The sequence below is a fragment of the Paracoccus sediminilitoris genome, from assembly GCF_003259195.1.
GTDB lineage: Bacteria > Pseudomonadota > Alphaproteobacteria > Rhodobacterales > Rhodobacteraceae > Paracoccus > Paracoccus sediminilitoris.
Genome location: NZ_QJPK01000017.1, coordinates 1 through 56,528, shown reverse-complemented (window position 1 = coordinate 56,528; position 56,528 = coordinate 1). Strand labels below are relative to the sequence as shown.

The 56,528-nt window shown below is 66.5% G+C and carries 50 protein-coding genes and 2 pseudogenes (1 of these 52 running past the window's edge); 27 read left to right on the top strand and 25 right to left on the bottom strand.

From position 1 onward, the window contains the following. The 8 genes from DKT70_RS12885 to trhA form a co-directional block, all read left to right on the top strand. Positions 1 to 469 carry the 3' portion of a sugar phosphate isomerase/epimerase family protein gene (locus DKT70_RS12885; protein ID WP_111559518.1) on the top strand. 458 nt of this gene lie to the left of the window's left edge, so the window shows 469 of its 927 coding nt (coding positions 459-927); the start codon falls outside the window, past its left edge; the stop codon is at positions 467 to 469. Continuing rightward, positions 466 to 2,172, top strand: a complete 1,707-nt coding sequence (locus DKT70_RS12880; RefSeq protein ID WP_111559517.1) for a dihydroxyacetone kinase family protein — start codon at positions 466 to 468, stop codon at positions 2,170 to 2,172. Before DKT70_RS12885 ends, DKT70_RS12880 begins: the two co-directional genes overlap by 4 nt. Positions 2,173 to 2,229: 57 nt before the next feature. Continuing rightward, complete coding sequence (locus tag DKT70_RS12875) at positions 2,230 to 3,288, top strand: 4-hydroxythreonine-4-phosphate dehydrogenase PdxA (RefSeq protein ID WP_111559516.1); 1,059 nt, start codon at positions 2,230 to 2,232, stop codon at positions 3,286 to 3,288. A gap of 58 nt (positions 3,289 to 3,346) precedes the next feature. Further along, positions 3,347 to 4,348 (top strand): tripartite tricarboxylate transporter substrate binding protein, encoded by a 1,002-nt coding sequence (locus tag DKT70_RS12870; RefSeq protein WP_199559594.1) that lies wholly within the window; start codon positions 3,347 to 3,349, stop codon positions 4,346 to 4,348. Positions 4,349 to 4,409: 61 nt separating this feature from the next. Further along, positions 4,410 to 4,925 carry a tripartite tricarboxylate transporter TctB family protein gene (locus DKT70_RS12865; protein ID WP_158530046.1) on the top strand — a complete coding sequence of 172 codons (516 nt, stop codon included), beginning with the start codon at positions 4,410 to 4,412 and terminating at the stop codon, positions 4,923 to 4,925. 12 nt (positions 4,926 to 4,937) lie between these two features. Then, positions 4,938 to 6,446: a tripartite tricarboxylate transporter permease gene (locus DKT70_RS12860; RefSeq protein ID WP_111559514.1), complete on the top strand. Its 1,509-nt coding sequence runs from the start codon at positions 4,938 to 4,940 to the stop codon at positions 6,444 to 6,446. Continuing rightward, positions 6,443 to 7,843 (top strand): SAF domain-containing protein, encoded by a 1,401-nt coding sequence (locus DKT70_RS12855; RefSeq protein ID WP_111559513.1) that lies wholly within the window; start codon positions 6,443 to 6,445, stop codon positions 7,841 to 7,843. Before DKT70_RS12860 ends, DKT70_RS12855 begins: the two co-directional genes overlap by 4 nt. Before the next feature lie 277 nt (positions 7,844 to 8,120). Beyond that, entirely contained in the window at positions 8,121 to 8,765 is a 645-nt protein-coding gene (gene trhA / locus DKT70_RS12850; protein WP_233490569.1) for a PAQR family membrane homeostasis protein TrhA, read from the top strand. Positions 8,766 to 8,787: 22 nt separating this feature from the next. On the opposite strand, the gene DKT70_RS12845 is transcribed toward trhA, so the two are convergent. Then, entirely contained in the window at positions 8,788 to 9,240 is a 453-nt protein-coding gene (locus DKT70_RS12845) for a DUF1810 domain-containing protein (RefSeq protein ID WP_111559512.1), read from the bottom strand. Positions 9,241 to 9,426: 186 nt separating this feature from the next. On the opposite strand from DKT70_RS12845, the gene DKT70_RS12840 reads away from it, so the two are divergent. Further along, positions 9,427 to 10,179, top strand: coding sequence for an SDR family oxidoreductase (locus tag DKT70_RS12840; protein ID WP_233490568.1), 753 nt, complete (start codon positions 9,427 to 9,429; stop codon positions 10,177 to 10,179). Between the two features lie 203 nt (positions 10,180 to 10,382). Here the strand turns inward: DKT70_RS12840 and DKT70_RS12835 are convergent, their stop codons facing one another. The 9 genes from DKT70_RS12835 to DKT70_RS12795 all read right to left on the bottom strand — a co-directional run bounded on the left by DKT70_RS12835 (position 10,383) and on the right by DKT70_RS12795 (position 20,655). Beyond that, complete coding sequence (locus tag DKT70_RS12835; protein ID WP_111559511.1) at positions 10,383 to 10,874, bottom strand: RidA family protein; 492 nt, start codon at positions 10,872 to 10,874, stop codon at positions 10,383 to 10,385. Then, complete coding sequence (locus DKT70_RS12830) at positions 10,871 to 11,320, bottom strand: c-type cytochrome (RefSeq protein WP_199559593.1); 450 nt, start codon at positions 11,318 to 11,320, stop codon at positions 10,871 to 10,873. The genes DKT70_RS12835 and DKT70_RS12830 overlap by 4 nt, the downstream gene beginning before the upstream one ends. Positions 11,321 to 11,324: 4 nt before the next feature. Next, a complete protein-coding gene (locus DKT70_RS12825) occupies positions 11,325 to 12,902 on the bottom strand; it encodes a flavin monoamine oxidase family protein (protein ID WP_111559510.1) in 1,578 nt (525 codons plus the stop codon). 266 nt (positions 12,903 to 13,168) lie between these two features. Continuing rightward, a complete protein-coding gene (locus DKT70_RS12820) occupies positions 13,169 to 14,083 on the bottom strand; it encodes a DMT family transporter (RefSeq protein WP_233490567.1) in 915 nt (304 codons plus the stop codon). A 3-nt stretch (positions 14,084 to 14,086) separates the two neighbouring features. Further along, complete coding sequence (locus DKT70_RS12815; protein ID WP_111559509.1) at positions 14,087 to 14,851, bottom strand: ABC transporter ATP-binding protein; 765 nt, start codon at positions 14,849 to 14,851, stop codon at positions 14,087 to 14,089. Beyond that, positions 14,848 to 15,885 (bottom strand): FecCD family ABC transporter permease, encoded by a 1,038-nt coding sequence (locus tag DKT70_RS12810; RefSeq protein ID WP_111559508.1) that lies wholly within the window; start codon positions 15,883 to 15,885, stop codon positions 14,848 to 14,850. The genes DKT70_RS12815 and DKT70_RS12810 overlap by 4 nt, the downstream gene beginning before the upstream one ends. Then, positions 15,882 to 16,919, bottom strand: coding sequence for an ABC transporter substrate-binding protein (locus DKT70_RS12805; protein WP_233490566.1), 1,038 nt, complete (start codon positions 16,917 to 16,919; stop codon positions 15,882 to 15,884). The genes DKT70_RS12810 and DKT70_RS12805 overlap by 4 nt, the downstream gene beginning before the upstream one ends. Positions 16,920 to 17,107: 188 nt before the next feature. After that, entirely contained in the window at positions 17,108 to 19,129 is a 2,022-nt protein-coding gene (locus DKT70_RS12800) for an OmpA family protein (protein WP_111559507.1), read from the bottom strand. A 203-nt stretch (positions 19,130 to 19,332) separates the two neighbouring features. After that, positions 19,333 to 20,655, bottom strand: coding sequence for an MFS transporter (locus tag DKT70_RS12795; RefSeq protein ID WP_111559506.1), 1,323 nt, complete (start codon positions 20,653 to 20,655; stop codon positions 19,333 to 19,335). 416 nt (positions 20,656 to 21,071) lie between these two features. Here DKT70_RS12795 and DKT70_RS12790 point away from each other — a divergent pair, with 416 nt between their 5' ends. The 4 genes and pseudogenes from DKT70_RS12790 to DKT70_RS18400 all read left to right on the top strand — a co-directional run bounded on the left by DKT70_RS12790 (position 21,072) and on the right by DKT70_RS18400 (position 26,535). Continuing rightward, positions 21,072 to 22,241 carry a CobW family GTP-binding protein gene (locus tag DKT70_RS12790; RefSeq protein WP_111559505.1) on the top strand — a complete coding sequence of 390 codons (1,170 nt, stop codon included), beginning with the start codon at positions 21,072 to 21,074 and terminating at the stop codon, positions 22,239 to 22,241. 74 nt (positions 22,242 to 22,315) lie between these two features. Next, positions 22,316 to 23,674 (top strand): annotated as a pseudogene (locus tag DKT70_RS18755) (N,N-dimethylformamidase beta subunit family domain-containing protein). After that, positions 23,671 to 24,234 carry a hypothetical protein gene (locus tag DKT70_RS18405; protein ID WP_233490563.1) on the top strand — a complete coding sequence of 188 codons (564 nt, stop codon included), beginning with the start codon at positions 23,671 to 23,673 and terminating at the stop codon, positions 24,232 to 24,234. Before DKT70_RS18755 ends, DKT70_RS18405 begins: the two are co-directional and overlap by 4 nt. Positions 24,235 to 24,243: 9 nt before the next feature. Continuing rightward, entirely contained in the window at positions 24,244 to 26,535 is a 2,292-nt protein-coding gene (locus DKT70_RS18400; RefSeq protein WP_233490562.1) for a DUF4082 domain-containing protein, read from the top strand. A 10-nt stretch (positions 26,536 to 26,545) separates the two neighbouring features. Here the strand turns inward: DKT70_RS18400 and DKT70_RS12780 are convergent, their stop codons facing one another. Next, positions 26,546 to 27,871, bottom strand: coding sequence for a mechanosensitive ion channel family protein (locus DKT70_RS12780; protein WP_111559532.1), 1,326 nt, complete (start codon positions 27,869 to 27,871; stop codon positions 26,546 to 26,548). Between the two features lie 252 nt (positions 27,872 to 28,123). Here DKT70_RS12780 and DKT70_RS12775 point away from each other — a divergent pair, with 252 nt between their 5' ends. Further along, the gene (locus DKT70_RS12775; protein ID WP_111559504.1) at positions 28,124 to 29,659 is read left to right on the top strand and encodes an alkaline phosphatase D family protein; all 1,536 of its coding nucleotides are present in this window, start codon (positions 28,124 to 28,126) and stop codon (positions 29,657 to 29,659) included. Positions 29,660 to 29,692: 33 nt separating this feature from the next. Here the strand turns inward: DKT70_RS12775 and ccoS are convergent, their stop codons facing one another. The 9 genes from ccoS to fnrL all read right to left on the bottom strand — a co-directional run bounded on the left by ccoS (position 29,693) and on the right by fnrL (position 38,389). Then, positions 29,693 to 29,836 (bottom strand): cbb3-type cytochrome oxidase assembly protein CcoS, encoded by a 144-nt coding sequence (ccoS, locus tag DKT70_RS12770; RefSeq protein WP_111559503.1) that lies wholly within the window; start codon positions 29,834 to 29,836, stop codon positions 29,693 to 29,695. Next, positions 29,833 to 31,977, bottom strand: coding sequence for a heavy metal translocating P-type ATPase (locus DKT70_RS12765; protein ID WP_111559502.1), 2,145 nt, complete (start codon positions 31,975 to 31,977; stop codon positions 29,833 to 29,835). Before DKT70_RS12765 ends, ccoS begins: the two co-directional genes overlap by 4 nt. After that, entirely contained in the window at positions 31,971 to 32,420 is a 450-nt protein-coding gene (locus DKT70_RS12760; RefSeq protein ID WP_111559501.1) for a FixH family protein, read from the bottom strand. Before DKT70_RS12760 ends, DKT70_RS12765 begins: the two co-directional genes overlap by 7 nt. Further along, complete coding sequence (locus DKT70_RS12755) at positions 32,417 to 33,928, bottom strand: 4Fe-4S dicluster domain-containing protein (RefSeq protein ID WP_111559531.1); 1,512 nt, start codon at positions 33,926 to 33,928, stop codon at positions 32,417 to 32,419. Before DKT70_RS12755 ends, DKT70_RS12760 begins: the two co-directional genes overlap by 4 nt. A gap of 98 nt (positions 33,929 to 34,026) precedes the next feature. Continuing rightward, positions 34,027 to 34,905: a cytochrome-c oxidase, cbb3-type subunit III gene (gene ccoP, locus DKT70_RS12750; RefSeq protein ID WP_111559500.1), complete on the bottom strand. Its 879-nt coding sequence runs from the start codon at positions 34,903 to 34,905 to the stop codon at positions 34,027 to 34,029. Continuing rightward, positions 34,902 to 35,123 carry a CcoQ/FixQ family Cbb3-type cytochrome c oxidase assembly chaperone gene (locus DKT70_RS12745; protein WP_072296917.1) on the bottom strand — a complete coding sequence of 74 codons (222 nt, stop codon included), beginning with the start codon at positions 35,121 to 35,123 and terminating at the stop codon, positions 34,902 to 34,904. Before DKT70_RS12745 ends, ccoP begins: the two co-directional genes overlap by 4 nt. A gap of 15 nt (positions 35,124 to 35,138) precedes the next feature. After that, complete coding sequence (gene ccoO / locus DKT70_RS12740; protein ID WP_111559499.1) at positions 35,139 to 35,918, bottom strand: cytochrome-c oxidase, cbb3-type subunit II; 780 nt, start codon at positions 35,916 to 35,918, stop codon at positions 35,139 to 35,141. Positions 35,919 to 35,922: 4 nt separating this feature from the next. Continuing rightward, positions 35,923 to 37,518 (bottom strand): cytochrome-c oxidase, cbb3-type subunit I, encoded by a 1,596-nt coding sequence (ccoN, locus tag DKT70_RS12735; RefSeq protein WP_111559498.1) that lies wholly within the window; start codon positions 37,516 to 37,518, stop codon positions 35,923 to 35,925. A 130-nt stretch (positions 37,519 to 37,648) separates the two neighbouring features. After that, complete coding sequence (fnrL, locus tag DKT70_RS12730) at positions 37,649 to 38,389, bottom strand: transcriptional regulator FnrL (RefSeq protein WP_111559497.1); 741 nt, start codon at positions 38,387 to 38,389, stop codon at positions 37,649 to 37,651. 71 nt (positions 38,390 to 38,460) lie between these two features. Here fnrL and hemN point away from each other — a divergent pair, with 71 nt between their 5' ends. From hemN to DKT70_RS12715, 3 genes and pseudogenes are all read left to right on the top strand, one after another. After that, positions 38,461 to 39,801: an oxygen-independent coproporphyrinogen III oxidase gene (gene hemN, locus DKT70_RS12725; protein ID WP_111559496.1), complete on the top strand. Its 1,341-nt coding sequence runs from the start codon at positions 38,461 to 38,463 to the stop codon at positions 39,799 to 39,801. A gap of 91 nt (positions 39,802 to 39,892) precedes the next feature. Then, positions 39,893 to 40,189, top strand: a pseudogene (locus tag DKT70_RS18825) (metallophosphoesterase family protein); the annotation flags it as partial. A gap of 851 nt (positions 40,190 to 41,040) precedes the next feature. Next, positions 41,041 to 43,677 (top strand): AAA family ATPase, encoded by a 2,637-nt coding sequence (locus tag DKT70_RS12715; RefSeq protein WP_111559494.1) that lies wholly within the window; start codon positions 41,041 to 41,043, stop codon positions 43,675 to 43,677. 13 nt (positions 43,678 to 43,690) lie between these two features. Here DKT70_RS12715 and DKT70_RS18750 read toward each other — a convergent pair whose 3' ends face one another. The 4 genes from DKT70_RS18750 to DKT70_RS12705 all read right to left on the bottom strand — a co-directional run bounded on the left by DKT70_RS18750 (position 43,691) and on the right by DKT70_RS12705 (position 45,946). Continuing rightward, positions 43,691 to 43,948 (bottom strand): hypothetical protein, encoded by a 258-nt coding sequence (locus DKT70_RS18750; RefSeq protein ID WP_325048043.1) that lies wholly within the window; start codon positions 43,946 to 43,948, stop codon positions 43,691 to 43,693. Between the two features lie 78 nt (positions 43,949 to 44,026). Beyond that, on the bottom strand, positions 44,027 to 44,959 hold the full coding sequence (locus DKT70_RS12710; RefSeq protein ID WP_325048042.1) for a M20/M25/M40 family metallo-hydrolase: 933 nt from the start codon (positions 44,957 to 44,959) through the stop codon (positions 44,027 to 44,029). Continuing rightward, positions 44,917 to 45,078 (bottom strand): hypothetical protein, encoded by a 162-nt coding sequence (locus DKT70_RS18745; protein WP_325048041.1) that lies wholly within the window; start codon positions 45,076 to 45,078, stop codon positions 44,917 to 44,919. The genes DKT70_RS12710 and DKT70_RS18745 overlap by 43 nt, the downstream gene beginning before the upstream one ends. A gap of 40 nt (positions 45,079 to 45,118) precedes the next feature. Then, a complete protein-coding gene (locus DKT70_RS12705) occupies positions 45,119 to 45,946 on the bottom strand; it encodes a sulfotransferase family protein (protein WP_111559493.1) in 828 nt (275 codons plus the stop codon). Between the two features lie 196 nt (positions 45,947 to 46,142). Between DKT70_RS12705 and DKT70_RS12700 the strand changes: the two genes are divergently transcribed. The 4 genes from DKT70_RS12700 to DKT70_RS12685 are packed head-to-tail and all read left to right on the top strand — an operon-like array spanning position 46,143 to position 51,486. After that, a complete protein-coding gene (locus tag DKT70_RS12700; protein ID WP_233490561.1) occupies positions 46,143 to 48,185 on the top strand; it encodes an HAD family hydrolase in 2,043 nt (680 codons plus the stop codon). Further along, positions 48,178 to 49,317, top strand: coding sequence for a glycosyltransferase (locus tag DKT70_RS12695; RefSeq protein ID WP_111559492.1), 1,140 nt, complete (start codon positions 48,178 to 48,180; stop codon positions 49,315 to 49,317). Before DKT70_RS12700 ends, DKT70_RS12695 begins: the two co-directional genes overlap by 8 nt. Positions 49,318 to 49,321: 4 nt before the next feature. Next, a complete protein-coding gene (locus tag DKT70_RS12690) occupies positions 49,322 to 50,290 on the top strand; it encodes a glycosyltransferase family 2 protein (protein ID WP_111559491.1) in 969 nt (322 codons plus the stop codon). Further along, positions 50,287 to 51,486, top strand: coding sequence for a glycosyltransferase (locus tag DKT70_RS12685; RefSeq protein WP_199559592.1), 1,200 nt, complete (start codon positions 50,287 to 50,289; stop codon positions 51,484 to 51,486). Before DKT70_RS12690 ends, DKT70_RS12685 begins: the two co-directional genes overlap by 4 nt. On the opposite strand, the gene DKT70_RS12680 is transcribed toward DKT70_RS12685, so the two are convergent. Further along, positions 51,427 to 52,335, bottom strand: a complete 909-nt coding sequence (locus DKT70_RS12680) for a LysR substrate-binding domain-containing protein (protein WP_233490560.1) — start codon at positions 52,333 to 52,335, stop codon at positions 51,427 to 51,429. The genes DKT70_RS12685 and DKT70_RS12680 overlap by 60 nt on opposite strands. An 83-nt stretch (positions 52,336 to 52,418) precedes the next feature. Here DKT70_RS12680 and pcaD point away from each other — a divergent pair, with 83 nt between their 5' ends. Genes pcaD through DKT70_RS12650 form a run of 6 tightly spaced genes read left to right on the top strand, consistent with a single transcriptional unit; the run spans position 52,419 to position 56,458 of the window. Then, positions 52,419 to 53,201 carry a 3-oxoadipate enol-lactonase gene (gene pcaD, locus DKT70_RS12675; protein WP_111559489.1) on the top strand — a complete coding sequence of 261 codons (783 nt, stop codon included), beginning with the start codon at positions 52,419 to 52,421 and terminating at the stop codon, positions 53,199 to 53,201. Then, entirely contained in the window at positions 53,198 to 53,590 is a 393-nt protein-coding gene (pcaC, locus tag DKT70_RS12670; protein ID WP_111559488.1) for a 4-carboxymuconolactone decarboxylase, read from the top strand. Before pcaD ends, pcaC begins: the two co-directional genes overlap by 4 nt. After that, entirely contained in the window at positions 53,587 to 54,306 is a 720-nt protein-coding gene (pcaH, locus tag DKT70_RS12665) for a protocatechuate 3,4-dioxygenase subunit beta (protein WP_111559487.1), read from the top strand. The genes pcaC and pcaH overlap by 4 nt, the downstream gene beginning before the upstream one ends. Position 54,307: 1 nt before the next feature. Then, a complete protein-coding gene (gene pcaG / locus DKT70_RS12660; protein ID WP_111559486.1) occupies positions 54,308 to 54,919 on the top strand; it encodes a protocatechuate 3,4-dioxygenase subunit alpha in 612 nt (203 codons plus the stop codon). Continuing rightward, entirely contained in the window at positions 54,912 to 55,757 is an 846-nt protein-coding gene (locus DKT70_RS12655) for a BKACE family enzyme (RefSeq protein WP_111559485.1), read from the top strand. The genes pcaG and DKT70_RS12655 overlap by 8 nt, the downstream gene beginning before the upstream one ends. After that, the gene (locus DKT70_RS12650) at positions 55,754 to 56,458 is read left to right on the top strand and encodes a CoA transferase subunit A (RefSeq protein WP_111559484.1); all 705 of its coding nucleotides are present in this window, start codon (positions 55,754 to 55,756) and stop codon (positions 56,456 to 56,458) included. The genes DKT70_RS12655 and DKT70_RS12650 overlap by 4 nt, the downstream gene beginning before the upstream one ends. The last annotated feature ends 70 nt before the right edge of the window (positions 56,459 to 56,528 follow it).

The window sequence follows — 56,528 nt, the reverse complement described above, 5'->3', positions numbered from 1 at the left end:
CCTCGCCCGCATCCGCGATCTGGGCCGCCACGCCGCCGATCGCGGCATCCAGGTCGCGCTGGAGATGTACGAGGACACCTATCTGGGCAGCGCCCCCGACGCCGTCGCCTTCGTCACCGATGTGGACCACCCGTCGGTCCGGCTGAACATCGACATCGGCAACCTGATCCGCCTGCATCGGCCCGTGCAGCCCTGGGCGGAGATGATCGCGCTGTGCGCGCCCTTTGCCGGCTATTGGCACGTCAAGAATTACTACCGGATGACCGACCCGTCGGGGGTCATCCTGTCCCATCCCGCGCCCATGATGGGCGGCACGATCAACTGGCGCGCGGCGATCAACACCGCGCTGGCCCAGGGTTTCGCCAGCCCGTTCCTGGTCGAGCATTACGGCGGCGACGGGCTGGGGGTCTGCGCCGAGAACCGCGACTATATCCGCCGCATCCTGGCGCAAAGAAGGACCCTGCCATGACCAAGATCGTGGACCGCCCCGAGGATTTCGCCGCGACCGCGCTGGCGGGGTTCTGTGCCGCCCATGCCGACCGCGTCACTCCCGTCCCGCACGGCGCGTTGCGCGCCTATGCCGGGGCACCGGGCAAGGTGGCCTTGGTCGTCGGTGGCGGGTCGGGGCACTACCCGGCATTCCTGGGCTATGTCGGTCCGGGCCTGGCCGACGGGGCGGTGGCGGGGGACGTGTTCGCGTCACCCTCGACCAGCGCGGTGGCCGGGGTGGCTCGGGCGGCCGATCTGGGCGGAGGCGTGATCCTGGGGTTCGGCAATTATGCGGGTGACGTGCTGAACTTTGGCGCCGCCGCCGAGCGTCTGCGGGCCGAGGGGATTGATGCGCGCATCCTGGCTGTGACCGATGACGTGGCCAGTGCGCCCGCGAACGACGCGGCGCGCAGGCGGGGCGTGGCTGGCGACCTGCTGGTCTTCAAGATCGCCGGTGCCGCGGCCGAGGCGGGTCTGGACCTGGACGCGGTCATGGATGTCGCCGGACGAGCCAATGCGCGGACCGTGTCTTTCGGGCTGGCCTTCGACGGTTGCACCCTGCCGGGCCAGGGGGCGCCCCTGTTCACCGTCCCGGAAGGGCAGGTCGCCTTGGGCCTGGGCATCCACGGTGAGCCGGGGCTCGCGACGCGGGACCTGATGCCCGCCGCCGATCTGGCGCGGATGCTGCTGGACCCGCTGCTGGCCGAACGGCCCCAAGGCCATGACGGCCGCGTGGCCGTGGTCCTAAACGGTCTTGGCCGCACGAAATACGAGGAGCAGTTCGTCCTTTGGCATCACCTGACCGGGCTGATGACCGACGCCGGCCTGACCGTCATCGCCCCAGAGATCGGAGAGTTCGTGACCAGCCTGGACATGGAGGGATGCTCTCTGTCGATCCTGTGGCTGGACGATGCGCTGGCCGATCTGTGGCGCGCGCCCGCCGATACACCCGCCTTCCGCAAGGGGACCGTGGCTGCCCAGGGCGCGCGTCAGGTGGCCCGCGAAGGGGCAGCCATCGCAGCGGTTCCGTGCGGCGAACCCGCCAGTGCGGAGCAGGCCGGCTGCGTGGCCGACATCGTGGCGCGGTTGGCCCGGGCGCTGGCCGAGGCAGAGGCAGAATTGGGCCGCATCGACGCCATCGCGGGCGACGGCGATCACGGCCAGGGCATGGCGCGCGGGTCTGCGGCAGCCGCCGTTGCGGCACGCGATGCGGCGGCGCAGGGCGCGGGCGCGGGCACCGTCCTGTCGCTGGCGGGCGACGCCTGGGCGGATCGCGCGGGCGGCACGTCGGGTGCCCTGTGGGGCGTGGCCCTGCGTGCTTGGGGGCAGGCGCTGGGCGATACGGATGTGCCCGATGCGGCCCGCGTGGCCGCAGGGGCGCGGGCGGGGATCGACGCAGTGACCCGCTTGGGCGGCGCGCGGCCCGGCGACAAGACGCTGGTCGATGCCTTTGCGCCCTTCGTCGACACGCTGCAGGCGCAGGTCGCGCAAGGCGCGGCGCTGGCCACCGCCTGGGAGGCCGCCGCCCGTGCGGCGACCGCGGCCGCGGATGCCACGGCGGACCTGACGCCGCGCCTTGGCCGAGCCCGTCCGCTGGCGGAACGCAGCATCGGGCATCCCGATGCGGGCGCGATCTCGCTGGCGCTGTGCGCAAGGGTCGTGGCCGGAGTGCTGGCCCGCTGAATTCGGGCGGCGCGACATCGCGCCATCCATGAAACATCATTCCAGACGGAGAGAGACATGCGCATTGCTTTGGCCTTGGGGGATGCCGGGGGCGTCGGCCCGGAACTGGCGGCGAAACTGCTGGCCCATGACGACATGAAGGCCATGGACGTGATCGTCGTCGGCGATGCGCGGGTGCTGGAGATGGGCGCGCGCCATGCGGGCGTCACGCTGGACCTGCCGCGGATCGGCGCCGATCAGGTCGGCCCTGACATGGCGCCGGGCCATGTGCTGCTGGATCTGGAAAATTGCGCGGTGGACGGCATGACCCTGGGCCAATCCAGCGCCCATGCCGGCGCGGCCAGCCTGCAGAATTTCGGCTGCGTGCTGCAGCTGGCGGGGGCGGGCATCGCCGATGCGGCGATGTTCACGCCCTTCAACAAGCATTCGATGCGCCTGGCCCGGCCCAGCTATGTCGACGAGATCGGCTTCATCGACGCGGTGCTGAACGCCGATCGCAGCGGGCGCGAGTTCAACGTCCTGGAGGAAGTCTGGAACGCCCGCGTGACCAGCCACATTCCGCTGCGCAAGGTGGCCGACACGTTGACCACCGACCGCATCCTGGACAGCCTGCGCCTGACGGCCGAGGTGATGGCCGGGGCGGGCAAGCCCGGCGCGCGGATCGGCGTCGCGGCGCTGAACCCCCATGCGGGCGACGGCGGCAATTTCGGCCACGAGGATGATGAGATCCTGGCCCCCGCCGTGGCACAGGCCGTGGCCATGGGCATCGACGCCAAGGGGCCGATCCCGTCCGACACGGTCTTCGTGCGCGCCATTCGCGGCGAATTCGACGCGGTACTGACCATGTATCACGACCAAGGCCAGATCGCGATGAAGCTGATGGGCTTTGACCGTGGCGTGACGCTGATCGCGGGTTACGGCTTTCCGATCGTGACGCCCGCGCATGGCACGGCCTTCGACATCGCGGGGCAGGGGCGCGCCGATCTGGGCGCGACGCTGACCGCCGCGCGCCTTGGCCGCGACCTGGCCGCGCTGAACCCTGCCCGCACGCCGCGCGCGCTGCCCGCAGGCTGGGCGCAGGCAGAGGTCGCCCCGACATTTCTGGTCGCCGAATAGGCGCCCGGTCTTCTTCCCGCCGCAAGCGGGTCGCATCATCTTTGGGAGGAGAGAGAGAATGACCATCAAGACCGCATTGATCGCAGGCACCGCCCTGTTGGCCGCCGCCGTCCCGGCGCTGGCCGAATGGACGCCCGAACGCCCGGTGGAATTCATCGTGGCATCGGGTGCCGGCGGCGGGACCGACAATTTCGCCCGCACCATCCAGGCCGCGCTGACGCGCAACGACATCCTGGACCAGAACATGGTCGTGCTGAACAAGGGCGGCGGTTCGGGGGCCGAGGCGTTCCTCTATGCCCGCCAGAACGCCGCCGATCCGCACAAGCTGATCTTCGGGACGAACAACGTCTATCTGCTGCCCCATGTGGCCCAGCTGGCCTATTCGGCCGAGGACCTGCAGCCCGTCGCCGCCCTGGCGCTGGACGAATTCCTGATCTGGGTCAAGGCCGACGCCCCATGGCAGACCTCGATGGAACTGATCGAGGCCGCAAAGGCGGAACCCGGCACTATCGTTTTTGGTGGCAGCCAGTCCAAGGACACCGACGAGACGCTGGTCGCGTTGATCGAACAGACCACCGGGGCCGATTTCAAATACGTCCCCTTCAACGGCGGCGGAGAGGTTGGGGTGCAGCTGGCCGGCGGCCATATCGCCGCGAACGTCAATAACCCGAACGAGAATATCGGCCAGTGGCAGGCGGGCGCGATCCGTCCGCTCTGCGTGTTCTCGCCCGAACGGATGGCGGAATCCGAGCCGGTCAGCGGCGACATGGGCTGGCACGACATCCCGACCTGCGCCGAGCAGGGGCTGGATATCGAGCGGTACCAGATGCCGCGGACGGTCTGGCTGCCCGCGGGCACGGACCCCGAGGTGCTGGCCTATTACCAGGACGCCCTGACCCGCGTCGCCGAGACCCAGGAATGGCAGGAATACCTTGCCAAGACCTCGCAGACTGCGGCGGTGCTGACAGGCGATGATCTGACCGCCTTCATCGAGGAGAACGAGGCCGCGACCGTGACCGTCTTCGAGGCCGAGGGTTGGGTCACCGCCGCCGCGCAATAAGCGCATCGGGGCATCCGGGATCGTCCGGGTGCCCCTTTTGCCCATGGGGAAAGGGAGGGTCATGACCGTCAGACGTTTTCATGCCGAAATCGGTACGGCAATCACCACCGGCGCATTGGGCGTGGCGGCCATCATCGGCGCCGCCGAACTGGGCACCGGGTGGAGCGATCATGGCCCGCAGCCGGGCTATTTCCCCTTCTGGGTGGCGATTGTCCTTATCGGGGCCAGCCTGTGGAACCTGGGCGGCGCCGTCGCCGCGCATCTCAAGGCACAGCGCACGCCCCCTGACCCCCTGGACGACCCCGAGGAGCCGTTTCTGCCGCGCCAGAACCTGATCCGCATCGCCACCTTCCTGGGCGCGATGACGGCCTTCGTCATCGGCATGCTGACGGTCGGCTTTTACGTCGCGGCGACCTTCTATATCGGGCTGACCGCGTGGCGTCAGGGCGGGTTCCGCCTGTGGAAAGGCCTGGCGATCGGCGCGGCCTTTGCCGTCAGCCTGTACCTGATCTTCGAAACGATCTTTCAGATTCCGCTGTTGAAGGGGCCGTTGGAGCCGCTTCTGGGCATCTATTAAGGGGCCGCGACAATGGGCAATTTCGATCTGCTGATGCACGGGTTTTCCGTGGCCATCACCCCGATGCACCTGATGCTGATGGTCGCGGGTGTGCTGATGGGACTGGTCGTGGGCGTGCTGCCGGGGCTGGGCGCGCCCAACGGGGTGTCGCTGCTGATCCCGCTGACCTTCGCGTTGGACCCGACATCGGCCATCATTCTACTGACATCGATGTATTGGGGCGCGCTGTTCGGCGGGTCCACCACGTCGATCCTGTTCAACATCCCGGGGGAACCGTCATCGGTCGCCACCACCTTCGACGGCTATCCGATGGCGCGAAACGGCCAGTCGACGCGCGCGCTGACGCTGGCCTTCGTGTCGGCGGGGGTGGGCGCGCTGATGGGCATTCTGGTCATCACCCTGCTGGCGGGCTGGGCGTCGCAATTCGCGCTGCGCTTCGGTGCGCCCGAATATTTCGCGGTCTATTTCCTGGCCTTCGCCGCCTTCATCGGCATGGGCAGCGCCGCCCCGATGAAGACGCTGGTGTCGCTGACGACCGGCCTGATCCTGACATCCGTGGGCATGGACAGCGTGACCGGGTCCATCCGCCTGACCTACGGGTTCTCGGACCTGCTGGGCGGGATCAGCTTCCTGGTGGTGGTGATCGGCCTCTTCGGCATCGGAGAGCTGTTGGCCACCGTGCAGGAGGGGCTGCGGTTTCGCGGCGTGTCGTCCAAGATAGACCTGCGCGATGTGCTGAAGACCCTGGCCGAGCTGCCGAAATACTGGGCCACGACCCTGCGCTCGGGCCTGATCGGCATCTGGATGGGCATCACGCCGGGCGGACCCACGGCGGCCAGCTTCATGTCTTATGGCGTGGCCCGCCAGGCGTCGCGCCAGGGCGCGGCCTTCGGGTCGGGTCGCCCCGAGGGGATCGTGGCGCCCGAAACCGCCGACCACAGTGCGGGCACCTGCGCGATGCTGCCGATGCTGGCTCTGGGCGTCCCGTCATCGGCCACCGCGGCGGTGATGATGGGCGGGCTGATGATCTGGGGCCTGACTCCGGGGCCGATGCTGTTCGCCACCAAGCCCGATTTCGTCTGGGGCCTGATCGCCAGCATGTACGTGTCGAACCTGCTGGGGGTGATCCTGGTGCTGGCCACCGTGCCGATGTTCGCGGCGCTGCTGCGCATTCCGTTCACCATCATCGGGCCGATGATCGTCGCGATCTGTTTCGTCGGCGCCTACACGGTGTCCGGGGCGACGTTCGATCTGTGGCTGGTGCTGGTCTTTGGCCTGGTGGGCTTTCTGTTCACCAAGCTGGACTATCCGCTGGCACCGATGATCTTGGCGATGGTTCTGGGTCACAAGGCCGAGAACGCGTTCCACCAATCGATGCTGCTGTCGGACGGATCGCTTGGCATCTTCTTTGCCAATCCGCTGGTGACGGGGATCATGATGGTGGCGCTGGCGCTGCTTATCCTGCCCAAGACGCTTGGCCTGGCGCTCAGCCTGCGCCGCAACCGCAAGGTGGTCGCATGAACCTGATTGGCCATTTTGCCGCCCGACAGGGGCGCACCGTTCAGACCGCGATCGTCGGCACCGGCGGGTTCGGGAGCAGCTTTCTGGCGCAGGCGCGTCGCGTGGACGGGCTGGCCTGCCGCGTCGCGGTGGACCGCGATGCCGCCAAGGCGGCGGCGGCGCTGGCATCCGTAGGAGTGGACCCCGTGCGGATCGCGGTCTGCGACGATGCCGCCAGCGCGCGGGCGGCCTGGGAGGCCGGCGACTGGATCGCCGCGGGCGATCTGGCCACTGTGGCGTCCCTGCCGTTGGACGTTGTGCTGGAGGCCACCGGCGACCCCGAGGCCGGCGCACGCCATGCGGAAATGGCGATTGCAGCCGGGCATCACGTCGTCATGGTCACCAAGGAGACCGACAGCGTGGTGGGCCCGATCCTGTCGCGCATGGCCCGCGACCGGGGCGTGGTCGTGGCACCGGTGGACGGTGATCAGCCCAGCCTGCTGATCGGGCTTGCGACTTGGGCACAAGTCATCGGCTTGCAGATCATCGCGGCGGGCAAATCCAGCGAATATGATTTCGTCTTCGATCCCGATACGGGGCAGGTGATCAGTAACGGTCGCGCGATTGCCGCCCCCGACCTGTCCGCCTGGCTGGACCCCGCGGATCGGCCTTGGGCCGCGGTCGCGGCGGGCCGTGGCCGCGCGCTGCGTGCCCTGCCGCAGCGCGCCGTGCCCGACCTGTGCGAACTGACGCTGGTCGCCAATGCCCTGGGGTTCTCTCCCGACCGTGCCGACCTGCATGCCCCCATTGCCCGCATCCCCGAGGTCGCAGACCTGATGACGGACCAAGGTGGGCTTCTGTCGGGGCAGGGGCGGCTGGACGTGTTCCACTGCCTGCGTCTGCCCAAAGAGGTCAGCTTTGCTGGCGGCGTCTTCGTCACCGTCGCCTGCGACGATGCCGAAACATGGGACATGCTGCGCGACAAGGGCCATGTCGTGTCCCGTGACGGGCGCACCGCCATGGTCGGCCTGCCGCGCCACCTGCTGGGGCTGGAGGCCGCGACCACGGTCTTCGAGGCAGCGCTGCATGGCGTGTCGTCGGGCGCCCGCAACCCGCGCCCGGTGGTGGACCTGACCGCCTTTGCCGATGCCGACCTGCCCGCCGGCACCGTCCTGCGGGCCGAGGGGCATCACCACACCATCGCCCATGTCTCGGGCCGGATGACACCCGCGGCTCGGATCGCCGATGATGCGCCGGTGCCTTATTACCTTGCAGCCGGGCGCGCGCTGCGCCGTGACGTTGCGGCAGGGCAACCGATCCTCTGCGCCGACGTGGCGCTGGACGAAGGCTCGGCCCTGCTGCGCCTTCGCCGACAGCAGGACACCATCACCGACTGGGGCGCGGGTTCAGGGGCGTGACGGCAGCGTCGGGGTCTTAGGACAAGTGATTGATCCTAAATTGGAATTTTGGGAAGAAACGCGATCCTTTCCCCGGCCGTCACCCATCCGCCCGCCCGCCAGCGTGTTCGGCGGCGGCTATGCTAAAGGCGACGATAAGACCGCTGGCCCATTGCCCTGCTTTCCCCGCACGACGGTCGATCGCGACGCCCGGCCCGCCTGTCCCGGTGTTTCAACCGGCTGCGCCCTGGTGTAGCCTAAGCGGTCTCAATCACAGGATTCCGCGACGATGCTTCTGATGCCGCAACGCACAGCCTACAGCAAGGCCGAAACCCTTTCGGACTTCCTGGTCCACGCGGTCGGCCTGACCGCCGCCCTGCTGGCGGTTCCGATCCTGGTTACCTTCACCTGGGCGCAAGGCAGCGATGCGCTGTCGCTGCTGGGCGTGTCGATCTATGGCTGCACGTTGGTCGCGATGATCCTGTGTTCGGCGCTTTACAACATGGCCCATCCCGAACACCTGACCAACATCCTGCGGCGGATGGATCATTCGGCCATCTACCTCAAGATCGCGGGCACCTATACGGCCTTTGCACTGGCCGCGCCGCAACCGGCGGCTTGGTTTCTGGTGTGGATCTGGGGCTGCGCGCTGACCGGTGCGGGACTGCGCAGTTTCGCGCCCGACAGGTGGCGGGCGCCTGCCATCGCGCTCTATCTGGTGATGGGATGGTCGGGCGCGGTCGCGGGCGGCGCGTTGTTCGGCGACATGTCGTCACGCGCCTTCATGCTGATCCTGATCGGCGGCAGCCTCTATACGGTGGGCTTTGCCTTCTATCTGGTTTCGCGGCTTCACTATCACCGGACGATCTGGCATCTTTTCGTGGTCACGGCCAGCGCGGTCTTCTTCGCGGCCGTCGTCGTTCACGTGCTGGGGCAGAGTTGACGCCCTGACCGCCCCCAAGGCTCTACCGGTTGCGGGCTTCCAGGACCGCCCTTGTCCGGGGGCAGGGGACGCCGTCGAAAAACCGCGTGATCAGCCGGTTCCAGATGTCGTCGCCTCCGGAAACCGCGGCAAAAAGCGTCGCCGAGGATCGCAGCTTCATCGCGTCCACCGGCCCCAGGATGGTCTGCGCATCAAGGCCGGGATGGGTCATCATCGCCTCGGCGCAGGCTGCCAGGCGCGGTCCCAAGACCGGATGGGCCAGATAGCGGCGCGCCTCGTCGCTGTCCGCGATACCGTGGAAATGCGAAGTCGTCGATTGACCCAGACCCCGCAGCTGGGGAAAGACGAACCACATCCAGTGACCCGTTTTGCGCCCACGCCGCAGTTCGGCTAGCGCGGCGTCATAGGTCCCATCCTGCGCCGCCAGGAACCGATCCAAAGATTGCGAGTCGTCGGGTGCTGAAAGCTGTGCCATGTCGGTTCCTCCTGCTGTTCTTGGCAACGTTCATGGCGCCTGCCGGGTTCAGGTTCCGGCATGTCCGGGGGCGCGGCATGACCGGCGGGCAGCCCATGGTGGAATGATCGCGGATGGGCGGATAAGATGCCGGGGCAAGGCTTTTTCACGCAGGGCAGGGATGACGCAGGGATGACAATGACGGGCATGACGAACGATCTGACGGGAAAGGTGGTTCTGGTCACCGGGGCAAGCCGCGGCATCGGTGCGGCGACGGCACGGGCATTCGCCGGTGCGGGGGCGGTCGTCGGTCTGATGGCCCGCAATTCAAAGGCCGTCACCGCCCTTGCGGATGAGATCGGGGGCGTCGCGCTGACTGGCGACGTGGCGCGGGCGCGGGACATGGAACAGGCCGTCGCCACCTTGTGTGACAAGGCCGGGCGGCTGGACGTGCTGGTGAACAATGCCGGCCTGATCGGTCCCATCACCGGGCTTCAGGATGCCGATCCGGAGGAATGGGGACAGGCCATCGACGTCAATCTGAAGGGTGTCTTTCACGGTATGCGCGCGTCGCTGCCGGTGATGCGCGCGCAGGGCGGCGGGACGATCCTGACGGCCGGATCGGGCGCGGCACATGCCCCGAAGGAAGGCTGGAGCGCCTATTGCGCCAGCAAGGCCGGGGCGCTGATGCTGACGCGATCCCTGCACCTGGAGGCTCGGGCCGAGGGCATCCGCGCCATCAGCCTGTCGCCCGGCACGGTGGCCACGGACATGCAGGCCGCCATCCGGGACAGCGGCGTGAATTCGGTCAGCCAGCTGGATTGGTCCGTGCATGTGCCGCCCGAATGGCCCGCCAGGACCCTGGTCTGGATGTGCGGGTCCGAAGCTGACGGTTTTCTGGGCGAGGAGGTCTCGCTGCGCGATCAGGAGATCCGACGGCGCGTGGGGTTGATCGACTGAGGCGATTTGGATCGGCGCTGCCGCCCGTGGCCAAGGCCATGCTGGGCGCGGATAGCGGAAGGAGCATCGGATCCCCGACACCGCCACAGTGGGCGTGATGACAATGGCCGACGCGCATTCACGGCCCTGGGGCAGGGCGACATTAAAAGGGCGTCCTGCCGCTGCCTGACCGGCATGGCAGGACGCTTTGGCCGGGGGCCGTGTCAGGGTCGGACGGCGACCACTTCGATCTCGACCAGCCAGGCCGGGTTCGCCAGTCCGGCCACTTCAAAGACCGATCGGGTGGGCAGGTTCGGCTGGTCTTCGGTGCCGAAATACTGGGTGTACCCGGTCATGAACCCGCTGAAATCCATCTCCTCGCTGCCGTCGGGGGCGACCAGATAGGCCTGCATCTTGATGACATCGCCCATGGTCAGGTCCAGCGCGGTCAGCTTTTCCTCGATCGATGCCAAGGTGCTTTCGGTCTGGGCGGCGGTATCGCCGAACTGTTCGGGCGAACCGTCCTCGGCCTCGGCGTCGATGACCTGCGGGACGGTGCCGCTCAGATAGACCAAAGTCGCATCGGCGGGGATCTCGACTGCCTGCAGGATGGGGAAATCCGAATTGGGGATCGGATGCCGCGTGACATCGGCAAAGGCCGCGCCTGTGCCAAGAAGAAGGGCCGTGGATGCGATGGCGATCAGGGACTGTTTCATTCGTGCTCCGCTCGGTTGGGGTCTGCTGGGGATGCCGGACGCGCGATCGCGACGTCCTCGACGGTGGCATCGGGTTCGAAATCATTGCCAAGGTCGGTTTGCAAGTAAGTCACCAGGGCGACGATCTGTTCATCGTTCAGGAAGGTTCCGAAAGCCGGCATTCCGGCCTGCCCGTTCACGATCAACGTGACGGGATAGGCCGCATATTCCAGGTTCGGATTGTCCGACAGGGCCGGATACCGTCCGGCACCCACCGCGCCGGACCCGTCGGGCATGTGACAGCCCGCGCAGAGCGTCTGGTACAGCTCTTCTCCGTCGGTCGAGGTATAGCCGTCCGATCCGAACACCGTATCCTCGGCATAGGCCGACATCTGGGCGGGTTGGGCATGTGCCGGAACGGCGCATAGCGGCAAAAGGGTGGCGATTGCTAAGACGATCTTTTTCATGGCTTCACCCGTTGATGACTTTGTCATGGAGACGCGTGATCGCGTCCAGCGAGGACAGGATCGCGCCTTCCTGCCAGGCGGGGATGTAGGACAGATGTTCGCCCGCACAGACGACGCGGTTGTCGACCTTGATCGCCTCTTCATAGCCTTGGGCCTCGCGGTCTTCCCAGACGCCCGAACATCCCAGGACCCAAGGCACCTTGTGCCAGGACACCGCGACGCCCGTCTTGAATTCGTCGCGATATTGCGGGTGGATCTTTTCGCCTTGGCGCAGCGCCCATTCGATGCGTTCGGCAGGCTGCATGGCGTTGAACTTGAACGTGTCGGCACCCCGCCACGTATAGCATCCCAGCAGGACGGCAGGCCCGTCCGACTGATAGCCGGTCGAGGGATAGCTGATCTGGGTGATCGCCTGGTCGGTATAACTGATGCCGCCATAGATCTGTTCGTCCTGTTCCCAGAACCGGCGCTTGAATTCCAGCCCGACCTTGGTCGAGCCGTTGTAGAACATCGAGCTGATGACGTTCGACAGGCCCGCCGACAGGTTGTGGTCGATCTGCCCCAGGATCGAGAAGGGGATCGTGCAGACGCAGTAATCGGCGGTGCTGGTCCGGGTGCCGCCGCCGGCCGTGTCTTCCCAGGTCACGGTGACGCCGCTGTCATCCTGCTGCAGCGACACGACCTTGGCGTTGTAGGTGATCAGATCGCCCACCTCGCGTTCGAAGCCCTGGGCGATGCCGTCCATGCCGCCGACGGGCTGGAACATCGGCGCCCAGTGTTCCAGCGATTCATGCTGGGCCAGCGAACGCCACAGCCGCGACTGGATGACCTGGCTGGGGTCGTAAAGATCTGACGGAACGGGCGCGGCATCCGCACCGCCTCCGGGCATCTTCTCGTATCCGCGATAGCCGCTGGTGCCCAGGCTTTTGACATAGGCGTTCTGTTCGTCCAGCACGCCGAAGCTGCGCAGGCTCTCGATCAGCATTTCGCGGTCGTCTTCGGTGACCATCTCGTCCAGCTTGCCCTGATCGACCGCCTTGGCCAGCAGTTCCGAGACATGGCCGCGATAATCGGTCTTGATCTTGCCCATCCGCTGCGGCTTGCCCTCGAAGGCGTCGCTGCTGTGGACATAGGCATTGTAATCGGTCTGGATGAAGGGCTCCAGGGGGACCTTCAGGCGCTTGCAGTAATCCATGACGGCGTAATGGTGATGCGGCAGGCGCCAGGGACCGGGGTTGATGTAGTTGCCTTGGGCAAAATCGACCTTCTGCGTGGCGCCGCCCAATTCGGTGTATTCATCGCCCGACCGCAGGGTCCAGCAGCGGCCGCCGGCCTTTTCGCGATATTCCAGCACCTCGACCTGATATCCTGCGGCCCGCATCTCCAGCGCGGCGGTCATACCGGCCAGGCCCGCGCCCAGGATCAGGACCTTGGCCCCCTTCGGGTCGCCATCCAGCTTGATCGGGCCGGCATAGTTCGAGGCCGCCGCGTGCCCCATCGACGCCATCGCATAATACATCGCGGAACTGCCGGCGGCCGTTCCGATCATGCCCAGCAGGTTTCGCCTGGTGAATTGGGTCATGTGACAACTCCCTCTTTACGCATGCCTTGGGACAGTCGATCGCGCCTTGGCGCCTTGGTGAAGGTCCCACGGACATGGCTTCTGCCGTGTCTCTCATGCCGGAGTTCACCTTCGCGCGGCGGTTGTAAATGCCACGCGGTCCTTCGAGCCTCCCGTAACTTCAGGCTGCGCCAATTTTGCTCATTATGCAAAAGATTAATGCAGTTATCAGTTGTGGGGCTGCAGGACGTCGCTACCGGGGGTCGATGTCGGGGGATGGAACCGGGTCAGCGGGTGCGGCGCATCCGGCGGCCGGGCAGGGCCGTGACCGCGCCCGACAGGATCAGGGGCGCGGCCAGAAGGAAGGCCAAACCGGGGCTTTCGCCAAAGACAGCAAAGCCCAGGATGACGGCCCATAGGATCGACAGGTATTCATAGGGGGCCAGCGCGGCGGCCTCGGCGTGGCGAAAGGACAGGGTCATCAGGATATGGGCAATGCCACCCGACAGACCCGCCCCCAGCAGCATTATCAGCTGAGGTCCGTCGGGCACCGTCCACCCCAGGGGCAGCGTTGCCGCCCCCGCCAGCGCCGAAACGGCGGCGAACCAGAAGGCGATGGCGCCCGCCTGTTCGCCCATCACCGTCAGGCGCCTGACTTGGATCAGCGCCGCCGCCGTCAGCAGGGCGGTCGTCACGCCCAGCACCAGACCCGCGAAGGCGGCGGCCGGCAGATCGCCCGTCATCGACGGCAGGCTGATCACCGCGCAGCCCGCAAGGCCCAAGGCAACGCCGATGATCCGTCGCCGGTGCAGGTTTTCGCCCAGAAAGGCCCAGCCCATCAGCGCCATGAAGGCCGGGGCCAGGTATGACAGCATCGTCGCCTCGGCCAGGGGCAGTAGCCGGATCGTCGCGAAGGAGGTGAACATCGCCGCCGCCCCCATCAGGCAGCGCGCCGCATGGCCCAAGGGGCGCGTGGTTGCCAGACCATTGGGAAAGCTACCCGTCAGCCACAGGAAGGCCACAAGCGGCAGCAACGCGAAGGCCGAGCGGAAAAAGACGACCTGCCCCAGGGGAACCGTGGTCCCAAGCGCCTTGATGCAGCCCCCCATCGCCGCAAAGGCCAGGGTCGCCGCCACGCGCAGCAGGATGCCGAAAGCCTCGGTGCGTTCGGCGGTCGCAGGGACGGGGGCGGCGGGCTGCAAGGCTCAGGCCGTCACAAAGCGGATATGGGGATGATCGGCATGGGCGCCGGCGGTGATCTCGGCCTCGACGCGGAAGACGTCGCGCAGCAGCCTCGGGGTCAGCACCTCGGCGGGGGTGCCGAAGGCCACCACCTGTCCCGATTGCAGGACGATGATCTTGTCGCAGAACATGGCCGCTAGGTTCAGGTCGTGCAGCGCGACGACGCTGGTCAGGTCCAATGCGCGGACCATGCGCAGGATCTCGATCTGGTGATGGATGTCCAGGTGGTTCGTCGGTTCGTCCAGGAACATCACACGGGGGTCCTGTGCCAAGGCGCGGGCGATGATCACCCGCTGGCGTTCGCCGCCCGACAGGGTCTGCCACGGCTGGCTGCGCCGCTTGGCCATATCCACCTGCTGCAGGGCGGTCATCACGGCGTCCTCATCGGCGGCTGTCCAGCCCGAAAGCGCCGACCGGTGCGGCGTGCGCCCCAGCCGAACAACGTCGCAGACCGAGACATTGGTGTCGGTCGAGGCGTTCTGCTGGACGAAGGCCACCTGACGCGCCAGCGCGCGGCGCGACACGCGGGCGATGTCCTGATCCATGATCCGGACGCTGCCCGATTGCGGCGTCTTCAGCCCAGACAGCAGCCGCAGCAGCGACGACTTGCCCGACCCGTTGGGACCGATCAGGCCCAGTGTCTCGCCCTTGGCAACGCGCAGCGACACGTCCTGCACGATGGTGCGGCGCTTGACGCCCCAGACAAGGTTCTCGGCGATGACGGTCATGTCTGCGGCTTGGCGCGATAGAGGATGATGGCAAAGAACGGCACGCCGACAAGGGCCGTCACCACGCCGATGGGAATGGTCTGCTGTTCGGCCACCACGCGCGAGGCGATGTCGGCCAGCACCATGAAGACCGCACCCACCGATGCGCAGGCCGGCAACAGCCGCAAATGCAGTGGACCCACCACATAGCGGGCGGCATGGGGCACGACCAAGCCCACAAAGCCGATGGCGCCGACCATGCTGACGATCGTGGCCGTCATCAGGGCGGTGATCCCGAACAGGATCAGCCGGATGCGCCCGACCGGAACGCCCAGGGCGGCGGCGTCTTCGTCCCCGAATGTGAAGGCATCCAGCGACCGCGCCATCAGCAGACAGACCCCCAGGCCGATGATCACCACGATCAGCAGCAGGTGGAAATCCGGCCAGCGCACGCCGCCAAAGCTGCCCAGCAGCCAGAACATCACGTCGCGCGCCTGCTGGGCATTGCCCGAGGTGGTGACGACATAGGAGGTCAGCGCGTTGAACAGCTGTGATGCCGCGACACCGGCAAGGATGGTGTGGTTCGGCCCGCTGGTCGCGCCGTTCGACAGGATCGCCACCAGCGCAAAGGCGGCAAAGGCCCCCGCGAAGGCCCCCATCGACAAGGACAGGCTGCCCGCCCCGATGCCCAGCACGATCACCGCAACCGCCCCGGTCGATGCCCCTGCGGAAACGCCCAGCACGAAAGGCTCGGCCAAGGCGTTGCGCAGCAGCGCCTGAAGGATCGCCCCGCAGAGCGCCAGCCCCGCACCGGCCAGCGCCGCCACCAACGCCCGGCTGAGCCGCAGGTCCCAGACCACGCTCTGCTCGATGGGGGGGATGTCGGCGGCGGTCAGGCCCAGCCCGTTGGTCACGGCCAGAAAGACGGTGCCCAGCCCGATGCTGTAATCGCCGATGGCCGAGGCGACGGCGATGGCAAAGCCAAGCACCACCAGGACCAACGGCAGCAGCAGCAGCAGCAGCGCAGCGCCGCCCTTTTCGTCGGCATCCGTCATTTCAGGTCAAACGACCGCAGCTGCTGGGCCAGTTGTTCGGCCCCGTAAAGGGTATGGACCGACGGGTTCATCGCCGAACCGCTCATGACGGCGATGCGTCCCGCCTTGACGGCCTCCATCTGGCTGACCGCCGGGTCGCTGGTCAGGAAATCGATCTTGGTCTGGGCCTCGTCCAGGGCCCACCGTTCCCGGTCGACCTGCGCCGCGACGATCACGGTCGGTTCGGCAGCCATGATGCCTTCCCAGCCCAAGGCAGGCCATTCGGCCTCGGTCTTCAGCGCGTTCGAGCCGCCCAGAAGATTGGCGATATACCCCGAAGGTCCGTTGCCGCCCGCCAGATAGGCGTCATCCGACGGCGAGGAGGACGAGAACCAGAACAGGAACGTCAGATCGTCACGCCGGGCGAATTCATCCCGCAGGCGGGCCTCGCGCGCCTTCAGGTCGTCGATCAGGGCCTGTCCGCGATCCTGGACATCATAGATGCGGGCCAGATCGTCGATTTCCTGATACAGCATATCCATGTTCCACAGGCTTTCGCGCAGGCCATAGATCCCGGTATCCTTGCTGCCCGTGGCGTTCTGCGTATCGGTCACGGTGCTGCAGGCACTGGGGGACAGATAGGTGGGAATGCCCAGTTTTTCGAAATCCTCGCGCTTGGCGACCTTGCTGTCGGGCCCAAGCAGCGTCACCAGCATGGCGGGCACAAAGTCCGGCTGCTTGGCCAGGATCGCCTCCAGCGTGGGGAATTCGACGGTCAGCACGTCGACCTTGGCGTTGGCCTCCTCCAGCTCGGGCAGGACCTTGTTCGGCCAGAAGGCGGTGCCGGCCATGCGATCCTCCAGCCCCAGCAGGAACAGGATCTCGGCGCTGTTGTGGCCAAGGGCCACCGCACGTTTGGGGGCCTTTTCAAAGGTCACCTGCTGGCCGCAGTTTTCGATGGTCAGGGGATATTGGGTGGGTTCGGCGGCCACCGCGCTGGCCAAAAGGGCTGCGGCCAAGGCGCCTGATGCCGCGAGGCAGGGGGTGCGCATCATGTCAATCCGTTCCTGATATAAACAGTCGGATTCCGAGTAGTGGATTGGTGGCCGGACCTCAATAGCGGTTTTGCCACCCCCACCCGCGGTCGCGACAAGGTGTCTTCAGCAAAATTAACCTACGCGGACCCCGGACATGCCAAGGGCGGCTTCGTCATGAAGCCGCCCCTGCTTTTTATGCCATCATATCAGTTCGACGCGGTCTGCAGCAGCCCGGTGATGCGGCGGACGGCCACGCGGCGGTTCTCGCGGACGTCACCTTCCTGCTGGACCTTTGGCGTCTGTTCGCCATAGCCCTGCACGACCATGTTTTCGGGGGCGACCTCGAAATATTCGCTCAGTGCCAAGGCCACCGATTCCGCGCGGCGGTCCGACAAGGCGAGGTTTGCAGCCTCGTCACCCACCGTGTCGGTGTGACCTTCGATCAGGAAGATCTCGTTGGGGTTTTCCGCAATGGCTTCGCTGATCACGTTACCCAAGGCCGTCAGCTTCTTGGCCTGATCGGCATCGATCGCGGCCGAGTTCGTTTCGAAGGTGATGCCATTCACGTCAATCGGCGTCACCAGCGAACGGACCTCGGAAATGTCACGGATCTGGCTCAGGCTGAAACGGCGGTCCACTTCGGCTTCCCGCATCAGGGCCTCGCGCAGCGATGCCTCGTCCATGTCGCCGCCCGAATTTTCGATGGCCGCTGCGGGTTGCGGCAGCGTCGCGATGTCGACGGGTTCGACGGCGGTGGTCTCGTCGATCAGGCGCGTTTCCGTGCCATCGGCCGAAACCAAGGTACGGCGCAGAACGCGCAGATCGGCGTCGCGGATGGTGACCACACGGCTGCCATCCGAACGCGTCACGATGGTGCGCGACGAACCGTCGTCGAAATTCTCGGTGGCGACCGTCGAGCCGGGCTGGCGCAGCAGGGCGACGTCATCCTTGATCAGCTGCTGGGTGCCGTCCGGGCGGGTCACGACGAGACGGTCGGGGGACGACAGCTGAACCTGCCGGTTGTTGCTGAGCATGGCGCCCACGGCAACACCACCCAGACCCAGCAGAAGGGCCTTGGTCAGGTCGTTGTCATCATCGGAATCATCCGAAGCTTCGTTGGTGCTGCTTTCGGCGGAGGCCGCTTCCTGCACGGTGGTCGCGAAGTCCTCGCTCGAGGAACGGCTGTTCTCCTCGGTCACTTCCTCCTCGGTCACTTCCGAAGTTGCGTTTTCATCCAGTGCTGCCACATTGGGTGCTTGGGTTTCAGTGGCGGCATCAGCCGACGCACTGCCTTGGGCATTGCCTTCGGCGGGCGCCGTCTGCGCCGCATCTGCACTGGTTTCTGCATCGGCTGCAGTTTCACCCGAGGTCGTGTCGGCACCAGCGGCGGTGGTGTCCATTTCGGATGCCGCTTGGCTTTCCTGCTCGGCGGCCATTGCTGCATCTAGGTCGCTGGCCTCTTCTGCGCCGGTATCGGCTGTGGCGTCCGTGTCAGCTTCAGCTTGCGGCTGCGCAGTGGCGGTCGGTTCGGTCGTGTCGGAGGTGCCTTCCTGGTCATCGACAGCATTGGTTCCGCTCGCCTGCTCTCGGGCGGCGTCGACGGCTTCGGATGCCTCGGTGTTCTCCGCCGATGCTTCGGGGGCGGCGTCGGCTTCAGCTGTGGCGGCGGGCTGGCTCTCCTGTTCGGCTTTCATCGCCGCATCCAGATCGGCATTTTCCACCGGGGCTGCGTCATCGCCAACTGCTGCTGGCGCGGCGGCGCTGTCCTCGGCTTGGTCGGCGGCGGGCATCTGGGCTGCTTCGGCCTCGGGGGCCGTGGCCTCTTCGGAAGTCGCCGCGGTTGGCGAAGCTTCGCCCTCGGCGGCGGCTTCGGCAGCCGGCTCGGCCTCGGTGTCAGCCGCAGGGGCCTCGGTGTCGGCTTCAGGTGCACTGTCTTCCGACGCGGCGGCATCCTCGGCGGGCATCTCCGCCGCCGGTGCTTCGGCCTCGGCGCCTTCAGCCGTCTCCGCTGACGGCGCCTGTGCATCGGTCATGGCGTCATCTGCAGGTTCGGCTGCGGCATCGGCCTCGGGGACCACGGTTTCGGGCGTGGTTTCCGGTGCGGTCTCGGCTGCGGGCGGTACAACCTGGGCCTCGGAATCCGCTGCAACTTGGGCGGCGGCCATATGGGGGGCCAACAGGGTCAGGCAAGCTGCAATAGCAGTCGTATTCTTGAAAATGCGGCGCATGGTTGCTCCTTGAGATATGGCGATCATCCTGCCCAGATAACAATCACGGCGCTGCCCGGTTCCCGATCAGCGCCCCGGCCCACAGAAGGGTGATCAGGTCGGGAGCCCTTGCCCCCATCCACTTCGGCACCATGCTGCCTGTCATGCAAAGACCCCCGCGCATCCCTGCGCGGGGGTCCAGAGGGAATACATATACAGCGTGATCAGATCTTTTTCGGGCCCGTGGCCAGGATGCAGACCAGAGAGATCGACGCCGCCGCCAGCAGGTAATAGCCGACATAAGCCATGCCATAATTCATCTGCAGCCAGGTTGCCGCATAGGGCGCCAGCGATGCGCCGAAGATCCCGGCAAAGTTGAACGTCAGCGACGACCCGGTATAGCGGACCTGCGCCGGGAAGGGCGCCGCCAGTGCCGCCCCGATGACGCCATAGGTCAGGCCCATCAGCATCAGGCTGATCGTGACGAACAGATAGATGCTGGCCTCGCTTTCGGCACTGCCCTGCATCAGGGGACCGAAGGACAGGGCGAAAGCGCCGATCAGGACGGTGACGATCAGCAGGAAGCCATAGCGCCCCGTGCGATCCGCGATCTTGCCCGCGAAGGGGATGGTCAGGCCGAAGACGACCGAGCCGTAGATCTGGATCAGCAGCGCATCCTTGAACGGGATCTGCAGTACCTTGACGTTGTAGGACAAGAGCCACGCCGTTGCCAGATAGAAGAGGACGAAGGTCGCCAGCGCCGCAAAGGTGCCCAGAAACACGCTCAGCTTGTGATTGCGGAACAGTTCGGCCACGGGGACCGAAACGCGCTTGTCCTTCTTGATGGCCTCGGCGAATTCCGGCGTCTCGGTGATGGACAGGCGGATCCAAAGCCCGATCCCGACCAACAGGATCGAGGACAGGAACGGCAGCCGCCAACCCCATGCCAGCAGTTCCTCCTGCGTGATGAAATGCAGCAGGATCCAGAACAGGCCCGACGACAGCAGCAGCCCGAATGGGGCACCCAGCTGCGGGAACATGCCGTACCAGCTGCGCTTGCCCTCGGGGGCGTTTTCGGTGGCCAGCAGGACCGCACCGCCCCATTCTCCGCCCAACCCGAAACCCTGGCCAAAGCGGCACAGCGCCAGCATCAGGGGCGCCCAGATGCCGATCTGCTCATAGGTGGGCAGAAGGCCGATGGTGACCGTGGAAATGCCCATGGTCAGCAGGGCGGCCACCAGCGTGGTCTTGCGCCCGATGCGGTCGCCATAGTGGCCAAAGACGATCGCCCCCAGGGGACGTGCGAAGAACGCGATCGAGAAGGTCGCGAATGACGCCAGCAGCGCCGTGGTGGCGTCCGATCCCGGAAAGAACAGCGACGGGAAAATCAGCACCGCGGCGGTCGCGTAAATGTAGAAGTCGAAGAATTCGATCGTCGTGCCGATGACGCTGGCGGTCAGGATCTGCGCCGGCGTGTTTTTTGGCTTGGGGCGGTCGGATGCAATCGATGCCCCTGCGGATGGGGAATTGCGTTGGTTGAATGTCATGGCTGGTCCATAGGGCCCGTGATTTGAAAGGAATTCGTCCCGTGCAATCATGGCCGGTGCTGATCGTGCAGCCCTTGCGCGCCGGCCTGAACTCATGTGGGGGCGAATGGCCATTCCATCGTGAACGGCAGCTGCCCCCTGAACCCGTCGCCTGCCGATGTCAAGTTCCGGCGGGCCGCATCACGGGCGGTTGGCAGCTGCCCCATCATCGCAATCGGCAGTTTCCAACGCTCGACCTGCGGATGAGGGGCGGGGCGGTCATCCTGCCCGAAATGGGGAAGCCGGGTGGCCGATTTGCCAAGGGTGCATGCGAATGTCCAAGGGCCCGGTCCTTCCGAAACCTTGGCGGAATTCCGCTTGCGCCGGATACTGCGCGGGACGTTCGATCCGCGGTTCTGGTCAGGGTGGGTATTGCGATGGATGCGAAGACACGGCTTCCGGTCACGGTCCTTTCGGGATTTCTGGGCGCCGGCAAGACCAGCCTTCTGGGCCACATCCTGAACAATCGCGGCGGGTTGCGGGCGGCGGTGATTGTCAACGACATGGCGCAGGTGAACATCGATGCCGACCTGATCCGAAACAGCGGCGCGGATCTGAGTATGACCGAGGAGACGCTGGTCGAACTGTCGCACGGCTGCATCTGCTGCACCCTGCGCGAGGACCTGCTGACCGAGGTCAGGCGCATCGCATCGCAGAACCGCTTCGACTGCCTGCTGATCGAATCCACCGGCATCCCGGAGCCGCTGCCGGTGGCCGCGACCTTTGAATATTGCGACGACAACAGGGTGGGGCTGTCCGACCTGACCCGGCTGGACGCGATGGTGACGGTGGTCGACGCCACGAAGCTGGCCGATGATTTCGCAAGCGATCAGTTGTTGCGGATGCAGGGCCAGTCACGGGACGCCAAAGACCCGCGTGCCATCGTCGAGCTGCTGGTCGATCAGATCGAATTTGCCGACATCATCGTCCTGAACAAGGTCAAGACAGCGGGGCCGGCTCGCGTGGCCCAGGCACGCCGCATCATCGGTGCGCTGAATGCGCAGGCGCGCATCATCGAGGCCAATCACGGAAAGGTCCCCGTGGGGGACATGCTGGCGACGGGGCTGTTTTCCGCCGCCAAGGCCCGCAGCCATCCGCTGTGGTTCCAGGAACTGAACGGCTTTGCCGAGCACGCGCCCGAAACCGACGAATACGGCATCACTTCGTTCGTCTATCGCGCGCGACGACCCTTCGATGCGGCGCGGATCAGGGCGGTCCTGACCGGGCCGTTGCGGGGGGTGATGCAGGCCAAGGGGCATTTCTGGACCACCGCGGACCCGGCGCGCGTGATGGATTACAGCCTTGCGAGCAATCTGGCCGCCATCGGCACCGCGGGCCGATGGTGGGCGGCCATGCCCCGGTCCGAATGGCCCCGCGACAGCGAGACCATCGCCCGCATCGCCGACCGCTGGCAGCCGCCCTTCGGGGACCGCCGGCAAGAGCTGGTCTTCATCGGCTCGGGTTACGACCAAGCCCGCATCACCGCCGACCTGGATGCGGCACTGATCGGCCAAGGGTCCGGGCTGGTGCGCATGCCCCGCGCCTGACCGTCTTTAACCAGTGCCAGGGCCGGCAGTGTTCCGGTCCGCCCAGTCACCAGTTCTTCCCCGGAGGTCACGCCATGCCCGACAATGCGATCACCCTGGAAAATGCCCGGACGGACGGGCGTGCGCCACAAAGCTACTGGGATGTCGCCCATTCGTCCCAGATCGAGGGCTTCGCCACCGATATCAGCGTGAATGCCGGGGAACAGGTCGATTTCAAGATCAACATCAATGGCAATGCCGGCAGCGATTACCAAGTCGAGATCTTTCGCCTGGGCTATTACGGCGGAGACGTGGCGCGTCAGGTCGCGGGATGGGTCAACACCGATGGCGTGGTGCAGCCCGATGCCGAATACGACGCCACGCGCGCCCTGGTCGATGCTGGCAACTGGTCGGTTACCGACAGCTGGGACATTCCGGCCGATGCGGTGTCGGGCGTCTATCTGGCCCGCGTGCAGCGGCTGGATGCCAATGGCGACCCGATCGAGGGGGCCACCAACCAGATCCCCTTCATCGTGCGCGAGGATGACCGCCCCGCCGACATCGTGCTGCAGACATCGGACACGACATGGCATGCCTATAACGGCTGGTTCGGCAACAATGGCCAGATCGGCGCGAATTTCTATCGCGATGCCAGCGGCACGGTCGATCACCCGGATGTCTACGACCCCGCGGGAACCGCCCAGGACCGCGCCTATGCCGTCAGCTACAACCGGCCCCTGATCACGCGCGGGATCGAAGGCCAGCAGGGCGGCCCCGCCGCAGGCGCGCAGGATTACCTGTTCGGCGCCGATTACGCCGCGATCCATTGGCTGGAACAGAACGGCTATGACGTGTCCTACATCTCGGGGATGGATACCGACCGGTTGGGGGCGGATTACCTGAAGAAATACCAGTCCTTCATCTCGGTGGGACATGACGAATACTGATCGGGCGACCAGCGCCTGAATGACGAGGAGGCCCGCGACGCCGGTGTCAACCTGCTGTTCTGGGGCGGCAAAGACATCTATTGGAAGACACGTTGGGATGTCAGCATCGTGGACGGTCGGGAATACCGCACGCTGGTCTGCTACAAGGAGACATGGGCGCATGGCGATGCCGATGCGACCGGCGCGGATTACTATAACCTCGACCCCTCCGACATCTGGACGGGCACCTGGCGCGACATCCGGTTCCAAGACAACCCGCTGGCAGGCGGCGCGCTGATCGACGAACCGCTGACCGGCCAGCCCCATACCTGCAACTGCGCCGAGAATTCGCTGACAGGGCAACTGTTCGGGCCGGACGGGACGGGGGAATTCGGCGGGGCGCTGGATGTGCCCGAAAGCTATTCGGCGCTGCGGGTCTGGCGCGACACGACCATCGCCGATGGGGCCAGCTGGATATTGCCGAGGGCATCCTGGGCTATGAATGGAACACCTCGCCCAATGACGTGAACCGGCCGGCGGGGCTGATCAAGCTGTCGGAAACCACCATTCCCTGGTCCGGCATCCTGATCGACCAGGGCAACACCATCGCGCCGGGCGTCGCCACCCACAACCTGACCCTCTATCGCGCCGAAAGCGGGGCCATCGTCTTTGGCGCGGGCACGGTCTTCTGGACCTGGGCGCTGAGCGACCGCCACGATTCCGAACCCTATGGCGCCCAGATCCAGAATACCGACCTCAAGCAGGTCACCATCAATCTTTTTGCCGATATGGGCATCCAGCCCGGTGTCACGGATGCGGTTCTGGCGTCGCAGGGGCTGGTTCGGGCGCTGGCCTCGGATGACGACGTGGCGGCGACGGTCCAGATCGATGCCCTGCCCACGGACATCGACGCCTATCAGACGATCCGCATTTCGGGGACGGCGACGGATGACGACGGCAATCCGCTGACCGAGGACGGCGTCGTCGCCGGGGTCGAGGTGTCGCTGGACGGCGGCGCGACATGGATCGCGGCGCAGGGAACGACCAGCTGGCAGCTGGATTGGCGCTCATCGATCCAGGGCAGCTAGGACATCCGGGTGCGGGCCATCGACGATTCCCTGAACACGCCTGACGCCGTGACGTTGCCATCGCAGATCATCAGGGTCAACGCGCCGGTGCCGCCGGGCCAGGTCAACCTGCTTGCGCCGCTGATCGCCTTCGATGGCATCTTGGTGATCGACAACACGCCTCTGACCATCGGCCAGCAATTCGTCACCACCGAAGGCGGCACCGTGACGGAACTGCGCTATTACCGTGCCCAGGGCGATGCGAATGACACGGACCTGCGCCAGGGTCATCTGTGGGGGCCGGACGGCCAGCTCATCGGAACCGTGTCCTTCGTGTCCGATCCTGGCCAGGTCGGCTGGCAGAGCGCGACGCTGGAGACCCCCGTTCAGATCCAGGCGGGTGTGACCTATACCGTGTCCTATGACACGCTGAACAATTACGTCACCACCCCCCGCTTCTTCGACAGCGCCTATGCCGAACCCTATGGCATCATGTCGGCGGGGGCGGGCAGCGGGGTCTATGACTATGGCAGCGACCTGGTGCGCCCGACCGCCAGCTTCAACGGATCGAATTATTGGGTCGACGTGACCTTTGCGCGCGGCAGCGTCGGCAATGACGCGCCGGTCTTTGCCAGCGCGAACACCTTCACCGCCCCCGAAAACGGCGTCCTGGCGAGGCTTGTCACCGCCACCGATGCCGAAGGCGCACCGATCCGCTATGCCATCGCCGGCGGTGCGGATGCGGACAAATTCTGGATCGATGCGCAGACGGGGCAGCTGGCCTTCCTGTTCGCCCCGGATTTCGAATCCCCCTTCGATGCCGGTGCGAACAACATCTATGACCTGGTGGTCAGCGCGTCGGACGGGATCAACAGTCCCACCGGGCAGGCCATCAGCGTCACGGTGACGGATGTGGAGACCGAAACCCAGACCGGGCCCTCGAACCTCTTCGGTCCTGCGGACGGGCCGGCGGGGGTCGCAACCGACGATCCCTCGACCTATGAACTGGGCGTCCGGTTCACGGCCTCGGCCGATGGGGTCGTGGACAGCCTGCGATATTATCGGGGTGCCGCGGATGCGGGCGATACCGACATCAGGACGCTGAACATCTGGACCGATCAGGGGGTCAGGCTGGGATCGGTGCAGGTCCGATCGGATGCGGGCGACAGCGGCTGGCAGGTCGGCACCCTAGCCGGCGGCGTCGCGCTGGAGGCGGGGCAGACCTATGTCGTGTCCTATGGCAAGCAACAGAACTATGCCTATAGCGGCGGGTTCTTCGCGTCCCCGTGGAGCGGACCGGACGGAACGCTCTCGGCAGGCACCGGCGTCTTTGCCGCGGGCGGGACGGGCCTGTTTCCGACCCAAAGCTATAACAACGCGAATTACTGGGTCGATCTCAGCTTTACTACCGACGCGATGATGGCGAACGAGGCGCCTGTCTTCACGTCGGCCCCCCAAGTGTCGGTGGCCGAGGATCAGACCCGCGCCGCCCAGCTGACCGCCACGGATGCCAATGGCGACAACTTGACCTATGCCATCACCGGTGGTGCGGATGCGGCCTTCTTTGCCCTGGATCCCCAGACCGGGCTTTTGACCTTCGTCAATGCGCCCGACCACGAGACGCCCTTGGATGCGGGGGGTGACAACATCTATGACGTGACGGTCGCGGTGGAGGACGGGCAGGGTGCCTTGGTCCAGCAGGCGCTGACGGTCACGCTGATCGATATCGGCAATGAACCCGACCCCGATGCGTCGCGGCTGTTCGCGGGCACCGACCGGCCCGCCGCGACATCGGTCGCCGACTCGACCGATTACGAATTGGGCGTGCGCTTCACCGAGTCCGATAATGGCAGCATCACGCATCTGACCTATTATCGCGGGGCGGGTGATGCGGGCGACACCGACACGCGGACCCTGAACCTGTGGTCGGATACCGGGGTGAACCTGGGATCGGTCACCGTGACCTCGCTGCCCGGCCAGACGGGCTGGCAGACGGCGGCGCTGCCCGACCCGATCGCCGTGCAGGCGGGGCAGATCTATGTGGCCTCCTATGGGACGGAACAGAACTATGCCTACAGTTCGGGCTATTTCAACAGCGGTCACGTCGGTCCGGATCAGGTCCTGAGCGCTTCGGCGGGCAATGGCGTCTTTTCGGCGGGTGGGACGGGCGGGTTTCCGACCCAAAGCTACAACAACACCAATTACTGGGTCGATGTCACCTTCACCCCCGACACCCAGCTTGAACCCATCCTGGCCGAAGCCGTGCGGGCGCCCGAAAACGTCTTTTATCAGCCGACCGATGATTTCTTCATCTTCACCTGAGGGCGTGGCCTCAGTCCTGGACCTGCCGCGGGTTCAGGACGCGCACCTCGCGTTGGGGGAAGGGGATCGTGACGCCATGCGCCTTGAAGGCGTCCCACAGCGCCAGAAAAACCTTGCCGCGGATATTGGTCAGCCCGCCCGTCGGGTCCTTGATCCAGAAGCGCAGCACGTAATCGACGCTAGAATCTCCAAAGCCCACGATGTGGCAGACCGGCGGGCGTGATGCCAGGACCCGGTCGTCGGTCAGGGACGCCTCGACCGCGATGCGGCGCACCAGATGCGGATCGTCGTCGTAGGACGTGCCGAAATGGATATCCAGGCGCACGAATTCGTCGGAATGGGACCAGTTGACGACCTGGCCGGTGATCAGATCCTCGTTCGGGATCAGGTATTCCCGCCCGTCCCGCGTCGAGATCGAGGCATAGCGCGCCCCCAGCTGGTTGATCCAGCCGAAGGTTTCCCCGATGGAAATCACGTCGCCGGGCTTGATCGACTTGTCCATCAGGATGATGACCCCCGACACCAGGTTCGACACGACCTTCTGCAACCCGAAGCCGATGCCAAGGCCGATCGCCCCCGATAAAAAGGCCAGCGCCGTCAGGTCGACCCCGATGGCCCGCAGCCCTATGATGAAGGCCGCCAGGAACAGCACCGTCTGCATCAGCTTGACCGCCAGCACCCGCATGGAAGGCGACAGGTCCTCGCTGGTGGCGATGCGCGCCGACAGCCAGCGCGACAGGAACTTGGCGATCAGGAAGAAGACCGTCAGGATCGCCAGCATCTGCAGCAGCATCAGGACCGAAATGCGCACTTCGCCCATCTCGATGGCCATCCGGTCCAGCAGGCGGGCGGCGGCGTGGGTCAGGTCCAGCGCATTCAGCGTGACCCAGATCAGCGCCCCCCACCGCACCGCCTTGCGCAGCAGCGGGTTCGTGATCAGCCGGGTGGTGAAAACGATGATCAGCCATGCCAGGGTCAGGTTCGCCAGCAAGACCAGAAGATAGGATCTGCTGGGCCAAGTCACCTCGCGCATGACGGTGACGATTATCCAGATCAGGGCGACGAAGATGATCCCGCGCAGGCGGCGGCGGATCAGCACCAAGAGCCGCAGCCGCCACTTCGGCCAATCCTCGCGGCTGCGCATCCAGACCTGCAGCCTTGGCGTGAAAATCCGCGCCAGCAGATGCGCCAGGACGAACAGCGCCAGGGCGATGATCAGCTGATAACTGTTCCAGGGGCGCAGCAGCCCGGTCAGCAGAAAACCGATCTGATCCAGCATCAGCTGTCCCAGGGCGGCCGCCCTGTCGATCAGCCCGGTCGTGGTCTGAGGCTCCATCCTGTCGTCCATCCCGACCCCGACGCGGGGCATGCGATCAGCGTGGCGCAAAGCGTCGGGTCTTGGCAAGCCCGGGGGCGTATCATCCGATCGAAGGAGGATGACCCGTGCCGGTCATCCGAAGACGGGCCAATGTCGCGTCCGGCGTCCGACAGGGGTCGGTGTCACCACACTGTCACCCGCCCGTCGCCGCATTGTCGGACAGTGCTGGCAAGTCTGCGTCAACCGTGCCGCAAGAACAGGAGACATGCGATGCCCCGTATCACCTTCACCCGACGCCAGGCCCTGATGGGAACCGCCGCCCTTGCCGGTGGGCTGGCGATGCCGGGGCTGGTCCGTGCCGCATCCCGCCCGATGCTGACGCATGGCGTGCAGTCGGGCGATGTCGCCCATGACGGCGCGGTCATCTGGGGCCGCGCCGACCGCGAGGCCGAGATGTGGGTCGAATGGTCCACATCCGACAGCTTTCGCGACGCGCATCTGATGCCACGCCTGCCGGTCGGTACGCCCACCGACAACACGGGCAAGATGGCGCTGACCGGGCTGCCCTCGGATCAGGAGATCTTCTATCGCGTCACCATGGCCGATCTGTCGGACGGCACCAAATCTGAACCCGTCACGGGCCATTTCCGTACCGCGCCGAATGCCGCGCGCGATGTCAGCTTTGTCTGGTCAGGCGACGTTGCGGGGCAGGGCTGGGGCATCGACGAGGATCGCGGCGGCATGAAGACCTATGCCGCGATGCTGAACCACAACCCTGACTTCTTCCTGCATTCGGGTGACACCGTCTATGCCGACGGTCCCTTGCAGGAGCAGGTGGAACTGGCCGACGGCACGCTGTGGAAGAACGTCATGACCGAGGCCAAGATGAAGGTTGCCGAGACGTTGGATGAATATCGCGGTCAGCATCTCTATAACATGATGGACAGGAACGTCCGCGCCTTCAACGCGCAGGTGCCGGTCATTGCCCAATGGGACGACCACGAGGTGACCAACAACTGGTACCCGAACGAGATGCTGGATGCCGACGACCGTTATACGGTCAAATCGGCGCGCCTGCTGGCAGCCCGCGCCGGTCAGGCCTTTCATGAAATGCTGCCTACTCGTCAGAACCTGGCCGAGCCGCGCCGCATCTATCGCAAGGTCGCCTATGGTCCGCTGCTGGATGTCTTCGTCATCGACATGCGCACCTATCGTGGCGACAACACCGCCAATGACGAAGACGGCGGCACGCCCTTCTTGGGCGCAGACCAGATGGCGTGGCTGAAACGGGAATTGGCGAATTCGAAAGCCGTCTGGAAGGTCATCGCCGCCGATATGCCCATCGGCATGATGGTCCGCGACGGCGAAACTGGGATGGAGAACGGGGCGAATGGCGACGGTCCGGTGCGCGGCCGCGAGGCCGACATCGCGGCAATGCTGTCCTTCATCAAGCATGGCGGGATCGCGAACACCGTCTGGCTGACCGCGGACGTTCATTACACCGCCGCCCATCATTACAGCCCCGACCGGGCGGTGTTCCAGGATTTCGAACCCTTCTGGGAATTCGTGTCTGGGCCCCTGCACGCAGGCACCTTTGGTCCGTCGGATTACGATAACACCTTTGGCCCCGAGGTCCGCTTTGCCAAGCATCCGGACGAAGGTCAGGCGAACCTGCCGCCCTCGGACGGGATGCAGTTCTTTGGCAAGGTCGATATCAGCGCCGCCACCAAGGTGATGACCGTCAGCCTGATGGACCGCGAAGATGTGAAACTGTGGTCCACGGAACTGGAACCGACGCTGGCCTGATCTGTCGAGCCACGGACTGACCCCTGCCCGGGGTCAGTCCTCCATCAGGTCCAGCGCGCGGACCTGATCGCCGGCGGGGTCGTCATATTGACCCGACCGCAGCGACCAGACGAAAGCTGCCAGCCCCGCCAGCCCAAGCGTGACCGAGATCGGGATCAGCACGGCCAGCACGTTCATCGAAACCTCCGCAGGGCATTCAGCGTCACGGTCAGCGACGACAGCGACATGGCCAGCGCCGCGATCAGCGGGGATGCGTGCCCCGACATCGCCAGCGGCACCGAGACGACATTGTACAGCACCGCCAGCCCGATGTTCTGGCGCATCCGGCCCATCGCGGCCCGTGCAGTGGACAGCGCGCGCGGCACGCCCATCAGCCCGCCTCCGATCAGCACCACGTCGGAGGCTGACCGCGCCGCATCCAGCGCCGAACCCGGCGAGATCCCCGCATGGGCGCTGGCAAGGCAGCCCGTATCGTTCAACCCGTCCCCCACCATCAGCACATGCGCGCACCGCGCGGTTTCCCTGCGCACCCAGTCCATCTTTTCGCCGGGTGTCAGCCGGGGCAGCGCGGTGTCGATACCGGTTTCCCGGGCCATGCGAGCCACGGGTTCGGGCGCGTCGCCCGACAGTAGCGCCAGATGATAACCCTGACGGCGCAATGCCTGGATGGTAAGGACGGCATCGTCGCGCAGGGCTTCGGATGTGGTCAGCGGGACGGGCGGCCGGCCCGCGACCGACAGCCAGACGGCGGCATCGGTTCCCTCGGCACCTTCGATCCAGCCGGCCCGCCCAAGGCGGACGGTCCGGCCGTCCAGCGCCCCCTGAACACCGCAGCCCGGATGTTCCGTGGTGTCGGTGACGGCGGCGGGTGCGATGCCGTGCGCCGCTGCGGCCGCCACGATGGCCCGCGACACCGGGTGCCGCGATCCCCGCGCCAGCCCCGCCGCGACGGACAGCGTGTCCGCATCTGGGTTCCCGCCAAGCGTCACCAGCCCCGTCGTCAGCGTGCCCGTCTTGTCGAAGGCCACCGTGTCGATCTGGGACAGACGTTCCAGCGCGGTGGCCGATTTCACCAGGATGCCCGCGCGGAACAGCCGCGCCGTCGCCACGGTCGATACCGCAGGCACCGCCAGCCCCAAGGCACAGGGGCAGGTGATCACCAAGACCGAGATCGCGATGTCCAGCGCCCGCCATCCGTCACCAGACAGCATCACCCAGCCGACGAATGTGGCGGCGGCCAGCACCTGCACCAACGGCGCATAGATGCGGGCGGCCCGGTCGGCGATGCCGGTATGACGGGTGCGCTGCGCCTCGGCGGTGGCGACCAGATCGGCCATGCGCGCCAGCGCGGTGTCGCGTCCGGCGCGATCCACGCGCACGGTCAGCGCGCCGGTCAGGCAGGTCTCTCCGGCGGTGACCGCATCGCCCGGGCCTGCGGGTTGCGGGACGGATTCGCCAGTCAGCGCCGATCGGTCCAGATCGGTCTGGCCGGTGATGATGGTGCCGTCGGCGGGCAGGCGGTCGCCCGGACGCACGCGGATCAGCGCGCCGGGGCGCAGGGTCCGGGCATCGACGATGCGGTCCACTCCGCCCTCGATCAGCACCGCCTGCGGGGATTCCAGCGCTGCCAGTTCGGCCGCGGCGGACCGGGCGGCGGCGCGGCCCGCGCGGTCCAGATAGCGCCCGATCAGCAGGAAGAACGTCAGGGCCAGCGCCGCGTCGAACCAGTTGGCGCGGTCGCTGAAGCCGAAGGCATTGGCCAGCGACGCGGCGGAGGCCAGGACGATCGCAAGCGAGATCGGCACATCCATGTTCATCCGCCCGTAGCGCAGCGCGCCCATGGCCGAGGCGAAGAAGGGCTGGGCCGTATAGGCCACCGCCGGAATGGCAATCGCCGCCGAGATCAGGTGAAAGACCTGCGCTGTGGCCCCTGCCGCACCGCTCCAGACGGCGACCGACAGCAGCATGACGTTCATCATCGCAAAGCCTGCCACGCCGATGCGGGTCAGCAGGTCGCGAGCGGTCACGTCGCGCGGCCCAAGGCGGCCAGCATCCAGCCGGTCGGCGCGGTGACCTGCGCGGGCAAGGGTATCGATTAGCGTGGCATCCTCGGCCCCCGGAGCGACGATCATCACGCGTTTCAGGGTCAGGTTCACCCGCGCCTGCTGCACCACCGGCAGGGCGGTCAGGGCCCGCTCGACCGTTGCGATGCAGCCGCCGCAATGGATGTCGGGCAGGTGCAGCACATGGGTTGGCTGATCGACCACGCGGCCCTGTGGCAGTGGAACCGAGGAGCAGGCGGGGCAGGCGGCTACCATGATGCATCGACCTTCAGGGTGATGGCGCGCTGATAGGCGGTGCCGTCATCGGCATGCCCCGCCAGATCCAGACGCCACATTCCCTGCGCCAGATCGATGGCCACGCGCCCCTTTGTGTCAAGGGCAAGGGCGACGTCGTCGCGCGCCTCGGTCGGGCGGCCGATATGGGCGGTCAGATCGCGGATGGGGGCAGGGTTGCCGTCTTGGTTCAGGACCGCGACGAGCACCGATCCGTCGCGATAATCGACATGCGACGTCCAGCCAAGTGCGTTCTGGGCGTTGCGGCGGGTGTCGAAGGATTGGCTGGCGACATAGGAATTAGGCACTTCGAGGCCCGGAAAGGTGCTGACGGCCTTGGTCGCCAGCAGCAGGTTGACCGATATGATGATGCCGAAACCGCCCGCAAAGATTGCGGCGACATGGCGTCCTGTCAGTGCGGTCATTTTCTGTCCTTTCCGTTGAACGTGCTGTCCACGTAGGCGCGCTCGCCGCTGATGGAATCCTCGACCCACAGTCGGACCGGGCTGCGGTCGTTGGTGGCGGGGGCCGATCCGGCAGCAGCTGTCAGATAGACGCGAACCTTGATCTGGGCGTCGGGGGGAACCGGGATCTGTCCGTCCTGATGCCCCTCGACCTGCAATTGGGTCATGCTGTTCGCACCCGGTGTCAGGGTAAAGATGCGGATATCGTGATGCTTGTTGCGCAACCGCACGTCATAGGCGTTGCGCACGCTGCCATCGGACAGGGTGACGAAGGTGGGGTTGCGCTCCGGGGCCACCGTCAGTTCGATCTGGGGGCGCATGAACAGGGCAAAGACCAGCGCCGCGCCGATGGCCATCCAGATCGCCAGATAGATCAGGTTGCGCGGCCGCAGCGCATGTTTCCACGCAGGGATATGGGCGCCGCCCGCCGCTTCGCGCGGAGCGTCGGAGAGGGCGAGGTAATCGATCAGCCCGCGCGGGCGGCCGATCTTGTCCATCACTTGGTCGCAGGCGTCGATGCACAGCGCGCATGTGATGCAGGCCATCTGCTGGCCGTCGCGGATGTCGATGCCCATCGGGCAGACATTGACGCAGGCGTTGCAATCGACGCAGTCGCCGGGGCCCTGCATATGGGTCGTGGTGTCGGGCACGCCGGGCATCGGGATGACGGGCGCCCGCCCGCCGATCTGTGGTCCCGCCACGCGCAGGCCGGCGGCCTGCTGGCGGCGCAGGCCACGGCCGCGCGGTTCGCCCCGCCAGTCGCGATAGGCGACGGTCAGCGTGCCGGGGTCCATCATCGCCCCCTGGATGCGCGGCCAGGGACACATGTAGATGCAGACCTGTTCGCGCATGAAGCCTCCGAAGACGAAGGTCGTGGCCGTCAGGATGGCGATGGTGGCATAGGCGATGGGCGGCGCCGACAGCGTGACCAGCTGGCGGGCCAGCTCGGGCGCATCGGTGAAATAGAAGACCCAGGCCCCGCCCGTCGCCAGCGCGACCAGCAGCCACAGCGCCCATGTCGTGGATTTCAGGCGGATCTTGTGACCGGTCCAGCGCGACTGGTACAGGCGCATCCGGGCGTTGCGGTCGCCCTGGACCCATCGTTCGATCACCAGGAACAGGTCGGTCCAGACCGTCTGGGGGCAGGCATAGCCGCACCAAACGCGGCCCAGCATCGCGGTGAACAGGAACAGGCCCACCCCTGCCATGACCAGTAACCCCGCGACGAAATAGAATTCATGCGGCCAGATCTCGATCCAGAAAAAATAGAAGCGGCGGTTCGCCATGTCGACCAGCACTGCCTGGTCGGGCAGGTTCGGCCCGCGATCCCACCGCAGCCAGGGCGTCAGGTAATAGATGGCCAGCGTCACGGCCATGATCCACCATTTCAGGCGGCGGAAATACCCCTGCACGCGGCGCGGAAAGATCGGGACCCGCGCGGCATAGAGGGTCTTGGGGGTGTCGGACATCATGCTGCCTTCTCTGTGCGCGCCCTTCGTGGCCGAGGGGCGCGCAGGATGCATTGACGTGGATCAATCGGCGATCGATCGGCGATCAAGCCGGGCGGTCAGTTCGCGGCCACTGGGCCCTCGCCCCCGCCCAAGGCGTGGACATAGGCGGCCACGGCCCGGATCTCGGCCTCGGAGAGACGCGCGCTCCACGGGGGCATGACGCCGAAAGGACCGCGGGTGATGATGCGGGTGACCTGTTCGGGGCTGTCGCCGTAAAGCCAGATCGCGTCCGTCAGGTTCGGCGCGCCCTGGGTGCGGTCGCCGCGCGCGTCCTCGCCATGGCAGGACGTGCAATTGTCGGCGAACAGCTGGCCGCCTGCGCCCGCCAGGGGATCGGCACCGCCGGGCAGGGCCCGCACATGGTCGACCAGCGTGGCGATCTGGTCGGGGGCCAGCATCTCGCCAAAGGCGGGCATCTGGGAAAAGCGGGCGTCGGGGTCGTCCTCGTTCCGGATGCCGTGGCGGACGGTGACGGCGATATCCTCGACCATGCCGCCCCACAGCCAGTCGTCATCCAGCAGGTTGGGATAGCCGATCGCGCCGCCCGCCCCCGATCCGTGACACTGAGAGCAGTTGGTCCGAAAGACCGCCGCCCCCGCGTTCATCGCGAATTCCATCAGTTCGGGATTGCGGTCCAGCATGTCCAGGTCGGTCGTGGTCAGCGATTGCCGCATGGCGGCCTGGCTGTCATCGACCTGCCGGATATGGGTCTGCACGTCCGCCCGCGTGGACCAGCCCAATATCCCTTCGGTCGCGCCGTTGATCAACGGCCAGGCCGGATACAGCACCACGTAGATCGCCGCAAAGACGATCGTGGCATAGAAGGTCCACAGCCACCAGCGGGGCAGGGGGTTGTTCAGCTCCTCGATGCCGTCCCAGTTGTGGCCGGTGGTGTCGACGCGTGCGGGGTCATCCTGCTTTCGATGCTTGGTCATGTCGGGTCCTTGGGCTGGCAGTTGCAGCCGGGGCAGCCCTTGCCGCAGCCGGCCACCGGCGGGGGGCTGTCGCGGAAGATGGCGCGGGCCGCCTCGTCATGGGTGTCGCGGGCGCCGGGGCGAAAGGCCCAAAGGCAGGCGCCCAGGAAGAACAGCGTCATGGCCAGCAGCATCCAGCTGTCGGCGAAATGGCGCAGGATCGAATAGGTGTCGTGCATGCTGCGTCCCCCGGTTCAGCGGCTGCCATCGGCCACGAAGGTCGAGAAATCGACCAGCGTGCCCAGCATCTGCAGATAGGCGATCAGCGCATCCATTTCGGTCAGCGCCGGATCGCGGTCGAAATTGCGCACCTGGGCACCGGGATAGCGTTCCAGCAGCCCATCCGTGTCGCCCCAGGGATCGACCTGCACACGCATGTCGGCGCGCGCGTTCGCGATCATGTCGGGGGTATAGGGCACCCCGACCATCGCGTGGGTTTCCAAGAGGTCGCCGATATGGGTGACCTCCAGCTTGGCGCGCGCCAGATAGTCGTATTTGGGCATGACGCTTTCGGGCACGACCGATTGCGGGTCCGACAGGTGGTCGTAATGCCATTCGTCGGAATAGCGGCCGCCGACGCGGGCCACATCCGGGCCGGTGCGCTTCGACCCCCACTGGAAGGGGTGGTCGTACATCGATTCCGCCGCCAGCGAGTAATGGCCATAGCGTTCGACCTCGTCGCGCATGGGACGGATCATCTGGCTGTGGCAGACATAGCAACCCTCGCGGACATAGATGTCGCGGCCGGCCAGCTCCAGGGGCGTATAGGGGCGCATCCCCTCGACCTTCTCGATGGTGTTCTCCAGCCAGAACAGCGGCGCGATTTCCACGATGCCGCCGATGGTGACGACCAGGAATGATCCGACCAGCAGCAGCGTGGCGTTGCGTTCCAGCGTGGCGTGCCGGTCCAGGATGCCACGGCGGCGCCTGGGTTCGGAAGCGTTCGGATCGGGGGTGTTGTGGTCTTGGGTCATGGGGTCACCTTGCCGGAACGGTTGCGATGGCGGGATGGGCCTGGGGCGCGCGGATGGTCATCCACATGTTCCAGACCATCACCAGGCCACCCGCCAGGTAGAGGACGCCGCCCGCGCCGCGCACCACGTACATGGGGAACTTGGCGGCCACGGTGTCGGCAAAGGAATTGACCAGGAAGCCGTTGGCATCGACCTCGCGCCACATCAGGCCCTCCATGATGCCGGTCACCCACATCGACGAGGCGTAGAGAACGATGCCCAACGTCGCCAACCAGAAATGCAGGTTGATGGCTGCCATGGAATGCATTTGCGGACGCCCCCACAGGCGCGGCGTCAGGAAATAGAGGCACCCGAAGGTGATCATCCCGTTCCAGCCAAGCGCGCCGGAATGGACATGGCCGATGGTCCAGTCGGTATAGTGGCTGAGGCTGTTGACCGCGCGGATCGACATCATCGGCCCTTCGAAGGTGGACATGCCATAGAAGGCAAGGCTGGCCACGAACATGCGGATGATCGGATCGGTGCGGATCTTGTCCCAGGCACCCTCCAGCGTCATCAGCCCGTTGATCATGCCGCCCCAGCTGGGCATCCACAGCATGATGGAAAAGACCATGCCAAGCGTCGCCGCCCAATCGGGCAGGGCGGTATAGTGCAGGTGGTGCGGACCCGCCCAGATATAGAGAAAGATCAGCGCCCAGAAGTGGATGATCGACAGCTTGTAGCTGTAGACGGGGCGGCCCGCCTGTTTCGGGACGAAGTAATACATCATCCCCAGGAAACCCGCCGTCAGAAAGAAGCCGACCGCGTTGTGGCCGTACCACCACTGGGTCATGGCATCCTGGACGCCGGCAAAGACCTGGACCGATTTCGATCCCAGGATCGACACGGGGATCGACAGGTTGTTGACCACGTGCAGCATCGCGACCGTCACGATGAAGGCCAGGTAGAACCAGTTCGCGACATAGATGTGGCGCTCTTTGCGCTTCAGGATCGTGCCCATGAAGACGGCCAGATAGGTCAGCCAGACGACGGTCAGCCAGATGTCGACATACCATTCCGGTTCGGCATATTCCTTGGACTGGGTCGATCCCAGCAGGTATCCGGTCGCGGCCAGCACGATGAACAGCTGGTATCCCCAGAAGACGAACCACGCCGCATTGCCGCCCCACAGCCGCGCCGCGCTGGTGCGCTGCACGACATAGAAGGACGTCGCGATCAGTGCGTTGCCCCCGAAGGCAAAGATCACCGCGCTGGTGTGCAGCGGGCGCAGGCGGCCGAAATTGGCGTATCCTTCCGACCAGTCGAAATTCAGCGCCGGAAAGGCCAGCTGAAAGGCGATGAAGGTGCCGACCAGAAAGCCCGCGATGCCCCAGAAGGCGGTGGCGATGACGCCCGCGCGGATGGGGCCGTCCATATAGGTTCCGGCCAAGGGCAAGGCGCGGGGTTCATCGACCCGGCGCAATTCCCACAGACACAATCCGCCCGCGACCAGCATGACGATGATCGCATGCACCGAATAGGCCAGATCGCGCCCAAGGTCTGCTGCCATCGCCGCCAGCAGGGTGATCAGCGCAAGCGTGGCGATCCTTGTAAACTGCATGTCGTCCTCTTGTCGTGGCGCGCCCAAATGGGGGACGCGCCCCGGCAGTCGCACGGGGGACAAGGTCGCTTCCTTGACATGGATCAAACAGCGTCACGAACCCGCCGTCATGGCGGGTAGGTGGAAGGCGTCAGACGATGGGACCGCCATCCCCGTCTTCGCCCGCCTCGGCCGAGAGGGCCTCGAAATCGGGGATCAGGATCTCGCGCGCCTGGGGCAGGTCGATCAGGCCGTCCTTGCGCAGGGCGGTCATCTGGCGGCTGGTGGTCTCGATGGTCAGGCCCAGGTGATCGGCCAGTTCCTCGCGCGTCAGGGGCAGGTTCAGCGTGACGCCGCCGCCCGACACGCGCCCGCCCATCCCCTGCGCCTGCCGCCGCGCCAGGCTGACCAGAAATGCGGCCAGCTTTTCGCGCGCCGTCATGCGGCCCAGGACCACCGCCCAGTCCCGCGCCGCATCCAATTCGTCCAGCGACATGGTCAGCAAGCGGGTGGCGATATGGGGCGTGTCGCGGACCATGCGTTCGAAGGCGCGCCGTTCAAAGCGGCAGATCGTCACCTCGCCCAAGGCCTGCACGTCGAAGGCCGATTGCGCGCGTCCGGGCCGCCCGATGAAATCAGACGGCAGCAGCAGGCCCACGGTCTGGCGGCGCCCGTCTTCCAGCGTGCGCGACATCGTGGCGCAGCCCGACACGATGGATGCGAAGTGATCCAGCGTCTCGCCCGCCGAGGCCAGATGCGCGCCGGCCTGAACCGTCTGATAGGTCTTGACCCGCTCCAGCATCGCCAGTTCGTCGGCGTCGCAATCGGCGCAGACCGCGCGATAGCGGATGGGGCAGTCGTTGCATGCGATGCTGGGGGTCAAACGTGCCATGGGACCGTTTTACAGGGCGCTTTGATCTCGATCAATGTCCGACAGGGGCTGGGGCCGTTAATGCGGGGGACATGACACATGATTCGTTTCATCAGGCCCTGCTGACGGCACGGGCGCCACGCTATACCAGCTATCCTACCGCGGACCGGTTCACCGACGTGGTGGGACCCGCGCTGCACCGTGACTGGCTGCGGGCGATTCCCCCGAGCAGCACGGTGTCGCTCTACGTGCATGTGCCGTTCTGCCGGCGCCTGTGCTGGTTCTGCGCCTGCCGCACCCAAGGGGCGCGCGGCGACGGAGCGCTGGACCGTTACCTGGATTATCTGCACCGCGAGATCGCGTTGATCCGCGGCCTGCTGCCCGACCGTGTCAGGGTGGGGGCGCTGCATCTGGGTGGCGGAACACCCACGATCCTGTCAGCCGACCGGCTGGACCGGCTTGGCGCGATGCTGGGTGATGCCTTCGCCCCCGATGGCGCCCGCGTTTCGGTCGAGATCGACCCCTGCGATTGCGACGATGCGCGGCTGGACGCGCTGATGCGGCTGGGGATGAACCGCGCCTCGATCGGGGTGCAGGATTTCGACGCTTCGGTGCAGGCGGCGATCGGGCGTAGCCAGTCGGCCGAACGCACGGCGCAGATCGTCGCGGATCTGCGCGCGCGCGGCATCGGCAGCATCAACATGGACCTGCTTTACGGCCTGCCGCATCAGACGGGGCGGCGGCTGGCGCGCACGCTGCAGGCGGTGCTGCGGATGCGGCCCGACCGGATCGCGCTTTACGGGTATGCCCATGTGCCCTGGATGGCCCGCAGGCAGGCGCTGATCCCCGAAAATGCCCTGCCGACGGCCCAGGAACGGCTGGACCTGTCCGATCTGGCGCGCGAGATTTTGGTGGCCAGCGACTATGCCCCCGTGGGCATCGACCATTTCGCCCTGCCTGATGACAGCCTGGCGCAGGCAGCGCGGGACGGCTATCTGCGGCGGAACTTTCAGGGTTACACCACCGATCCCGATACCGTTCTGCTGGGCATCGGTCCGTCGGCCATATCCCGCTTTGCCCAAGGTTATGTCCAGAACGCCACCGCCACCGCCGACTGGCAGAAGGCGCTGGACCAAAGCGGACCGGCCACCGCCCGCGGTGTGCAGATGAGCGCACGCGACCATGTCATCGCCGACGTGATCGAGGCGCTGATGTGTCAGGGCCAAGCCGATCTTTTCGCCATCGCGTCGGGCGCGGGGCTGACGGATCATTGCTTGGAACGGGCCGAGGCGGCGCTGGCGCGCTATCCGGGGGCGGGGCAGATGCGGGATGCGGTGCTGGTCCTGTCGGATTTGCGCGTGGCCCGGCTGGTGGCGCAGGTCTTCGACGATGGGGCCGCCGGTGGGGAACGCCGATACAGCTCGGCCAGCTGACGGGACCCGGAACGCCCCTGCCTGCGTTGTTCCGGGCCCGGGACAATTTTAGCGGCCATGCCCTTGCCAATGCGTCCCTGCCACGCGATCCATGGCACCTGCGCACAGGGGTTTCACGATGCTTCGCTTTCTTCATTCCTCGGACCTGCACTTAGGCAAGGCCTTTGGCGGCTATCCCGAAGGCATCCGCAACCGCCTGCGCGAGGCGCGCCATGGGGCCATCGCCCGGCTGGCGCAGGAGGCCCGCGACGGCGGTGCCGACACGGTGCTGCTGGCGGGCGATACATTCGACGCCGAAACCCCCGCGCCCGATACCTTGCGCCATGCGCTGCGCGCGATGGCGGCCCAGACCGACATCCGCTGGATCATGCTGCCCGGCAACCATGACAGCCTGGCTGCGACCGAATTGTGGCGGCGCATCCTGTCGGAGGATCTGCCCAACCTGCAGGTCGTGACCGACGATGCACCGCTGGCGCTGGGCCCCGATGCCATGCTGCTGCCCGCGCCCTGCACGCAGCGCCGTCCCGGTCGCGACCTGACCGCCGCGATGTCGGCACCGACGCCTGAAGGCTGCCTGCGCATCGGGCTGGGCCACGGCGCCATCACCGATTTCACCGCCGAGGAGGGGGCGACGGGCATCATCCCCCCCGATCGCGCCCGCCAGTCCGGTCTGGATTATCTGGCGCTGGGCGACTGGCACGGGCGGATGCAGGTCAGCCCGGACACCTGGTATTGCGGGTCCCCCGAGGCCGACGGCTTCAAGCATGACATGGCCGCGGGTGCGCTGATGGTTACGTTCGACGGGGCGGCAGGGGCCGGTGCGCAGGTGGATGTCGTTCAGACCGGCACCTTGCAGTGGCGCATGCTGCAATTGGACCTGCTGCCGGGCGATGACCCCGTGGCCCGGCTGGAGGCCGAATTGCCCGCCGCGCATCTGCGCCGCGATCTGCTGCTGCGGCTGCATGTCTCGGGGCGTCTGCCCTTGGCCGATCGCAGCACGCTGGAGGCCGGGGCCTTGGCCATCGCCCCCGATTTCGGATGGTTCGACCATGACCTGACGCAGCTGGCCACCGACACGCGCCCCGACGATCTGGACCAGATCGACCATGCGGGCGCCCTGCGCCAGGCCGCCGAAACCCTGCTGGCCGAGGCCCATGACCCCGCCCTGTCCTTGTCCGAGCGCGAGATCTCGGGCAATGCGCTGGCGCGGCTTTATGCCCTGGCGCTGAAAGTGCAATCATGAAGATCCGCGCGATCGAGTTGACCAATATCCGCCGCTTTGCCGGCCAGACCGCCCGGATCGACGATATCGGCGACGGCGTCACCGTCCTGTCGGAACCCAACGAATTCGGCAAATCGACATTCTTCGACGCCCTGCACGCGCTGTTCTTTGAACGCCATCGCGGTGCCAAGGCCGTGGTCAAGGCGCTGCAGCCCCATTCCGGCGGCGCCCCCGAGGTCGCGGTCGAGATCGAGCTGTCCGATGGTCGCTTCCGCATCGAAAAGCGCTGGCTGTCCCGCGCCACCGCCCGCATCCTGCGCGACGGCCGCCTGATCGCCCAGGATGACGAGGCCGAGGCCTGGATCGAGGCGATGATCGGGGTCGGACTTGCCGGCCCTTCGGGGCTGCTTTGGGTGCGCCAGGGGATTCTGGGGCTGGAGCCCGAGGGAAGTTCCGCCAGCGACAGGAACGAACGCGAAAAGGCATTGGGCGCGCGGCGCGACCTTCTGTCTTCGGTGGCGGGCGAGATCGACATGATGACCGGCGGGCGACGTCTGGACAGCGTGGTGGCCCAGGTGGGCGATGCCCTGTCCCGACTAGCCACCGCGACCGGAAAGCCCAAGGCGGGCGGTGAATGGCAGCGCGCCGAGGCCGAGGCCGAGGCGCTGCGCCAGTCGCAGGTGGAGCTGTCGGACAAGGCCGCCCGCCTGTCGGGCGACCTGGCCCGTCGTGCCGAGGTTCAGCGCGACCTGCGCGACCTGGATGACCCGCAGGCCGACGAGCAACGCCGCCAGGCGCTGGACCAGGCCCGCCAAGCGCAGGCCGCCGCTGCCGCCCATGCCGAAAAGCTGGCCGAGGCGCAGCGCGCGCTGAAGCTGGCCGCGATGACCGAGGAAAACACCCAAGGTCAGATCCGACGGTTGCAGGACCTGTCCGAACGCGTCGCCCGTGCGCAGGCCGACATGGTGCAGGCAGGCGAAGCGGCCACCCGCCACGAAACCCGCGCCGAGGATCTGGCATCGGCCGATGCCACTGCCGCCGCCGCCATGAACAAGGCGCAGGCCGAAACCCGCGCCGTCGCCGCGCGGATGGCCCTGGCCCAACGTGCACAGCTGGCGCAGGCAGCGCGCAGGCAGGCCGATCAGCTGGCCCGCAGCCTGACGCGCGCCGAGGCCCTGCGCGCCACGCTTGAAAGTGATCGCGCCGCGCGCGGTCTGCTGATCGTGACCCCCAAGGCGCTGGCCGCCGCCGAGGAAGCCCGCGACCGGCATGAACAGCTGAACGCACAGCTGACGGCCGCCAATGTCAGCATCACCCTGACTTATGATGGCGCGGCGCGGGTCGGCGATGCCTCGGGTCCCCTGTCGGCGGGGCAGCATGTGCTGACCCGGACGCGCGATTTCGATCTGCCGGGTATCGGCACCATGCGCATCCAGCCCGGTCAGGGCGCAGGCGGCGATCAGGACGGCGTCACCAAGGCCGCGCGCCATCTGGACGCCTGTCTGTCCGCCTGCGGGGCCCGGACCCTGAACGAGGCCCGCCACAAGCTGACCGAGGCTCAGCGCCTGGATCAGGCGGTGCAGGGCGCGACCCGCATGTTGGCGGAACTGGCCCCAGACGGGCTGGACGCGTTGCGGCAGGCCCATGCGCGCGCCAGCGCCGATGCCCAGAACGGTGCCGATGCCGAAGCGCCCCCCGAAGATCAGGCCGCGCTGGATGCGCAGATGGCAGCCGCCACACAGGCCGAAGGCGCGGCGCGCGATGCGGCCACGCAGGCCCATGCCGCCTTTCGTGCCGCATCCGAGGCGCGGGCCGTGGCGCGTGCGACCCTGGCCTCGGCCAGCCGCATCCTGGAGGCCGCCCTGGCCGAGGCGGGCGATATGGCGGCCCTGTCCAGCGGCCTGCACGAACTGGGTCAAGAGCTGACCGCCCATCAGGCCCGCAAGGCCGAGGCGCAGGCCCATTGTCAGGCACTGGAACGGTCCGCCCCCGATCAGGGCATGGCCGCAGCCCAGTTGAAGCGCATGGAATCGGTGGTGGCGCAGGCACAGGAACGCCGCACCGCGCTGCGCGAGGAGTTCGCGACGCTGAACGGCTCGATCGGGACGATGGCCGAACAGGGCATCGAGGAACAGCTGGACGAGGTGCAGGGCAGGCTGGTCGCAGCCCAGGCACGCGCGGCGCGTTACGAAACAGAGGTGAAGGCCCTGATCCGCCTGCGCACCGCGCTGGAGGATGCCCGCCGCAATGCCCGCGAGACCTATTTCGGCCCCGTCATGCGGGAGCTGGAACCGCTGCTGGCGGTGCTGCATGCGGGGGCGTCGGTCCGGATCGACGACCAGACGCTGCTGCCGGTGGCGCTGACCCGCGACGGCCAGTCCGAGCCGCTTGAGATCCTGTCGGGCGGCACGCGCGAACAGATCGCCATCCTGACGCGGCTGGCCTTCGCACGGCTGTTCGCGCGCACGGGCATGGCGGTTCCGGTGATCCTGGATGATGCGCTGGTCCACAGCGACGATGACCGGATCGAGGCGATGTTCACCGCCCTGCATCACGTCGCCCGCGATCAGCAGATCATCGTCCTGACCTGCCGCCAGCGGGCCTTCGCGGCGCTTGGCGGCGACAAGGCGCGGGTCAGGATCGCCGCGACATGACGCCGTGCCCGCGTCAGGATGCAGGACAGTCCGTGCCGATATCCCAGTAGAGCCCGGCCATGACCTGCATGGCCTCGCGGCAGACCGGCCTCAGGACATGTTCGTTCGGCGCATGCTGGTTGCAGCCCAGATAGCTGTGCGGGATCCAGATCGTGGGCAGGCCCAGCACGTCGGCAAAGCAGTCGTTGGGCAGCGAACCGGCCAGGTTCGGCAGGACATGGGGTCCTTTCCAGTGGTCCGCTTCAACGAGGCCCGCACATAGGTGACCCATGGATGGTCGGGGTTCAGCCGAGTCGCGCCGAAGATGCCCCGATCGGTCGGCTGGATGCGAACCTTGTCGAAGCCGCGATCATCCAGATGCTGCCGCAGCGCGGGAAGGATGCGGTCGACATCTGTGCCCACCACATAGCGCAGCTGGTAACGCGCCGTGGCAGGGGGCGATGGCGTTCACGGGGGCCTCGGGGATGCCGGCCTTCATGGCCAGGATCGCAAAGCTGTTCCAGCCATAGGCGCGTTCGGCGGGGGTCACGTTCTCCTCGCTCCAATCGGCATCGATCTGCAATTCGCCGTCGGTGCCGATGGGCAGGTCGCGCAGCGCTTCGCGGATGTCGGGAGTCAGGCTGTCGGGGCGCCATTCGGGGATCTGCAGCCTGCCGCGCGCATCGGTGATGGTCGCCAGCGCCTGCGTCAGGATGATCGCCGGATCGGCCAGAAGCCCGCCCCAGTTGCCCGAATGGCGCGCCCCCTCGCGCAGCGACACGACCAGATCGAAGGGCACCCCGCCGCGCGACCCCATGAACATGGTCGGGCGTTCCGCGCTGAGCCGCGGCCCGTCCGAGGCGATCAGTACGTCGGCCTTCAGCGCATTGCGGTGGATCTGCATCATCCGTGACAGGCCGGGGGACCCGATCTCCTCGCTCATCTCGATCACGATCTTGACGTTGAAGCCCAGCCTGCCGCGCACCGCCAGGACGGATCCCAGCGCGGCGATGTTGACCAGGTGCTGCACCTTGTTATCCGCCGCGCCGCGCCCATAAAGCCGGTCTCCGCGTTCGGTCAGGTCTAAGGGATCAAGGTCGTCCTGCCACTGCCCCGCTTGACCCCAGATGACGTCGCCATGGCCATAGGTCAGGATGGTGGGCAGGGACGGGTCCTCGATTCTGGTGCCCAGCAGGATGGGGCCGCCCTTGGCGGGACCGTCGGGATTGTCGTGGATGGCGCAGTCGAAACAGGCAGTGGTCAGGCGCGGCAGGATGGCCTGGGCCAGATCGTCCTGCGACACGTCCCTGCGATCGGGTTCTGGCTTTCGCTGCGATATCCGACCAGATGCGCCAGTTCCGACTGCAGCCGTCCGCTGTCGACGTGATCGGTGGCGCGCGAGACGGCGGCTCCACGGGTCATAATATCTTGTCCTGTCTTGATGGTCCGGTGGGCGGTGCCCTCAGGATGGCACCTGACCGGGCGACAGTCGAGCCGTGGCGTCATCGGGTTCCAGCCAGCACTGCCGGGCGGCCTCGGCCACGGCGCGCAGGGGGTGGGTCAGGTGGGGCGATGCCGTCATCACCCGCAGATCCGGCCCATAGCCCCAATCCGCCGCGCGTGCGGCCTGCGCGGGGGTCATGGGCGGGGCATCGGGATAATCGGCATTGCCATCGCGCATCGCGCCCGCAGGCGGCACGGGCGGCAGATCAAGAAAGCGGAAGATGCCTCGGGTCACCTGCGTGGGGCGCGCGACCAGATCCTCGTACCGGATGACGGCGGCGGCATGCAGCCAAGCCAGATCCTGGCGCAGCCGGTCATGGGCATCCAGCCAGTGGTCGATCAGCGTTTCGGGCGGGTCGGGCAGCCATTTCGCGACGGCCGCCGCGACGGCCTGGGGATGGCGGATGACGATGATGAGTTGCGACAAGGGAAACAGCTGCTGGTAAAGGCGCATCCGCGTCATGTTCACGGGCGATTTCTCCACCCGCCATGGCCGGTCTCGGTCGAACCATGGGTCCCAATCCGCCTGCAGCCGCAGCCGCGTTTCCAGCCGGTTCAACGGGCTGTCTTCGGTCAGGTGCTGGGCGGGATCGGTGGCGAAACGCATGGGCGCGCCGTGGCGAGCGGTATGGGGAATGGCGCCCTGCAGATAGCAGCCCTCGTTTTCGGGGACCGGTGCATCGCGGATCGCGGCGACCCGCGGATGGTCCGCGATCAGCCGCGCGACTAGCGAAGTTCCCGACCGGTGCAGCCCGCCGACGAAGACATATCTGTGATCCAGCCCCATCGTTCATCCCCTCGCCATGCGCCGCCCATGGATAGACATGCCCGTTTGCCGTGCAAGTGCGAAGGGCCGACAGGCGGTTTAACTTTTATCATCGACAAGGGCGTGAACCATGCAGGGTCTGGGGGGGTTCAAGCTGCAGCGGGTCGCAATCGGCCCATTTTCAATCATGAGCAGTTCTGCCACAAGGGGGCCCCGCATGCGGATTCTTCATGTCGCCTTGGGCGGATGCCTGAAGGCTCCGCCCGTCGAATACGGCATTACCGAAGATACCGGCGGGCATATCGCCTATGTCCTGGGGGCGGCGATGGCGCAGGCGCGCGATCCGCGTGTGCGGTCCGTCGATATCGTCACCCGCGCCTTTGGCGACCCGGCGTTGGACCCCGTCCATGCCGACCCCGTTCAGTCCGTCGCGCCCGGCTGCACCATCCGCCGTCTGGTTACCCACGATATGCGTTACCTGAGCAAGGAATCGCTGCAGGCCCATCTGCCGGACCTGTCGCGCGCCTTCTGCGACCTGCTGCGCGGCATGGCGGAACGGCCCGATATCATTCACGCGCATTTCGCGGATGCCGCCATTCTGGCGCGCGCCGCGCAGGCGGAATTCGGGATCGAATGGACCTATACGCCCCATTCGCTGGCCTTGCAAAAGGCGGGGGCCGCCGATTGCCCGCAGCTGCAGGTCCGCATCCAGGCGGAACGTGCGGCCATCGCGGGGGCCGGTGCGATCATCGTGTCGTCGCGCGACGAGGCGGAACGCCAGCTGCTGCCCTATGGCGGCGACAGCGAGGGGCGGACCCATCGCATCAATCCCGGTGTCTCGCTGTATCGCGACCGGGGGCCGGGTGCCGGGCGCGAACTGATCGCACCTTTCCTGCGCGATACGGGAAAGCCGATCCTGCTGGCCATCGCGCGGCCTGTGCGCAAGAAGAACCTGGGCGCCCTGGTCGAGGCCTATGCCGCCAGCCCGGCGTTGCAGGACAGGGCCAACCTGGTGATCGTGGCGGGCCTGCGCCACGGCATCAATGCGGGACCCGAGGAACAGGCAGGCGTGATCCGCGACCTGTTCGACCGCGTGGACCGATATGGTCTGTGGGGCAAGGTGGCGCTGCCGGCGCGCCACGACGGGGCGCAGATCCGGTCGCTCTATGCCTTGGCCGCCGAGGGCGGGGTGTTCGTTAATCCGGCGCTGCACGAACCTTTCGGCCTGACGTTGATCGAGGCGGCGCAGGCCGGCGTTCCGGTGGTGGCCACCTGCGACGGGGGGCCGGTGGACATCCTGCAGCAGCTGGAGGCTGGCAGGTTGGTCGATCCGACCGACCCACAGGACATTGCCGCCGCCTGCCTGCAGATGTTGGACCACCCGCGCCGCGACTGGCTGGCGAAAAAGGCCCGGCACAAGGCGCGCGCGGCTTTCAACTGGGACCGTTGGGCGGCGGCATCGATACAGGTCTATGCCGGTCGGCGTCCGATACGGTCGCGGCAGGACGGCCCAGTCACGCGCATCTTGGCCAGCGATATCGACGGCACCCTGACCGGCTGTGTCCAGTCGGCCAGCCGCTTTGGCACCTGGCACGAGATGCGCCCGCGCGGTCTGATGTTTGCCGTGGCCACTGGCCGGTCCGCCCCCGAGGCGCGGCGCGTGCTGCGCGAATGGCAGTTGCCGGAACCCGACCTGTTCATCACCTCGGTCGGCAGCGAAATCTGGCGCCGCGATGGGCAGGGGGGACTGACACTGTGCGGCGATTACGCCGATCATCTGTCCGGGGATTGGGACCGCGACGGCGTCACGGCCACACTGCAGGGGACGGGCATCGCATGGCAGCCCCATTATGAACAGCGGCGCTGGAAGCTGAGCCTGTTGGGCGATGCCGGGGATGCCACCGCCGTCACGCGGGCCTTGGCGGATGCGGGCTTGGCGGCCCACGTCATCGCCTCGCACGGGCGGTTCATCGACGTGCTGCCGGTCCGGGCGGGCAAGGCCGCAGCCCTGCGTTTCGAGGCCGAGCGTCACGGCCTGTCGCTGGCCCAGTGCATCACCGCAGGTGACAGCGGCAATGACCGCGACATGCTGATCGCCAGCGGTGCATCCATCCTGCCCGCCAATGCCTATGACGAATTGTCGGGCATTACCGGTACGGACATCTTTCGCAGCCGCGACCGCCATGCGGCGGGGGTGCTGGATGGCCTAAGGCGGCTTGGCCTGACCTTGACGCCCAAACCCGAGGTGCAGCATGCGTGACCTGCCCATCCAGCCGCAGCGCCCGTTCGGTTATTTCGTCCATCATCAGGGGCGTGGCCACGCCGAACGCTGTGCCGCCATCGTGAATGCCCTGCCACGGTCGCGGCCCGTGACGGTCTTCTGCGCCGACCCCAAGGTGCTGGGGCCGATGCCCGCCAATGTCACCGTGCAGGCGATCCCGTCCCTGTTCGAACGTACCGGCGCGGAACGGGACATGGACCAGCTGCAGACCCCCGACACGCTGCATTGCGCGCCGGTCGGTTGGCCCGGCATCCGGCAGGCCATGGGCCGGATCGCAGGGTGGTTCGCCAGCGACGATCCCGCCCTGATGATCTGCGATGTCAGCGCCGAGATCGCGCAGCTGTCGCGCATCTGTTCGGTCCCCCATGTCTCGGTTCTGCAGCATGGCGACCGCAGCGATCCCGGCCACCGCGCGACCTATGACGGCGCGGCGGGGATCCTTGCGCCCTTTTCGGCAGCGCTGGCGCAGGATGATTGGGCCCCGTTCCGTCACAAGATGCATTTCGCCGCCGGTCTGGGCGTGTCGGGCGATTTGCCCGACCGGCAGGCGGCGCGGGCGGCATTGGGGCTGGAACCGGGGCGCATGATGGCGCTGGTGCTGTCGGGCGGCGGCGGGACCGGGTTCACCGCGGCCCCGCTTGGCGTCGCGGCGCGCGCCTTTCCGGACTGGCAATGGATCAGCATCGGCAAGCTGCAGGGCGACTGGCACGCGACCCAAGGGGCCAACCTGCACCACAAGGGCTGGGTCGATGACGTCGCCACCCATGTCGCGGCTGCCGATCTGGTGATTTCCTCGACCGGAAACACCACCTGCGCGCAGGTTCTGGGGGCGGGACTGCCTTGGATCGTCGTTCCCGAATGGCGCTATTTCGACGAACAGCTGTGCAAGGCGCAGGCGCTGGCCAAGGCCGGTGCGGCGCTGCACCTGCCGCATCTGCCCTCCAGCGCGCATGCCTGGCGGGCGGCCGTCGACCGGGCCCTGACGGGTCACGACGCAGCAGCCCAAGGTCGGCTGCTGGCCCCCGATCCGGCCAAGGCAACCGCCGCATGGCTGGAAACTCTCTCCGAAGGGTTGTGGGGCACGGCCCTGACCCTTGAAACCACAGGATGACCTGATGACGACCGTATCTGCACTGACCATCGCCGGAGGGCGCGACCAGCATCTGAAGAATGTCATTCGCGGCTTTGCCGAACAGACCCACCGGATCGACGAACTGATCATAGGCGTGATGCAGAACAGCGATTACACCGATCTGCCCGAAACGGATTTTCCCATCCGCCAGATCCGCATGTCGGGGCCCGACCTGTGCATGGCGGCGGCCCGGAATGCGGTGGCCGACGCGGCCCGTGGGGATGTGCTGGTCTTTGTCGATGTCGATTGCATCCCCGCGCCCGATTTCGTCCAGACCTATGTCAACCGCATGCAGGGCCGCATCGGCCTGTTCATGGGCGAGGTGCAATACCTGCCTGCAGGCGGCACCGATGGGGGCTTGGATTTCGACCATTTCGCGACGGTGTCGGTCAAGCATTCCGACCGCCAGGGTCCGCCTGCCAAGGGGATCGCACCCTGCGAGGATTATCGCTGCTTCTGGTCGCTGAACTTCGCGATGCATCGGGGTTGCTGGCAAAAGGGGCCGCGCTTCGACGAACGCTTTACCGGCTATGGCGGCGAGGATACCGATTTCGGGCGCGCCCTGTCCGAGGCGGGCACCCCCATCTGGTGGATCGCCGGCGGGCGCGTCTTTCACCAGTATCACCCCCATTGCATGCCACCGGTCCATCATATGGAATCGGTGATGCGCAATGCCGATCTGTTCGCCCTGAAATGGGGGCATCGCACGATGGAGCATTGGCTTTATGCCTTCCAGCTGATGGGGCTGATCCGCAACGACCCCGATGGGCTTGTCGTCCTGCGCCAGCCCAATCAGGCGGATTTCGACCTGTGCAAGCAGCAATCCGACATGCCCTATGCCAATACCCGCCGGGTGATCGATCACCTGCAGGCCCGTGGTGATTGGACCGTCGAACGCACCCGCCAGGTCGAAAGCGCGCAGGCCGCCATGCTGATGCCCGCCGCCGAATGACCGCGCCGCTGCGGATCGCCCTGCTTGCGCATCCGCGCCACCCCATCGCGCCCCCCTTCATGGGCGGGATGGAGGCGCATGCTTGGTATCTGGCCCACGGTCTGCGGGCGCGGGGCCATGACGTCACCCTGATCGCGGCAGGCGACAGCCGAACCCGCACGGCGCTGCACCCGCTGATGGACCGCCACTACGATGCCGACCTGCCGTGGCACCAGTTTCATGGTACCGCACGGCTGAACGCCTATCTGGACGACAACCATGACCGTGCATTGCAGTGGATCATGGGGCAGGGGTTCGACGTCATCCACAATAACGGCCTGCACCGGTTTCCGCCGCGGATGTCGCGACGGCATCGGATGCCCATGGTGACATCCCTGCATGTGCCGCCCTTTGACGCGCTGCTGCGCGCGATGCGCGACAGCGTCGCGCCGTGGCATCAGGTCACGGCCTGTTCGCGGACCCATCTGGCGGAATACTGGCCGGATGGCGCGCCGCCGTCGTGCCATGTCGTGCCGAACGGGATCGACATGGGCGACTGGCCCTTTGCGCCGAAGGGACAGGGTCATGCCATCTGGGCGGGTCGCATCACGCCCAACAAGGGTACCCATCTGGCCATTCGCGCTGCCAGGCGGGCCGGGGTGCCGCTGATGATCTTCGGCACGATCGAGGACCGCGACTATTTCGACAGCCAGATCCGTTCCGAATTGAATGGCGATATCCGGTTTGGCGGCCACCTGACGGGGCGGGTCTTGGCGGTCGAATACGGTCGCGCCTCGGTCATGCTGTTCACGCCGCAATGGAACGAACCCTTTGGCCTGACCGCGCTGGAGGCGATGGCCTGCGGCACGCCCGTCGCCGCCATCCGCATGGGGGCCGTGGCCGAGGTGATTGGTTCTGCCGGCAGCTATGCCGCGCCCGACGGGCATGATCTGGATCTTGCGATGCTGCGCGCCATGCAGGTGCCGCGCGCCGCCGTTCGGGATCGTGCCGCGCGGCTGTTCGGGATGGACGCGATGCTGGACCGCTATGACGCGCTGTACAGGACCGCCATCGCCAACCGGAACGCCCCCGCGCCGCCGGTCGATTACGCGGCCATCGAACTGCCGCCCCATTTGGGTCACGCGGGGCGGGTGGCGTCAGATGATGCCGCCGTCCAGGACCGTCTCGTGCGTCAGGCGCGCCAGCAATTCCAGTGAGGGCTGAGTCGGCCCCGCCTGCCTGCGGGTCATGCCGACTGCGCCCGACAGGAAACCCGCCCCGGTTTCCCATTGCACCAGGTCGCCGCGGTCCAGCTCATCCTCGACCACCCCGCGAGAGATGAACCACAGCGCGTCCGACCCTGCCAGGATGCCGCGTCCCACAGCCAAGGCGGCGGTTTCGAATGCCGGTTGGACCGAGGCCAGGTTGCGGGCCAGCAGATATTCGTCCACCGCCCGCCGGATCAGTGCATCCGCAGGCGGCAGGATCAGCGGACATTGTGCCAGGACCTGCGCCACGGGCCGCCCCCGCATGGGATGATGCGCCCCCGAGACAAGCACGATGCGGTCTTCGTACAGATGTTCGAAGCGCAGCCCCGCCATGTCATTGGCTGCGGGCATCCGGCCGATCATCAGGTCGATCCCGCCTTCGCGCAGCAGGCGGACCAGATGGGGATGCGGCCCCGTCTCGACCGACAGCGTCACCCGCGGTGCCGCCTCCCGGAACCGCAGCGCGACGCGCGGGAACAGCCGCGTCGCCGCTGTCGGCAGCACGCCGACCCGCAGCCTCCCCCCATGGCCCGACGGATGCAGCGCCTCGGCCCCGGCCTCCAGCATCTGCAGCGCGGCGGCGGCGTGGCGGCGGAACAGCACGCCGCTGTCGGTCAGGACCAGCCGCCGCTTTTCGCGCAGGAACAGCGTCGCCCCCAGCAGATCCTCCAGCTCTGCCAGGGTGCGCGACAGGGCGGGCTGGGTGATGCCCTGCGCCCGGGCGACGGCGGACAGCGTGCCATTGGCGGCGATGTCCAGAAAGGCGCGGATATGGCGCAGCTTGATCGCGGGATGCATAATCATACGGGCATGAACCAAAGCGTATTTGGCATTATCTGCGGGTTTTTCTTTGTGCCACGTTATGGACAGGAGGAGCCCTTATGCAAGTCTTGAACCGCGCCGATGGTGCGTTGCATTACCGTATCGACGGCCCGGACGGGGCGCCGGTGGTGATCTTTTCCAATTCCCTGGGGACGGATCTGCGGCTGTGGGACGCGCTTTTGCCGCTGCTTCCGCAGGGATTGCGCTATCTGCGCTATGACAAGCAGGGGCACGGGCTGTCCGATCTGTGGCGGGCCGACCGGTTGCAGGATCATGCCGACGATGCCATGGCCCTGATCCGCGACGTGGCGCAGGGGCCGGTGGTCTTCGTGGGCCTGTCGATCGGCGGGCTGATCGGCCAGCGGGTCGCCAGCCAGCATCCCGACCTGGTCCGCGCGCTGGTCCTGTCGAACACCGCCGCCAGGCTGGGAACCGCCGAGGGGTGGCAGGATCGCGTCGACGCGGTCCGTCGTGACGGTCTGCCCGCGATGGCCGATGGCATCATGCAGCGCTGGTTCGGCCCCGACTTCCGCAGCACGCCCCAGGTGGCGCCTTGGCGCAACATGCTGGCCCGCACCGCACCAGAAGCCTATGTCGCGGCCTGCCACGCGCTGGCGGGTGCCGACCAGACGCAGGCCACCGCCGCGCTGGACCTGCCGACCGCCGTCATCGCCGGGTCCGAGGATGGAGCCTCGCCCCCCGATCTGGTGCATGGGACCGCCACGCTGATCAAGGGCGCCAGCTTCGACATCATTCCCGGCGCGGGTCACCTGCCATGCGTGGAAACCCCCGCCGCCCATGCCGCGATCATTGCCCCATTTCTGGAAAGGCACGCCCGATGACCGAACTGACCGACAAGGGCATGGCGATCCGCCGCCGCGTTCTGGGCGGCGATCACGTCGCCCGCGCCGAGGCGCAGAAGACCGCCTTCGACGCACCCTTCCAATCGCTGATCGCGGATGCCGCATGGGGCCATGTCTGGGCGCGCGACACGATCACCCTGCGCGAACGGTCGATGATGACCATCGCGTTGCTGGCGGGTCTTGGCAATGACGGCGAGCTGGCGCTGCATCTGCGGTCCATCCCCAACACCGGCGCCAGCCGCGACGACGTGATCGAGGCATTGCTGCACGTCGCCATCTATGCCGGTGTTCCGCGCGCCAACCACGCGATCGCGATGGCCCGGGACATCTTTGCCCAGCAGGACGCCGAACAGGAGAACGCCCGATGACCGGCCCGCTTTACCAACGCGACCGCCAATGGCACCCGCCCGCGCTGACGCCCGACTACAAGACCTCGGTCGCGCGATCGCCGCGGCTGGCGCAGCTGTCGCTGGAAGGGGGGACCTGCGAGTTGACCGGCCCGACCTTCGGGCATGGCGATATCGACGCCCATGACAACAACCTGATCGTGAACTATGCCAAGACCGGCGATGCGATCGGCGAACGCATCCTGGTTCATGGCCGCGTCTTGGACGAGGATGCGCGTCCGGTCCCGAATACCTTGGTCGAGATCTGGCAGGCCAATGCGGGCGGGCGATATCGTCACAAGAAGGACCATTACCTGGCGCCCATCGATCCGAATTTTGGGGGCTGCGGGCGCACCCTGACCGACGATCAGGGGCGGTACCATTTCCTGACGATCAAGCCCGGCGCCTATCCGTGGCGCAACTGGGTCAACAACTGGCGGCCCGCGCATATCCATGTCTCGGTCTTCGGGACATCCTTCGCGCAGCGCCTGATCACCCAGCTGTATTTCGAAGGTGACCCGCTGATCGCGCAATGCCCCATCGTGAAATCCATCCCCGATCCGCGCGCCATCGACAGCCTGATCGCGCCGCTGGATCTGAACGCCGCCGCGCCCCTGGATCACCTGGCCTACAAGTTCGACATCGTGCTGCGGGGTCGCCGTTCGACCCTGTTCGAAAACCGACCCGAGGGGAACTGACATGCCGCAACCCTTGCAATACCTGAAGGAAACGCCCTCGCAGACGGCGGGACCCTATGTCCATATCGGTCTGGCACCCGCCGCCGCCGGTTTCGACATCTATCGCCGGGAACTGGGCACGCAGATCGCCGCGGATGACACACCCGGTCCGCGCGTGCGGATCACGGGCCGGGTCATCGACGGCATGGGCGCACCGGTCAAGGACGTCCTGATCGAGATCTGGCAGGCGGATGCCAACGGCATCTATCCCCATCCCGGCGATCCCCGCCACGCCGATGCCGCCCCCGGCTTTCGCGGCTTTGCCCGTGTCATCCCCGATTTCGACAGCGGCGAATTTACCATCGACACGATCAAGCCCGGTTCCGTGCCGATGAAGGGCGGTGCCGTGGCCGCGCCGCACCTGAACCTGTGGCTGGTCGCGCGGGGGATCAACCTGGGCCTCTCGACCCGGCTCTATTTCGGGGATGAGGACAACTCGGCCGATCCGGTCATGAACCTGATCGAACAGGTCGACCGCCGCCGGACGCTGATCGCGGAAAAGACCGCCGACGGTGTCTATCGCTTTGACATTCGCCTGCAGGGCGACAACGAGACGGTGTTTATGGATGTCTGACAATGCTTGCATCATCTGCGTGGCCATCACCGGGTCCTTGCCCGGCAAGGACAACAACCCGGCCGTGCCCATCACCATCGAGGAACAGATCGAATCCACGCAAGAGGCCTTCGAGGCCGGCGCGACCATCGCCCATTGCCATGTCCGTGACGACGCGGGCAAGCCCACCAGCGACCCCGACCGCTTTGCCCGCCTGCTGGAAGGATTGCGCCGCCATTGTCCTGGCATGATCGTGCAGCTGTCCACCGGCGGCCGGTCCGGGGCAGGGCGCGACCGCGGAGGCATGCTGCGGCTGTCGCCGGACATGGCATCCCTTGCGGTCGGGTCGAACAATTTCCCGAACCGGGTCTATGAGAACAGCCCCGAACTGGTCGACTGGCTGGCAGCCGAAATGGCCGCGCATGGCGTGATGCCCGAAATCGAGGCCTTCGATCTGTCCCACATCCTGCAGGCCGCGATCATGCACAAGGACGGGCGCCTGCCCAACCGCCCCTATGTGCAGTTCGTCATGGGCGTCAAGAACGCGATGCCGGTCGATCGTGATGTCTTCGATTACTATATCCACACCGTCAAGCGGCTGTTTGGCCAAGACGTGCCTTGGTGCGCTGCGGGTATCGGTCCCAACCAGATCGTGCTGAACGAATGGGCGATTTCGTCGGGCGGCCATGCGCGAACGGGTCTGGAAGACAATGTCCGCATTGACCGCGACACGCTGGCACCGTCGAATGCGGCCCTGGTGCGTCGCGCGGTAGATCTGTGCGACAAATACGAACGCCCCGTCGCGACTTGGCAGCAGGCGCGCGGCATCCTGGGCCTGACTGAAAGGGGATCGGCATGAAGAAGGTTTACGGGACGGCGTCGGAGGCGCTTGAGGGTGTCTTGCATGACGGGATGTTCATCGCGGCGGGGGGTTTTGGCCTTTGCGGCATTCCCGAGCTGCTGATCGCGGCGATCCGGGACGCGGGCACGAAGGATCTGACCGTCGCCAGCAACAATTGCGGCATCGACGATTTCGGGCTGGGGATCCTGTTGCAGACCCGCCAGATCCGCAAGATGATCAGCAGCTATGTCGGCGAAAACGCGGAATTCATGCGCCAATACCTGTCGAAGGAGCTGGAGCTGGAGTTCAACCCCCAGGGCACCTTGGCCGAACGCATGCGCGCCGGCGGCAGCGGCATCGCGGGCTTCTATACCAAGACCGGCGTCGGCACGATGATCGCCGAAGGCAAAGAGCACAAGGATTTCGACGGCCAGACCCATATCCTGGAACGCGGCATCGTGGCGGACCTGTCGATCGTGAAGGCCTGGAAGGCCGATGACACCGGCAACCTGGTCTTCCGCAAGACGGCGCGCAACTTCAACCCGCCCGCCGCCATGTGTGGGCGCATCTGCGTCGCCGAGGTCGAGGAGATCGTCCCACGCGGCAGCCTGGACCCCGACCAGATCCACCTGCCGGGCATCTATGTCCACCGCATCGTGCAGGGCCAACACGAAAAGCGCATCGAACAGCGCACCACCCGCAAGCAGGAGGTCGCGTGATGACCGAGGCACCCAAGGGCTGGGACCGCAACCGCATGGCCGCCCGCGCGGCGCAGGAGCTGGAAGACGG

What these genes read in the sequence shown, in the direction of transcription:
- DKT70_RS12880 (WP_111559517.1), top strand. Translation starts at nt 466, where the DNA reads ATGACCAAGATCGTGGACCGCCCCGAGGATTTCGCCGCGACCGCGCTG.
- DKT70_RS12875 (WP_111559516.1), top strand. Translation starts at nt 2,230, where the DNA reads ATGCGCATTGCTTTGGCCTTGGGGGATGCCGGGGGCGTCGGCCCGGAA.
- DKT70_RS12870 (WP_199559594.1), top strand. Translation starts at nt 3,347, where the DNA reads ATGACCATCAAGACCGCATTGATCGCAGGCACCGCCCTGTTGGCCGCC.
- DKT70_RS12865 (WP_158530046.1), top strand. Translation starts at nt 4,410, where the DNA reads ATGACCGTCAGACGTTTTCATGCCGAAATCGGTACGGCAATCACCACC.
- DKT70_RS12860 (WP_111559514.1), top strand. Translation starts at nt 4,938, where the DNA reads ATGGGCAATTTCGATCTGCTGATGCACGGGTTTTCCGTGGCCATCACC.
- DKT70_RS12855 (WP_111559513.1), top strand. Translation starts at nt 6,443, where the DNA reads ATGAACCTGATTGGCCATTTTGCCGCCCGACAGGGGCGCACCGTTCAG.
- trhA (WP_233490569.1), top strand. Translation starts at nt 8,121, where the DNA reads ATGCCGCAACGCACAGCCTACAGCAAGGCCGAAACCCTTTCGGACTTC.
- DKT70_RS12845 (WP_111559512.1), bottom strand. Translation starts at nt 9,240, where the DNA reads ATGGCACAGCTTTCAGCACCCGACGACTCGCAATCTTTGGATCGGTTC.
- DKT70_RS12840 (WP_233490568.1), top strand. Translation starts at nt 9,427, where the DNA reads ATGACGAACGATCTGACGGGAAAGGTGGTTCTGGTCACCGGGGCAAGC.
- DKT70_RS12835 (WP_111559511.1), bottom strand. Translation starts at nt 10,874, where the DNA reads ATGAAACAGTCCCTGATCGCCATCGCATCCACGGCCCTTCTTCTTGGC.
- DKT70_RS12830 (WP_199559593.1), bottom strand. Translation starts at nt 11,320, where the DNA reads ATGAAAAAGATCGTCTTAGCAATCGCCACCCTTTTGCCGCTATGCGCC.
- DKT70_RS12825 (WP_111559510.1), bottom strand. Translation starts at nt 12,902, where the DNA reads ATGACCCAATTCACCAGGCGAAACCTGCTGGGCATGATCGGAACGGCC.
- DKT70_RS12815 (WP_111559509.1), bottom strand. Translation starts at nt 14,851, where the DNA reads ATGACCGTCATCGCCGAGAACCTTGTCTGGGGCGTCAAGCGCCGCACC.
- DKT70_RS12810 (WP_111559508.1), bottom strand. Translation starts at nt 15,885, where the DNA reads ATGACGGATGCCGACGAAAAGGGCGGCGCTGCGCTGCTGCTGCTGCTG.
- DKT70_RS12805 (WP_233490566.1), bottom strand. Translation starts at nt 16,919, where the DNA reads ATGATGCGCACCCCCTGCCTCGCGGCATCAGGCGCCTTGGCCGCAGCC.
- DKT70_RS12800 (WP_111559507.1), bottom strand. Translation starts at nt 19,129, where the DNA reads ATGCGCCGCATTTTCAAGAATACGACTGCTATTGCAGCTTGCCTGACC.
- DKT70_RS12795 (WP_111559506.1), bottom strand. Translation starts at nt 20,655, where the DNA reads ATGACATTCAACCAACGCAATTCCCCATCCGCAGGGGCATCGATTGCA.
- DKT70_RS12790 (WP_111559505.1), top strand. Translation starts at nt 21,072, where the DNA reads ATGGATGCGAAGACACGGCTTCCGGTCACGGTCCTTTCGGGATTTCTG.
- DKT70_RS12780 (WP_111559532.1), bottom strand. Translation starts at nt 27,871, where the DNA reads ATGGAGCCTCAGACCACGACCGGGCTGATCGACAGGGCGGCCGCCCTG.
- DKT70_RS12775 (WP_111559504.1), top strand. Translation starts at nt 28,124, where the DNA reads ATGCCCCGTATCACCTTCACCCGACGCCAGGCCCTGATGGGAACCGCC.
- ccoS (WP_111559503.1), bottom strand. Translation starts at nt 29,836, where the DNA reads ATGAACGTGCTGGCCGTGCTGATCCCGATCTCGGTCACGCTTGGGCTG.
- DKT70_RS12765 (WP_111559502.1), bottom strand. Translation starts at nt 31,977, where the DNA reads ATGGTAGCCGCCTGCCCCGCCTGCTCCTCGGTTCCACTGCCACAGGGC.
- DKT70_RS12760 (WP_111559501.1), bottom strand. Translation starts at nt 32,420, where the DNA reads ATGACCGCACTGACAGGACGCCATGTCGCCGCAATCTTTGCGGGCGGT.
- DKT70_RS12755 (WP_111559531.1), bottom strand. Translation starts at nt 33,928, where the DNA reads ATGTCCGACACCCCCAAGACCCTCTATGCCGCGCGGGTCCCGATCTTT.
- ccoP (WP_111559500.1), bottom strand. Translation starts at nt 34,905, where the DNA reads ATGACCAAGCATCGAAAGCAGGATGACCCCGCACGCGTCGACACCACC.
- DKT70_RS12745 (WP_072296917.1), bottom strand. Translation starts at nt 35,123, where the DNA reads ATGCACGACACCTATTCGATCCTGCGCCATTTCGCCGACAGCTGGATG.
- ccoO (WP_111559499.1), bottom strand. Translation starts at nt 35,918, where the DNA reads ATGACCCAAGACCACAACACCCCCGATCCGAACGCTTCCGAACCCAGG.
- ccoN (WP_111559498.1), bottom strand. Translation starts at nt 37,518, where the DNA reads ATGCAGTTTACAAGGATCGCCACGCTTGCGCTGATCACCCTGCTGGCG.
- fnrL (WP_111559497.1), bottom strand. Translation starts at nt 38,389, where the DNA reads ATGGCACGTTTGACCCCCAGCATCGCATGCAACGACTGCCCCATCCGC.
- hemN (WP_111559496.1), top strand. Translation starts at nt 38,461, where the DNA reads ATGACACATGATTCGTTTCATCAGGCCCTGCTGACGGCACGGGCGCCA.
- DKT70_RS12715 (WP_111559494.1), top strand. Translation starts at nt 41,041, where the DNA reads ATGAAGATCCGCGCGATCGAGTTGACCAATATCCGCCGCTTTGCCGGC.
- DKT70_RS18750 (WP_325048043.1), bottom strand. Translation starts at nt 43,948, where the DNA reads ATGGGTCACCTATGTGCGGGCCTCGTTGAAGCGGACCACTGGAAAGGA.
- DKT70_RS18745 (WP_325048041.1), bottom strand. Translation starts at nt 45,078, where the DNA reads ATGACCCGTGGAGCCGCCGTCTCGCGCGCCACCGATCACGTCGACAGC.
- DKT70_RS12705 (WP_111559493.1), bottom strand. Translation starts at nt 45,946, where the DNA reads ATGGGGCTGGATCACAGATATGTCTTCGTCGGCGGGCTGCACCGGTCG.
- DKT70_RS12700 (WP_233490561.1), top strand. Translation starts at nt 46,143, where the DNA reads ATGCGGATTCTTCATGTCGCCTTGGGCGGATGCCTGAAGGCTCCGCCC.
- DKT70_RS12695 (WP_111559492.1), top strand. Translation starts at nt 48,178, where the DNA reads ATGCGTGACCTGCCCATCCAGCCGCAGCGCCCGTTCGGTTATTTCGTC.
- DKT70_RS12690 (WP_111559491.1), top strand. Translation starts at nt 49,322, where the DNA reads ATGACGACCGTATCTGCACTGACCATCGCCGGAGGGCGCGACCAGCAT.
- DKT70_RS12685 (WP_199559592.1), top strand. Translation starts at nt 50,287, where the DNA reads ATGACCGCGCCGCTGCGGATCGCCCTGCTTGCGCATCCGCGCCACCCC.
- DKT70_RS12680 (WP_233490560.1), bottom strand. Translation starts at nt 52,335, where the DNA reads ATGCATCCCGCGATCAAGCTGCGCCATATCCGCGCCTTTCTGGACATC.
- pcaD (WP_111559489.1), top strand. Translation starts at nt 52,419, where the DNA reads ATGCAAGTCTTGAACCGCGCCGATGGTGCGTTGCATTACCGTATCGAC.
- pcaC (WP_111559488.1), top strand. Translation starts at nt 53,198, where the DNA reads ATGACCGAACTGACCGACAAGGGCATGGCGATCCGCCGCCGCGTTCTG.
- pcaH (WP_111559487.1), top strand. Translation starts at nt 53,587, where the DNA reads ATGACCGGCCCGCTTTACCAACGCGACCGCCAATGGCACCCGCCCGCG.
- pcaG (WP_111559486.1), top strand. Translation starts at nt 54,308, where the DNA reads ATGCCGCAACCCTTGCAATACCTGAAGGAAACGCCCTCGCAGACGGCG.
- DKT70_RS12655 (WP_111559485.1), top strand. Translation starts at nt 54,912, where the DNA reads ATGTCTGACAATGCTTGCATCATCTGCGTGGCCATCACCGGGTCCTTG.
- DKT70_RS12650 (WP_111559484.1), top strand. Translation starts at nt 55,754, where the DNA reads ATGAAGAAGGTTTACGGGACGGCGTCGGAGGCGCTTGAGGGTGTCTTG.